The organism is Diaphorobacter oryzae DSM 22780 (genome assembly GCF_059568935.1).
In genome coordinates this window covers 110,086-164,718 of the sequence record NZ_JCANUL010000005.1, presented here as the reverse complement: position 1 = coordinate 164,718, position 54,633 = coordinate 110,086, and the positions used below count along the sequence as shown (strand labels likewise).

Annotated in this window: 49 protein-coding genes, 2 pseudogenes and 1 riboswitch (2 of these 52 cut by a window edge); of the genes and pseudogenes, 30 read left to right on the top strand and 21 right to left on the bottom strand. The window is 70.3% G+C overall.

Annotated elements, in window-relative coordinates:
- Window positions 1–107, bottom strand: partial view of a DUF1010 domain-containing protein gene (locus BP68_RS10455; protein ID WP_496371393.1) — the beginning only. The gene continues 205 nt to the left of window position 1, outside the view; the window shows 107 of its 312 coding nt (coding positions 1–107); it begins with the start codon at window positions 105–107; the stop codon falls past the left edge of the window.
- Between the two features lie 1,098 nt (window positions 108–1,205).
- On the opposite strand from BP68_RS10455, the gene BP68_RS10450 reads away from it, so the two are divergent.
- The 3 genes from BP68_RS10450 to BP68_RS10440 all read left to right on the top strand — a co-directional run bounded on the left by BP68_RS10450 (window position 1,206) and on the right by BP68_RS10440 (window position 4,883).
- On the top strand, window positions 1,206–2,159 hold the full coding sequence (locus BP68_RS10450) for an integron integrase (protein WP_496371391.1): 954 nt from the start codon (window positions 1,206–1,208) through the stop codon (window positions 2,157–2,159).
- Between the two features lie 28 nt (window positions 2,160–2,187).
- Entirely contained in the window at window positions 2,188–3,576 is a 1,389-nt protein-coding gene (locus BP68_RS10445) for an L-serine ammonia-lyase (RefSeq protein ID WP_496371389.1), read from the top strand.
- A gap of 320 nt (window positions 3,577–3,896) precedes the next feature.
- Window positions 3,897–4,883 carry a porin gene (locus BP68_RS10440; protein WP_496371388.1) on the top strand — a complete coding sequence of 329 codons (987 nt, stop codon included), beginning with the start codon at window positions 3,897–3,899 and terminating at the stop codon, window positions 4,881–4,883.
- A 55-nt stretch (window positions 4,884–4,938) separates the two neighbouring features.
- Here BP68_RS10440 and BP68_RS10435 read toward each other — a convergent pair whose 3' ends face one another.
- Complete coding sequence (locus tag BP68_RS10435) at window positions 4,939–5,835, bottom strand: LysR family transcriptional regulator (protein ID WP_496371386.1); 897 nt, start codon at window positions 5,833–5,835, stop codon at window positions 4,939–4,941.
- 139 nt (window positions 5,836–5,974) lie between these two features.
- Here BP68_RS10435 and BP68_RS10430 point away from each other — a divergent pair, with 139 nt between their 5' ends.
- From BP68_RS10430 to BP68_RS10415, 4 genes are all read left to right on the top strand, one after another.
- A complete protein-coding gene (locus BP68_RS10430) occupies window positions 5,975–6,991 on the top strand; it encodes a tripartite tricarboxylate transporter substrate binding protein (protein ID WP_496371384.1) in 1,017 nt (338 codons plus the stop codon).
- A gap of 14 nt (window positions 6,992–7,005) precedes the next feature.
- The gene (locus BP68_RS10425; protein ID WP_496371382.1) at window positions 7,006–7,887 is read left to right on the top strand and encodes an HTD2 family dehydratase; all 882 of its coding nucleotides are present in this window, start codon (window positions 7,006–7,008) and stop codon (window positions 7,885–7,887) included.
- 67 nt (window positions 7,888–7,954) lie between these two features.
- Window positions 7,955–9,175, top strand: coding sequence for a CaiB/BaiF CoA transferase family protein (locus tag BP68_RS10420; protein ID WP_496371380.1), 1,221 nt, complete (start codon window positions 7,955–7,957; stop codon window positions 9,173–9,175).
- Window positions 9,176–9,189: 14 nt separating this feature from the next.
- A complete protein-coding gene (locus BP68_RS10415; RefSeq protein ID WP_496371644.1) occupies window positions 9,190–10,056 on the top strand; it encodes an HpcH/HpaI aldolase/citrate lyase family protein in 867 nt (288 codons plus the stop codon).
- A 25-nt stretch (window positions 10,057–10,081) separates the two neighbouring features.
- Here BP68_RS10415 and BP68_RS10410 read toward each other — a convergent pair whose 3' ends face one another.
- The 3 genes from BP68_RS10410 to BP68_RS10400 form a co-directional block, all read right to left on the bottom strand.
- A complete protein-coding gene (locus tag BP68_RS10410; RefSeq protein WP_496371378.1) occupies window positions 10,082–11,398 on the bottom strand; it encodes a Glu/Leu/Phe/Val family dehydrogenase in 1,317 nt (438 codons plus the stop codon).
- Window positions 11,399–11,611: 213 nt separating this feature from the next.
- Window positions 11,612–12,514: a PPK2 family polyphosphate kinase gene (locus BP68_RS10405; protein ID WP_496371376.1), complete on the bottom strand. Its 903-nt coding sequence runs from the start codon at window positions 12,512–12,514 to the stop codon at window positions 11,612–11,614.
- 64 nt (window positions 12,515–12,578) lie between these two features.
- On the bottom strand, window positions 12,579–13,472 hold the full coding sequence (locus BP68_RS10400) for a LysR family transcriptional regulator (protein ID WP_496371374.1): 894 nt from the start codon (window positions 13,470–13,472) through the stop codon (window positions 12,579–12,581).
- Window positions 13,473–13,543: 71 nt separating this feature from the next.
- On the opposite strand from BP68_RS10400, the gene BP68_RS10395 reads away from it, so the two are divergent.
- Window positions 13,544–14,005, top strand: a complete 462-nt coding sequence (locus BP68_RS10395; RefSeq protein ID WP_496371372.1) for a PACE efflux transporter — start codon at window positions 13,544–13,546, stop codon at window positions 14,003–14,005.
- 90 nt (window positions 14,006–14,095) lie between these two features.
- Here the strand turns inward: BP68_RS10395 and cynR are convergent, their stop codons facing one another.
- A complete protein-coding gene (cynR, locus tag BP68_RS10390; protein WP_496371370.1) occupies window positions 14,096–14,989 on the bottom strand; it encodes a transcriptional regulator CynR in 894 nt (297 codons plus the stop codon).
- A gap of 147 nt (window positions 14,990–15,136) precedes the next feature.
- On the opposite strand from cynR, the gene BP68_RS10385 reads away from it, so the two are divergent.
- From BP68_RS10385 to BP68_RS10375, 3 genes are read left to right on the top strand one after another with little or no spacing between them, the layout of a single operon-like run.
- Complete coding sequence (locus BP68_RS10385; RefSeq protein WP_496371367.1) at window positions 15,137–16,339, top strand: muconate cycloisomerase family protein; 1,203 nt, start codon at window positions 15,137–15,139, stop codon at window positions 16,337–16,339.
- 26 nt (window positions 16,340–16,365) lie between these two features.
- Window positions 16,366–16,659, top strand: a complete 294-nt coding sequence (gene catC / locus BP68_RS10380) for a muconolactone Delta-isomerase (RefSeq protein ID WP_496371365.1) — start codon at window positions 16,366–16,368, stop codon at window positions 16,657–16,659.
- 29 nt (window positions 16,660–16,688) lie between these two features.
- The gene (locus tag BP68_RS10375; RefSeq protein ID WP_496371363.1) at window positions 16,689–17,678 is read left to right on the top strand and encodes a tripartite tricarboxylate transporter substrate binding protein; all 990 of its coding nucleotides are present in this window, start codon (window positions 16,689–16,691) and stop codon (window positions 17,676–17,678) included.
- 27 nt (window positions 17,679–17,705) lie between these two features.
- Here the strand turns inward: BP68_RS10375 and BP68_RS10370 are convergent, their stop codons facing one another.
- The 3 genes from BP68_RS10370 to petA all read right to left on the bottom strand — a co-directional run bounded on the left by BP68_RS10370 (window position 17,706) and on the right by petA (window position 22,687).
- Window positions 17,706–20,375 carry an IPTL-CTERM sorting domain-containing protein gene (locus BP68_RS10370; protein WP_496371361.1) on the bottom strand — a complete coding sequence of 890 codons (2,670 nt, stop codon included), beginning with the start codon at window positions 20,373–20,375 and terminating at the stop codon, window positions 17,706–17,708.
- A 238-nt stretch (window positions 20,376–20,613) separates the two neighbouring features.
- Window positions 20,614–22,023, bottom strand: a complete 1,410-nt coding sequence (ccoG, locus tag BP68_RS10365; protein ID WP_496371359.1) for a cytochrome c oxidase accessory protein CcoG — start codon at window positions 22,021–22,023, stop codon at window positions 20,614–20,616.
- A gap of 52 nt (window positions 22,024–22,075) precedes the next feature.
- Window positions 22,076–22,687 carry a ubiquinol-cytochrome c reductase iron-sulfur subunit gene (petA, locus tag BP68_RS10360; RefSeq protein WP_496371357.1) on the bottom strand — a complete coding sequence of 204 codons (612 nt, stop codon included), beginning with the start codon at window positions 22,685–22,687 and terminating at the stop codon, window positions 22,076–22,078.
- Window positions 22,688–22,922: 235 nt separating this feature from the next.
- Here petA and BP68_RS10355 point away from each other — a divergent pair, with 235 nt between their 5' ends.
- Together BP68_RS10355 and BP68_RS10350 are read left to right on the top strand one after the other, a co-directional pair.
- A complete protein-coding gene (locus BP68_RS10355; protein ID WP_496371355.1) occupies window positions 22,923–24,290 on the top strand; it encodes a sigma-54 interaction domain-containing protein in 1,368 nt (455 codons plus the stop codon).
- Window positions 24,291–24,330: 40 nt separating this feature from the next.
- Window positions 24,331–24,741 (top strand): hypothetical protein, encoded by a 411-nt coding sequence (locus BP68_RS10350; protein ID WP_496371353.1) that lies wholly within the window; start codon window positions 24,331–24,333, stop codon window positions 24,739–24,741.
- Window positions 24,742–24,771: 30 nt separating this feature from the next.
- On the opposite strand, the gene BP68_RS10345 is transcribed toward BP68_RS10350, so the two are convergent.
- Window positions 24,772–25,530, bottom strand: coding sequence for a hypothetical protein (locus BP68_RS10345; RefSeq protein ID WP_496371351.1), 759 nt, complete (start codon window positions 25,528–25,530; stop codon window positions 24,772–24,774).
- 92 nt (window positions 25,531–25,622) lie between these two features.
- Window positions 25,623–25,704: riboswitch (S-adenosyl-L-homocysteine riboswitch) on the top strand.
- 27 nt (window positions 25,705–25,731) lie between these two features.
- Here BP68_RS10345 and metH point away from each other — a divergent pair.
- Window positions 25,732–28,470 carry a methionine synthase gene (gene metH / locus BP68_RS10340; protein ID WP_496371349.1) on the top strand — a complete coding sequence of 913 codons (2,739 nt, stop codon included), beginning with the start codon at window positions 25,732–25,734 and terminating at the stop codon, window positions 28,468–28,470.
- Between the two features lie 54 nt (window positions 28,471–28,524).
- Here metH and BP68_RS10335 read toward each other — a convergent pair whose 3' ends face one another.
- Window positions 28,525–28,932: a RidA family protein gene (locus BP68_RS10335; RefSeq protein WP_496371347.1), complete on the bottom strand. Its 408-nt coding sequence runs from the start codon at window positions 28,930–28,932 to the stop codon at window positions 28,525–28,527.
- A gap of 126 nt (window positions 28,933–29,058) precedes the next feature.
- Between BP68_RS10335 and BP68_RS10330 the strand changes: the two genes are divergently transcribed.
- Window positions 29,059–30,003 (top strand): LysR family transcriptional regulator, encoded by a 945-nt coding sequence (locus BP68_RS10330; RefSeq protein ID WP_496371345.1) that lies wholly within the window; start codon window positions 29,059–29,061, stop codon window positions 30,001–30,003.
- 46 nt (window positions 30,004–30,049) lie between these two features.
- Here the strand turns inward: BP68_RS10330 and BP68_RS10325 are convergent.
- Window positions 30,050–30,214 (bottom strand): annotated as a pseudogene (locus BP68_RS10325) (shikimate kinase); the annotation flags it as partial.
- A gap of 8 nt (window positions 30,215–30,222) precedes the next feature.
- Between BP68_RS10325 and BP68_RS10320 the strand changes: the two are divergent.
- Window positions 30,223–30,548, top strand: a pseudogene (locus BP68_RS10320) (ATP-binding protein); the annotation flags it as partial.
- A 205-nt stretch (window positions 30,549–30,753) separates the two neighbouring features.
- On the opposite strand, the gene BP68_RS10315 reads toward BP68_RS10320, so the two are convergent.
- The 3 genes from BP68_RS10315 to BP68_RS10305 all read right to left on the bottom strand — a co-directional run bounded on the left by BP68_RS10315 (window position 30,754) and on the right by BP68_RS10305 (window position 34,224).
- A complete protein-coding gene (locus BP68_RS10315; RefSeq protein ID WP_496371343.1) occupies window positions 30,754–31,737 on the bottom strand; it encodes a Bug family tripartite tricarboxylate transporter substrate binding protein in 984 nt (327 codons plus the stop codon).
- 73 nt (window positions 31,738–31,810) lie between these two features.
- A complete protein-coding gene (locus BP68_RS10310; protein ID WP_496371341.1) occupies window positions 31,811–32,719 on the bottom strand; it encodes an NAD(P)-dependent oxidoreductase in 909 nt (302 codons plus the stop codon).
- Between the two features lie 68 nt (window positions 32,720–32,787).
- Complete coding sequence (locus BP68_RS10305; protein ID WP_496371339.1) at window positions 32,788–34,224, bottom strand: aldehyde dehydrogenase; 1,437 nt, start codon at window positions 34,222–34,224, stop codon at window positions 32,788–32,790.
- Between the two features lie 184 nt (window positions 34,225–34,408).
- Between BP68_RS10305 and BP68_RS10300 the strand changes: the two genes are divergently transcribed.
- On the top strand, window positions 34,409–35,077 hold the full coding sequence (locus tag BP68_RS10300; RefSeq protein WP_496371337.1) for a GntR family transcriptional regulator: 669 nt from the start codon (window positions 34,409–34,411) through the stop codon (window positions 35,075–35,077).
- A 2-nt stretch (window positions 35,078–35,079) separates the two neighbouring features.
- Here BP68_RS10300 and BP68_RS10295 read toward each other — a convergent pair whose 3' ends face one another.
- The gene (locus tag BP68_RS10295; RefSeq protein ID WP_496371335.1) at window positions 35,080–35,607 is read right to left on the bottom strand and encodes a shikimate kinase; all 528 of its coding nucleotides are present in this window, start codon (window positions 35,605–35,607) and stop codon (window positions 35,080–35,082) included.
- Window positions 35,608–35,706: 99 nt separating this feature from the next.
- On the opposite strand from BP68_RS10295, the gene BP68_RS10290 reads away from it, so the two are divergent.
- Together BP68_RS10290 and BP68_RS10285 are read left to right on the top strand one after the other, a co-directional pair.
- Window positions 35,707–36,600 (top strand): YihY/virulence factor BrkB family protein, encoded by an 894-nt coding sequence (locus BP68_RS10290; protein ID WP_496371333.1) that lies wholly within the window; start codon window positions 35,707–35,709, stop codon window positions 36,598–36,600.
- A 110-nt stretch (window positions 36,601–36,710) separates the two neighbouring features.
- Window positions 36,711–37,514 carry a glycine zipper 2TM domain-containing protein gene (locus BP68_RS10285; protein ID WP_496371331.1) on the top strand — a complete coding sequence of 268 codons (804 nt, stop codon included), beginning with the start codon at window positions 36,711–36,713 and terminating at the stop codon, window positions 37,512–37,514.
- Between the two features lie 189 nt (window positions 37,515–37,703).
- On the opposite strand, the gene BP68_RS10280 is transcribed toward BP68_RS10285, so the two are convergent.
- The gene (locus BP68_RS10280) at window positions 37,704–38,477 is read right to left on the bottom strand and encodes a ferredoxin--NADP reductase (RefSeq protein WP_496371329.1); all 774 of its coding nucleotides are present in this window, start codon (window positions 38,475–38,477) and stop codon (window positions 37,704–37,706) included.
- A gap of 204 nt (window positions 38,478–38,681) precedes the next feature.
- Between BP68_RS10280 and BP68_RS10275 the strand changes: the two genes are divergently transcribed.
- From BP68_RS10275 to BP68_RS10260, 4 genes are read left to right on the top strand one after another with little or no spacing between them, the layout of a single operon-like run.
- Window positions 38,682–39,878 carry an ABC transporter substrate-binding protein gene (locus BP68_RS10275; protein ID WP_496371327.1) on the top strand — a complete coding sequence of 399 codons (1,197 nt, stop codon included), beginning with the start codon at window positions 38,682–38,684 and terminating at the stop codon, window positions 39,876–39,878.
- Window positions 39,879–39,888: 10 nt separating this feature from the next.
- Window positions 39,889–41,796, top strand: coding sequence for an ABC transporter permease (locus BP68_RS10270; RefSeq protein ID WP_496371325.1), 1,908 nt, complete (start codon window positions 39,889–39,891; stop codon window positions 41,794–41,796).
- Window positions 41,793–42,554, top strand: a complete 762-nt coding sequence (locus BP68_RS10265; protein ID WP_496371323.1) for an ABC transporter ATP-binding protein — start codon at window positions 41,793–41,795, stop codon at window positions 42,552–42,554. Before BP68_RS10270 ends, BP68_RS10265 begins: the two co-directional genes overlap by 4 nt.
- Complete coding sequence (locus BP68_RS10260) at window positions 42,551–43,327, top strand: ABC transporter ATP-binding protein (protein WP_496371321.1); 777 nt, start codon at window positions 42,551–42,553, stop codon at window positions 43,325–43,327. Before BP68_RS10265 ends, BP68_RS10260 begins: the two co-directional genes overlap by 4 nt.
- A gap of 20 nt (window positions 43,328–43,347) precedes the next feature.
- On the opposite strand, the gene BP68_RS10255 is transcribed toward BP68_RS10260, so the two are convergent.
- Window positions 43,348–45,354 (bottom strand): fibronectin type III domain-containing protein, encoded by a 2,007-nt coding sequence (locus BP68_RS10255; RefSeq protein WP_496371319.1) that lies wholly within the window; start codon window positions 45,352–45,354, stop codon window positions 43,348–43,350.
- A gap of 199 nt (window positions 45,355–45,553) precedes the next feature.
- Window positions 45,554–47,095, bottom strand: a complete 1,542-nt coding sequence (locus BP68_RS10250) for a YifB family Mg chelatase-like AAA ATPase (RefSeq protein ID WP_496371317.1) — start codon at window positions 47,093–47,095, stop codon at window positions 45,554–45,556.
- A 221-nt stretch (window positions 47,096–47,316) separates the two neighbouring features.
- Here BP68_RS10250 and BP68_RS10245 point away from each other — a divergent pair, with 221 nt between their 5' ends.
- Genes BP68_RS10245 through amt form a run of 3 tightly spaced genes read left to right on the top strand, consistent with a single transcriptional unit; the run spans window position 47,317 to window position 49,871 of the window.
- Window positions 47,317–48,048: a TorF family putative porin gene (locus BP68_RS10245; protein WP_496371315.1), complete on the top strand. Its 732-nt coding sequence runs from the start codon at window positions 47,317–47,319 to the stop codon at window positions 48,046–48,048.
- A gap of 25 nt (window positions 48,049–48,073) precedes the next feature.
- Entirely contained in the window at window positions 48,074–48,412 is a 339-nt protein-coding gene (glnK, locus tag BP68_RS10240) for a P-II family nitrogen regulator (RefSeq protein ID WP_496371313.1), read from the top strand.
- A 43-nt stretch (window positions 48,413–48,455) separates the two neighbouring features.
- On the top strand, window positions 48,456–49,871 hold the full coding sequence (amt, locus tag BP68_RS10235) for an ammonium transporter (RefSeq protein ID WP_496371311.1): 1,416 nt from the start codon (window positions 48,456–48,458) through the stop codon (window positions 49,869–49,871).
- A 69-nt stretch (window positions 49,872–49,940) separates the two neighbouring features.
- Here amt and map read toward each other — a convergent pair whose 3' ends face one another.
- Both map and BP68_RS10225 read right to left on the bottom strand, forming a co-directional pair.
- Window positions 49,941–50,708 (bottom strand): type I methionyl aminopeptidase, encoded by a 768-nt coding sequence (map, locus tag BP68_RS10230; protein WP_496371309.1) that lies wholly within the window; start codon window positions 50,706–50,708, stop codon window positions 49,941–49,943.
- The gene (locus BP68_RS10225) at window positions 50,705–50,917 is read right to left on the bottom strand and encodes a ParD-like family protein (RefSeq protein ID WP_496371307.1); all 213 of its coding nucleotides are present in this window, start codon (window positions 50,915–50,917) and stop codon (window positions 50,705–50,707) included. The genes map and BP68_RS10225 overlap by 4 nt, the downstream gene beginning before the upstream one ends.
- Window positions 50,918–51,011: 94 nt before the next feature.
- Here BP68_RS10225 and BP68_RS10220 point away from each other — a divergent pair, with 94 nt between their 5' ends.
- The 4 genes from BP68_RS10220 to glcF all read left to right on the top strand — a co-directional run.
- Complete coding sequence (locus BP68_RS10220) at window positions 51,012–51,971, top strand: SMP-30/gluconolactonase/LRE family protein (protein WP_496371305.1); 960 nt, start codon at window positions 51,012–51,014, stop codon at window positions 51,969–51,971.
- Between the two features lie 115 nt (window positions 51,972–52,086).
- Entirely contained in the window at window positions 52,087–53,211 is a 1,125-nt protein-coding gene (gene glcE / locus BP68_RS10215; RefSeq protein WP_496371303.1) for a glycolate oxidase subunit GlcE, read from the top strand.
- A gap of 2 nt (window positions 53,212–53,213) precedes the next feature.
- Window positions 53,214–54,017, top strand: coding sequence for a YoaK family protein (locus tag BP68_RS10210; protein WP_496371301.1), 804 nt, complete (start codon window positions 53,214–53,216; stop codon window positions 54,015–54,017).
- A gap of 29 nt (window positions 54,018–54,046) precedes the next feature.
- A protein-coding gene (glcF, locus tag BP68_RS10205) for a glycolate oxidase subunit GlcF (protein WP_496371299.1) crosses the window boundary here: on the top strand, window positions 54,047–54,633 show its 5' end (the start). 661 nt of this gene lie beyond the right edge of the window; the window shows 587 of its 1,248 coding nt (coding positions 1–587); the start codon lies at window positions 54,047–54,049; its stop codon lies beyond the right edge, outside the window.

Here is a 54,633-nt window from a genome sequence, read left to right as displayed (position 1 = left end):
GCTTGAAACTGGCGCTGAATGAACAGGCGAAGCCAGGCGCCACGACCAAACCCCAGCGGATAAACGCTGGTGAAGGGCGAAGCGCTGGGATAAAGGGCGGCCTGCATAAAGCGGAATATGAAGGGACTAACGCTGAAGGTAAGGGGCCGGCTGGAGGCGGCACGGCGGAAGACGGTCCTGCTTGACCGAAGGGTTAGCCATGAGGAAGAAGGTACAACTCACTTTGCTCAGCCCACTTGTGAAGAGGCCCCATGGCAGATTGATCAGTAAAGAAAAAATGGTGTGTATGGTCCCAACCTTCGTAGAACACACAATTCAATTCGGGTAGCGCTACATGGAAATGCCTATGCCCAAATGTTCGCCCACCATTGGGCCTGCAGTACTTTGAAAGAGTAGTTTGAGATGTGAACTCACGAAATACCAATCGATTTGCCGCTCTCCCACGAAAAGCAAATGAAAGTACGGCAGTACCCTCTGTAAGAAATTTGCAGAACTTGGCATTTAGTGTCTCACGCCGAGCCTGCTCCGCGGGGGGGGGGGATTTTCTAGAAGCCTGCACGCGTCTTCGCGCGATAACCAGTGGTCGAACACTGAGATTGATAAGGTTTTCACCTCTGGTCGGGGTTCATCCATGTGAACTGCCCTGAGCCAAGGGTATTGGTGAAGTAATTCGATTTGTCGGTTTGGCGACAAGTTGAGAAGGCGGCGATTGCTCATGGCTAACGGGATAGGTAAGCGGGCCGCCGAAGGCGGATCCGCTTGACCGACGGGTTAGCTCGATTGCTTTTTATGTTGTTTGAGCAGACCAATCGCTTGTTCGTCAGTGGGAAGAGGGCGCTCTGGAATGATTGTGTGCCACGCTCCACAGTTTGGATCGGGGCATTGGCAAACCGTTGCGTGGACGTGAAAACGAGTTCCTTTGCGCTTTTGTATTGAGTTTGTTCTTTCCTCGCTCTTTATCGTATCCACGATGGCATTTCTTCTCAAGAATTTCCCAGCCATGAGCGCGTACTCCTCAATAAGCTAACTAGAATTAGACGACGCTCATCGTAGGGAGAGAGGTCGGATAGCGCAATACCGTTTGCCGCATCTACTGGAAAACGCCATCCCATCGCCATTTAGCCAAACCTAAAATTTCGCGGATGGAAAGCTGTCCAGACGCATCCGCAGGAATGCTAACCCAGCCGCCCAGGCTGCTCGACCGCATGCGTGCCCATTTGCGTACGCGGCACTACAGCATTCGCACCGAAGAAGCGTATCTGGACTGGGCGCGGCGTTTCATCCTGTTCCACGGCAAGCGCCATCCGCATGATATGGGCGCGGCCGAGGTGGAGGCGTTCTTGAGCCATCTGGCGGTGGCGCGGCAGGTGTCGGCCTCCACGCAGAACCAGGCCAAGGCGGCAATTCTCTATCTTTACAAGCAGGTGCTGGGCATGGAGCTGCCCTGGCTTGATGAGGTGGTGCAGGCCCGGCGGCCTCGGCGGCTGCCGGTGGTGCTGACGCCGTCGGAGGTGCGCCAACTGCTCATGCACATGGATGGCACGACGGGCCTGATTGCACAACTGCTGTACGGCACGGGCATGCGGCTGATGGAAGCGCTGCGCCTGCGCGTCAAGGATGTGGAATTTGCGCGGCGCGAGATCGTGATCCGCGAGGGCAAGGGCAACAAGGACCGCGTGACGGTGCTGCCCGAAAACCTGATGGCCCCGCTGCAGGCGCAGTTGAACAAGGCCCGCGCCCTGCACGCCAAGGATCTGGAGGCCGGCCTGGGGCGCGTGTACCTGCCGCATGCGCTGGCCGCCAAGTATCCGCAGGCGGATCAAAGCTGGGTCTGGCAGTGGGTGTTCCCGTCACCGGTGCGCTCCATGGACCCGCGCCCGGATGCGCGCACGGGCGAGTTGCTGGAGCGGCGCCACCATGTCTACCCCGAGTCGGTGCAGCGCGCCGTGCGCGAGGCGGCGCGGATGGCAGCCATCGACAAGCCGGTGTCGCCCCATGTGCTACGCCATTCGTTTGCCACGCATTTGTTGCAAGCAGGGTACGACATTCGCACGGTGCAAGAGCTTTTGGGTCATGCCGATGTGGCTACGACCATGATCTACACCCATGTTCTTAACAAGGGTGGGCGGGGCATTCTGAGCCCGCTGGACGCGCTGTAACCGACGGGATGGCGAAAGGGGTTGCACCATGGCTGTCAGTGTTTTCGACCTGTTCAAGATTGGCATCGGGCCGTCCAGCTCGCATACCGTGGGGCCCATGCGTGCCGCGCGCCTGTTCGTGCAGCGGCTGGCGCGCGACGGCCATCTGCCGCGCGTGGTGCGCGTGCGCAGCACGCTTTATGGCTCGCTGGGTGCCACGGGGCGCGGCCATGCCAGCGACCGGGCGGTGCTGCTGGGCCTGGCCGGCCATGCGCCCGACACGGTGGATGTGGAACTGATCGGGCCGCTGGTGGTGCGCATCTGCGCTCAGGGCCGGCTGCCGTTGGCCGATGGCCCCGAGATCGCCTTTGACGAGGCCGCCGACCTGCTGCTGGTGCCCGGCGTGACGCTGCCGCTGCACGCCAATGGCATGCGCTTCGAGGCCTTCGACGCCACCGGCGCCGCGCTGGACGCCCAGGTGTACTACTCGGTCGGCGGTGGCTTCATCGTCAGCGAAGAGGCGGCCGCCGACGCACAGCGCCAGGCCGCCATCGCGCCCGGCACCGAGGTGCTGCCGCTGCCGTTCCACAGCGGCGCGCAGCTGCTGGCGCAGGCCGCGGGGCAGGGCGGCTGCATTGCCCAGGTGATGCGGGTGAACGAGCGCCACTGGCGCCCGGACGCCGAGATCGACACCGGCCTGCTGGCCATCTGGCGCGCCATGCAGGACTGCGTGGCGCGCGGCTGCGCCACGGGGGGCGAGCTGCCCGGGGGCTTTCGCGTGCGCCGGCGCGCGCCCGCGCTGCACCAGGCCCTGCAGAGCGCGCCCGATCTGCAGCAGGACCCGCTGCAGGTGATCGACTGGGTGAACCTGTTCGCCCTGGCGGTGAACGAGGAGAACGCCGCCGGCGGCCGCGTGGTCACCGCGCCCACCAACGGCGCAGCGGGCATCGTGCCGGCGGTGCTGCATTACTACTGGCGCTTCATCGCCGGCGCCACCGAGGCCGGGGTGATCGACTTTCTGCTCACGGCCGGGGCCATCGGCATCCTGTACAAGGAAAACGCCTCCATCTCCGGCGCCGAGGTCGGCTGCCAGGGCGAGGTGGGCGTGGCCTGCTCCATGGCCGCGGCCGGCCTGTGCGCCGTGCTGGGGGGCACGCCCGCGCAGGTGGAGAACGCGGCCGAGATCGGCATGGAGCACCACCTGGGCCTGACCTGCGACCCCGTGGGCGGCCTGGTGCAGATCCCCTGCATCGAGCGCAACGCGCTCGCCGCCGTCAAGGCCATCAACGCCGCGCGCATGGCGCTGCGCGGCGACGGCACGCACCACGTGAGCCTGGACCAGGTCATCAAGACCATGCGCGAAACCGGCGCGGACATGATGACCAAGTACAAGGAAACCTCGCGCGGCGGCCTGGCCGTGAACATCGTGGAGTGCTGAGGCCGGCGCCGGCAGGGCCCCTTTCCGCGCGCCCTTGCGCGGCCGCATTGGCGGGTCATCCCTGATGGCGCCCGCACCAGGTCGGTTTTTATAATGACCCGCGTGGGCCGCCTGGCGTGGCCCGCAGGCGCCTCTTGCCCGGGATGGCTGCAGTCCTTGCAGCCCTTGTGATGCCCGGGCCACCTGTCTTGGCGCCGTCCTCGTCCCGCCCCCTGTTTGCATGGCGGGTCTCATCGTCCCCAGCTGCCTACGGCAGCGCCTGCCGGCGCGGTTTCCTGCGGAAACGGCGTCTGCGCCTTCATGAAATGGAGCTTTCCCGGATGCAATCCTCCTCCCTTCGCTGGCCACTCGGCCTGGCCTCCCTCCTCGCCGTCGCGGCACTGCCCGTTGCCGCCCAGCCCAGCGTCACCGTCAGCGGCTATCTGGACACCGGCGTCTTCCGCGACTACGACAAGACCAGCAAGCTGGGCACCATACAGCGCAGCAACCTGGCGTTTTCCGGCACGGAAGACCTGGGCGGCGGCCTGAAGGCCACCTTCCGCCTGAGCACGCGTTTCGAGCTGGACACCGGCGAGTCCGAAGGCGCGGGCAGCAAGCCCTTCTGGCATGACGAGTCCACGGTGGGCCTGAAGGGCGGCTGGGGCCATCTGCGCCTGGGCCGCGCGCTGAGCGCCATGTGGAGCAAGGAGTGGAAGTTCGACGCCTTCTCCAACTTCAACCGCATCGCCTCCACCGCCTGGCACATGGCCCACTACTACACGCCCACGGACCGTGCCAGCAACAACGGCGCGGCCGAGTACGGCCGTATGAACAACGGCATCTACTACGACTCGCCGGCCTGGGGCGGCTTCTCGTTCAACGCCAGCGCCTCGACCGAGCGCACCCAGGCGCCGGGGCGCGACGGGCGCGGCAGCTCGCTGGCGCTGAACTACGACCAGGGCCCGCTGGCGGCCATGCTGGGCTACGAGCGCAACGGCAGCGGCGACAACGACCTGTACCTGGGCGGCCGGTACAGCTTCGGCGCCGCGGCGCTGATGCTGGCCTACAACCGCAGCCGCCTGGGCGACAGCCCGGACAAGTCGCGCATGGTGTCGGTGGGCGGCAGCTACGCCCTGGGCGCCACCACGCTGCGCGCCAGCTATGGCCAGCAGCGGCTGAACGGCGGGGTGACGAACCACATGGCCTCGCTGGGCGCCGAGTACAACCTCTCCAAGCGCACCATGCTCTACACCAGCCTGGGGCACCAGCGCTACGAGAACAACCCCTCGCGCACGGCGTTCGGCGCGGGCGTGGCGCACGCGTTCTGACGCGGCCCGGCCTGCGGCGCGGGCACCGTGCCCCGGCCGGCGCTCAGGCCCGCGCTCAGGCCGTCGCGTGGTGGCGCTGCACGGCGTCCATCAGCGACTGCACATGGGGCGGCAGCTGCCCGCCCTCGCGCACCAGCATGTAGCGCGGGCGCTCGGCCCAGGTGTCGGTCAGCGCCAGCTGGCGCAGCCGGGGCCGCACCGGGCTGCGCAGCGCCGCGCTTTCCGGCACCACGGCCACGCCCACGCTGGCGGCCACCATGCGGCACATGGCGTCGAAGCTGGCCACCTGGATGCGCAGCTTCAGGGTCTGGCCCAGCTGCTGGCTCACCTGGCCCAGAAAGGCCTGCAGCGTGCTGCTGCGGTGCATGCCGACGAAGCGCTCGTGCAGCACCTCGGCGAACGCCAGCGCGCCCTGGCCCCGCCAGCGCGGCTCGTCGGGCGTGATCAGCACCAGCCGGTCGGTGCTGAAGTGCAGGCTGTGCAGGCCGTGGGTGTCGACCGCGCCGGCGACGATGCCCAGGTCGGCCCGCCCCTCGCGGATGTCGGTGGCGATCCCGGCATTGGGCCGCTCCTGCAGGTCCACGCTGATGTGCGGGTGCGCCGTCAGGTAGGCGGCCAGGATGTCGGGCAGGAATTCCGTCACCGCCGTGGTGTTGGCGAACACCCGCACATGGCCGCGCAGGCCGGCGCCGTACTCCTGCAGCTCGGACTGCAGCTGCTGCGCCTGCTGCAGCATGGCCCGTGCATGGAACAGAAAGGCCTCGCCCGGCGGCGTCAGCCGCACGCCGCGAGCCTCTCGCACCAGCAAAGGCATGCCGGCCTGCTCCTCCAGCGCCTTGATGCGTGCGCTGGTGGCCGCCAGGGACAGGTGCGAGGGCTCGGACGCCCGGGTCAGGCTGCCGGTCTGGGCCACCAGCAGGAAGAGGCGCAGGTCCTTGAGGTCGAATTGCATGGCGGGCGGGCTGCGCGGGGGAGGGCGCAGGTTCTTGAAAAACCGAAGCCTCGATTCTGATATGAAAGATTGCGCGGATGCCGCTGCGCGGCGAGCATCGGCGGCACTATCCCATTGCATTCATTCAGGAGACAAAGACATGCACCGCGCCGACTTCCCCACCGTTTCCCGCCGCGCCCTGTGCGCCGCCGCCGTGCTGGGTATGGGCCTGGCCGCCGCCGCGCCCGGCGCCTTCGCGCAGGGCGCCTACCCCAGCCGCCCCATCGTGATGGTGGTGCCGCAGGCCGCCGGCGGCACGAACGACATCGTGGGCCGGGTGGTGAGCCAGAAGCTGGCCGAAAAGCTGGGCGGCAGCGCCGTGGTGGAAAACCGCCCCGGCGCGGGCGGCAACATCGGCACGCAGGTGGTGGCCAAGGCGCCCAAGGACGGCTACACGCTGCTCATGACCATCAGCAGCAGCCAGGCCATCAACCCCGCGCTGTACAAGGCGCCGGGCTTCGACCCCGTGGCCGACTTCAAGCCCGTCGCCCTGATCGGCTCGGTGCCCAACGTGCTGCTGGCCCACCCCTCGTTCCCCGCCAAGTCGGTGCCCGAACTGCTGGCCATGGCCAAGGCCAAGCCGGACTCGCTGCAGTACGCATCGGCCGGCAACGGCACGCTGAACCACCTGCTGGGCGAGATGCTGAACCAGATGGCCGGCATCGAGCTGCAGCACGTGCCCTACAAGGGCGTGGCGCCCGCGCTGAACGACGTGCTGGGCGGGCAGCTGCCGCTGCTGTTCGGCAGCCTGCCGTCCACGCTGTCGCACATCAAGTCGGGCAAGCTGCGCGCGCTGGCTGTGAGCAGCGCCGAGCGCTCGCCCGTGCTGCCCGACGTGCCCAGCCTGGCCGAGTTCGTGCCGGGCTACAACGGCACGCTGTGGATCGGCCTGTTCGCGCCCACCGGCGTGCCCAAGGAGGTGCAGGACCGCCTGCAGGACGGCATGCGCCAGGCCATGGCCGACCCGGACATGCGCGCCAAGCTGGAGGCGCAGGGCGTGGAGCTGGCCGGCACGCCGGCCAAGCCCGTCACGCCCGACGAGTTCGCGGCCCTGCTCAAGCAGGACATCGCCAAGTGGGCCCGCATCGTGAAGACCTCGGGCGCCACCATCAACTGACCCCTGGAGCGCGCATGACAGCCACCCTGGACGCCGCAGCCCTGGCCCATCTGCAGTCGTGGCAGGGGCGCAGCGAAACCGCCCTCGACGCCCTCACGGCCGCGCCCATCGCGGCCCTGTCGGCCACGCTGGACCGCGACGACCCCGCGCCCGCGCCCGGCACGCCCGTGCCGCCGCTGTGGCACTGGCTGTACTTCCTGCCGCATGCGCGTCAAAGCGAGCTGGGCCCCGACGGCCATGCCCGGCGCGTCGGCTTCCTGCCGCCCGTGCCGCTGCCGCGCCGCATGTGGGCCGGCGGGCGGCTGCGCTGGGAGGCGGCCAACCCGCTGCGGCTGGGCCAGCAGGTGCAGCGCGTCTCCACCATCCAGAGCGTCACGCACAAGGCCGGGCGATCGGGTGAGCTGCTGTTCGTGCTGGTCAAGCACCGCTTCTCCAACGAGCACGGCCTGGCGCTGACCGAAGAGCACGACATCGTCTACCGCGCCGCCGCCCAGCCGGGCGACCCGGCGCCCGCGCCGCAGCGGCCCCCGCTGGAGGGCCAGGCGGCCTGGTCGCGCACCCTCGTGCCCGACGACGTGCTGCTGTTTCGCTACTCCGCGCTCACCTTCAACGGCCATCGCATCCACTACGACCGCCAGTACGTGACCCAGGTCGAGGGCTACCCCGGCCTGATCGTGCACGGCCCGCTGATCGCCACGCTGCTGCTGGACCTGCTGCGCCGCAGCCTGCCCGGCGCCACGGTGGCCAGCTTCGCGTTCAAGGCCGTGCGGCCGACCTTCGACCTGCACCCGTTCAGCGTGCACGGCCGGCCGTCCGCCGACGGCAGGAGCGTGGAGCTGTGGGCTCAGGACCACGAGGGCTGGCTGACCATGCAGGGCACGGCCACGCTGGTCTGATTACTATTAAATATATAGCTGCTTGCGCTTTGTACACGGGCGCTGGCGGCCAAAAACACCTCAAGCCATGACAGGAACCACCCCCTCGACCGCCCCCCACGGGGAGCGCCCGCGCCCGCTGGACGGCATCACCGTGGTGTCGCTGGAGCACGCCATCGCCGCGCCGTTCTGCACGCGCCAGCTCGCCGACCTGGGCGCGCGCGTCATCAAGGTGGAGCGCCCCGGCGGCGGCGACTTCGCGCGCGGCTACGACCAGCGCGTCAACGGGCAGTCGTCCCACTTCACCTGGGTCAACCGCAGCAAGGAAAGCCTGGCGCTGGACCTGAAGAACCCCGAGGCGCAGCAGGCCCTGCTGCAGCTCCTGGAGGGCGCCGACGTGCTGGTGCAGAACCTGGCGCCCGGCGCGGCCGCGCGCATGGGGCTGTCGTACGCGGCGCTGCGCGAGCGCTTTCCGCGCCTCATCGTCTGCGACATCAGCGGCTACGGCGCCGACGGCCCGTACCGCGACAAGAAGGCCTACGACCTGCTGATCCAGAGCGAGGCGGGCTTTCTGTCGGTGACGGGCACGCCCGAGAGCCCGGCCAAGTCCGGTATCTCGGTGGCCGACATCGCCGCCGGCATGTACGCCTACACCAGCGTGCTGTCGGCCCTGCTGCTGCGCGGCAAGACCGGCGCGGGCAGCCACATCGACGTGTCCATGCTGGAAGCCATGGGCGAGTGGATGGGCTTTCCCATGTACTACGCGTTCGACGGCGCGCCGCCGCCGCCGCGCAACGGCGCATCGCACGCCAGCATCTACCCCTATGGCCCGTTCACCGCCGGCGACGGCGGCACGGTGATGCTGGGCCTGCAAAACGAGCGCGAGTGGAAGCTGTTTTGCGACGTCGTGCTGCAGCGCACCGAGGTGGCGCAGGACCCGCGTTTCGACAGCAACGCGCAGCGCAACGCCCACCGCGCCGAACTGCAGGCGCTGATCGTGCAGGTGTTCTCCGGCCTGAGCGCCGCCCAGGTGGTCGAGCGGCTGGATGAGGCCGGCATCGCCAACGCCCGCGTCAACGACATGGCCGGCCTGTGGGCCCACCCGCAGCTGGCCGCGCGCCAGCGCTGGGCCGCGGTGGACACGCCCGTGGGCCCGGTGCCGGCGCTGCTGCCGCCGGGCGTGAACAGCGCCTTCGACTACCGCATGGGGCCGATCCCGGCCGCGGGCGCGCACACCGGGGCCATCCTCTCCGAGCTGGGCTGGCCGCAGGAGCGCATCGCCGCGCTGCAGGGCGGAGCGGGCGCATGATGAGCGCGGCACCCATGAACGACCTGGTGCGGCAGGCCTGCTCCTTCCTGTTCGTGCCGGCGCACCGCGGCGAACGCATCGCCAAGGCGCTGGACAGCGGCGCCGACATGGTCATCGCCGACTGGGAGGACGCCGTCGCCCCGGCCGACAAGGACGGCGCGCGCACGGCCCTGGCGCAGGCCGTGGCGCAGTTGCCGCCGCAGCAGCGCGCGCGGCTGCTGGTGCGCATCAACGCCGCGGGCACGCAGTGGCACGCGCAGGACGCGGTCCTGCTGGCGCGGCTGGTGGAGCAGGGCGTGGCGGGGGCCGTGGTGCCCAAGGCCGAAGACGCCGGGTCGCTGGCCGTGCTGCGCCAGACCCTGGGGCCGCGCTGCGCGCTGCTGCCGCTGATCGAAAGCGTGGCCGGGCTGGACGCCATCGACGCCATCGCCCGCGCACCGCAGGTGGCGCGGCTGGCCTTTGGCCATCTCGACTTTCAGGTGGATGCGGGCATGCAATGCGCCGCCGACGAGGGCGAGCTGCTGCCCGTGCGCATGGCCTTCGTCATGGCCTCGCGGCGCGCGGGCCTGGCCCAGCCCGTGGACGGCGTGACGGTGGACACGCGCGACGCGCAGCGCATCGCGGCCGACACCGGGCGCGCCCTGCGCATGGGCTTCGGCGCCAAGCTGTGCATTCACCCGGCGCAGGTGCCGGTGGTCAACGGCGTGTTCGCGCCGCCGCCCGAGGCCGTGGAGCGCGCCCAGCGCGTGCAGGAAGCCATGGCGCAGGCGCAGGGCGGCGTGTGCGTGGTGGACGGGCGCATGGTCGATGCGCCGGTGCTGCACCTGGCGCAGCGCACGCTGGCGCGCCACGCCTGGGCGCAGCGGCGGCCGGCGGGCTGATGCCCGCCGCCCCGCTCACACCTTCTCAGGGGTAGAGCCCGCGCATCTCGCGCGCCGCCAGGATGCGCGTGCAGGCCACGATGAAGGTGGCCGTGCGCAGCGAGACCTTGTGCTCCTGCGCCACCTGCCACACGCCGGCGAAGGCCTCCTTCATGATGCGCACCAGGCGGGCGTTGATCTCGTCCTCGGTCCAGAAGAAGCTGGAAAAGTCCTGCACCCACTCGAAGTAGCTCACCGTCACGCCGCCGGCGTTGGCGATCACGTCGGGCACCACCAGCGTGCCCTTGTCGGTGAGGATGTCGTCGGCCTCGGGCGTCGTGGGGCCGTTGGCGCCCTCGATCACCATCTTGGCCCGGATGCGGTCCGCGTTGCCCGCGTGGAGCTGGCCCTCCAGCGCCGCGGGGATCAGGATGTCGCAGTCCACGCCCCAGAACGCGTCGTTGTCCATGGACTCGGCGCCCGCGAAGCCCGCCACGCCGCCGGTCTGCTCCACATGGGCCAGCAGCGCGGGCACGTTGAGGCCGGCATCCTGGTAGATGGAGCCCGTGTGGTCCTGCACCGCCACGACGCGCGCGCCGGCCTCGGCGAACAGCTTGCCGGCGATGCCGCCCACGTTGCCGAAGCCTTGCACGGCCACGCGCGCGCCCTCGATCTTCAGGCCCGTGTGGTGCGCGGCCTCCACGCCCACGGTGTACACGCCGCGGCCCGTGGCCTCACGGCGGCCCAGCGAGCCGCCCAGGTGGATGGGCTTGCCCGTCACCACGCCCGTGGCCGTGGAGCCGACATTCATGGAGTAGGTGTCCATCATCCAGGCCATGACCTGCTCGTTGGTGTTCACGTCGGGCGCGGGGATGTCCTTGGAGGGGCCGATGATGATGCCGATCTCGCTGGTGTAGCGCCGCGTCAGGCGCTCGAGTTCGCCGCGCGACAGGGTCTTGGGGTTCACGCGGATGCCGCCCTTGGCGCCGCCGTAGGGCACGTTGACGGCGGCGTTCTTGATCGACATCCAGGCCGACAGCGCCATCACCTCGGACAAGGTCACGTCCTGGTGGAAGCGCACGCCGCCCTTGCCCGGGCCGCGGCTCAGGTTGTGCTGCACGCGGTAGCCCTCGAAGTGGGCGATGGTGCCGTTGTCCATCTCGATGGGCACGTCCACGATCAGCGCGCGCTTGGGGCGCTTGAGCGTTTCCACCCAGCGCGCCAGGTTGCCCAGGTAGGGCGTGACGCGTTCCACCTGCTTGAGGTAGATGCCCCAGGGGCCGAGGTTGTCGGCCTGCAGGTAGGAGGGCAGGGAATGGACGGGAACGGCGGATGCAGCGGGGGTGTGCGGGGTGTTTGACATGGGGTGGCCTTGCGGGGGAGTGCGGTCAGGCGATCCACTGTATGCCTGCCGCCCCGCGCTGTCCAACGCCGCCGCGTTTCGATGGTATGCAAGGAATGCATAGTTCACCAAGCGGCCCGTGCACCCCCGTTTTGCTCCTGAAAGGTGAGCTATTCGCCCTTGATGGATAAGCGCTGAAGGCCTTTTTGGCTTCAAACGCCCCGGCGGCGCGCGCTAGGCCACCGTGAACCGCTCCAGCGCCGGATCGCCCGGCGGGTAGCGCAGTTCCAGCTGGCGCAGCACGGCGCGCAGCACGGTGGCGATCATCAGGTTGCGGTGCGTCTTGGAGTCGGCGGGCACGATGGTCCACGGCGCCCAGGGCGTGTGCGTGGCGGGCAAAAGCTGCTCGTAGGCACGCTGGTAGTCGTCCCACTGCGCGCGCACGGCGACATCGCCCATGTCGAACTTCCAGTGCTTGGTGGGGTCGTCCAGACGCTCCTGCAGGCGCTGGCGCTGCTCGTCCTTGCTGATGTGCAGCATGAACTTCAGGACCACCGTGCCGGTTTCGGCCAGCATGCGCTCGAAGTCGTTGATGTGGGCGAAGCGCTGGCGCTGCTGCTCGGGCGTGATCCAGCCGTTGACCACGGGCACCAGCACGTCCTCGTAGTGGCTGCGGTTGAACACCGTGAGTTCGCCCGCGCCCGGCACTTGCTGGTGGATGCGCCACAGGTAGTCGTGCGCGCGCTCCAGCTCGGTCGGCGCCTTCCAGCCCACGGCGTGCACGCCCAGGGCGCTCATGCGGCCGAACACGCCGCGCACCGTGCCGTCCTTGCCGGCCGTGTCCATGCCCTGCAGCACCACCAGCAGCTTGAAGCGGCGGTCGGCGTACAGCAGGTCCTGCAGCGCGTCCAGCTCTAGCGCCAGCTCCTCCACGCGGGCCTTGTCCTGGGCCTTGTCGCCGTCGGAAAAGGGCTTGGCGCCGGGGTCGAAGTCCTGCAGGCGCAGGGCAGCGCCCTCGTCCGCGCCGTTGCGCTTGCCGTTCTTGCCGTTGCCGGCGAAGGCGGCGGGCTGCCAGGGGCGCCACTGTTTGGCCACGGCGTTGTCGGCAATGTCGAAGGGCGGCAGGGGAGCGGTCATGGGGGGTCCTGGGTGGGTGTGAGGCCAGGGGCTATTGTGGCGGGCGCCGGCGCGGTGCCCGGCCTCAGGCGGGGTCCGGCCGCTGCCGCGCCATCAGCGCCACGAAGCGGCGCGCGCCCAGGCCCAGGGGCCGTTCCCGGGACCAGACCACGTCCACCCACAACTGGGCGCCGTTGCTCAGGTTCTCCAGCGGCATCTGCACCAGCGTGCCCGCGGCGATGCGCGGCTCCACCAGGGCGCGCGGCTGCCAGCCCCAGCCCAGGCCGGCCTCGATCAGGCCCAGCGCCGCCAGGTGGTTGTCGGTGCGCCAGTGGTGGCGCGCGTAGACGAAGCGCGCGTCGGTCTGCGCCAGGTCGCGCCCGGCCACGACGATCTGGCGCGTGGTGGTCAGGTGCTCCTCGCGCAGCGGCGTGCCCGCGGCCAGCAGCGGGTGCTGCGGCGCCAGCACGGCCACCAGGGTCTCGCTGCCCACCTCCTGGAAGCCCTCGCGCCCGTCCATGCTGGGGCGCTCGAACACCAGGGCCAGCTGCGCGCGCCCGGCGTGCAGCAGGGCCAGCGCGTCGGCCTGGGGCGCGGCCAGCACCTCCACCTGCAAGAGCGGGTGCTCCTGCGCCAGCGTGGCCAGCGGGCCGTGCCAGCGGGCGGCCAGCAGCTCGGGGGCGATGGCCAGCGTCAGCCGCTCCTCCAGCCCCTGGGTGAGCGACAGGGCCTGGGTGTTGAGCTGCTGCAGCTGCGCCGCCAGCAGCCGCGCCTGGGGCTCCAGCGCGCGCGCGGCGGCGGTGGGGCGGGGCTCGCGGCCGCCGCGGTCGAACAGCGGCATGTCCAGCCCGGCCTCCAGGTGGGCCATGGCCATGCTCACGGCCGAGGGCACGCGCGACAGCGCCCGCGCGGCGGCGGAAAACGAGCCGTGGTCGAGCACGGCCAGGAACACCAGTACGTTGTCGGAGGTGAAGGCCATGGCGCAATCTATCAAAATATCTGAAAGAAGATGACTTTAACCTTCAATTTACGGGCCATATACTGCGCCGCATGAGTGCAACAACAACTGCTGCCGGCCTGCAGGGGCCGAAGCGCCGGGTGGTCTTCGTCACCCTCTATGAAATCATCGCCATCCTCGTCTCCAGCCTGCTGTTCATGGCCATCGGCCAGGAGGCGGGGGCCTCGGGCGTCATGGCCGTGGTCGCTTCCGCGCTGGCCATCGCCTGGAACGTCACGTTCAACGCGCTGTTCGAGAAATGGGAGGCGCGCCAGCGCGTCAAGGGCCGCTCGGTGCTGCGCCGCGTGGTGCATGCCCTGGGCTTCGAGGGCGGGCTGGCGCTGATGCTCATCCCGCTGATGGCCTGGTGGTTCCAGGTGGGCCTGTGGGAGGCCACCGTCATGGAGGCCGGCCTGCTGGTGTTCTTCCTCGTCTACACCTATGCCTTCAACTGGGCGTTCGACCGCATCTTCGGCCTGCCGGCATCGGCCCAGGCCGTGCACCAGATGGCGTGAGGCGCGCGGGCCGCGCCCGCGAAAGGCTTCAAGCCAAATACGGCTCTGGCGCTTGTTGGGTAAGCGCAAGTAGCTATTAAATGAATAGCATCATGCGGTCGCGGCGCGCGCGATCGCCGGCCCCAGCATGGCCACGAACTCGCGCGCGGCCGTGCTGCGCGAGGCGCCGCGGCGCCACAGCACGCCCGCGCGGCGCACCGAGAGCGGCTCGGTGAGCAGCACGGCGTGCATGCCGGGGCCCGCGTGCAGGGCGGCATGCTCGGCGGCGATGGTGGCCAGCGGGCCGCCCTGGCAGGCCCGCAGCAGCGCGTCGACCGACTCCATCTCCACGCGCACCAGGGGCTTGATGCCGGCCTCGGCGAAGGCGGCGTCGATCAGCCGGCGCGTGGCGAAGCTGGCGGGCAGCAGCGCCAGCGGCACCTGCGCCAGCTCGCGCAGGCGCATGCTGCGCCGCCCGGCCAGCGGGTGGCCGCCGTGCACGACCAGGTGCATGCGTTCCTCGAACAGCGGCTCGGCCTCGATCTCGTCGCGGCTTGCGGGGTGGAAGGCCAGGCCCAGGTCCAGCCGGCCGGCGATCAGCAGCTCCTCGATCTGGCCGCTGCGCAGGTCGCGCACGGTCAGCTGCACGCCGGGGTAGCGCGCGCTGAAGGCGGCCACGGCGTCGGGCACGAAGCGCGTGAGGAAGGTGGGGATGACCCCCACGCTGAGCGTGCCGGCCTGCAGCGCGCTCATGTCGGCCAGCGCCATGCGGCCGGCCTCCAGCTCCTGCAGCGCGCGCGCCGCGTGGTCGCGGAACGCGCGGCCGGCCTGCGACAGCCGCAGCCCGCGCCCCAGGCGGTCGAACAGCGGCACGCCCAGCTCGGCCTCGAGCTGGCGCAGACCGTGCGACAGCGTGGACTGGGTGACGAACAGCGCCTCGGCCGACTGGGTCAGGTGCTCGGTGTCGGCCACGCTCAAAAAGTAGCGCAACTGGCGCAGTTCCATGGCAGGAATCGTTCTAAGGGTTAACCCTGAATGTGGCGAGTGTTCGATAGCATCGAACGGAAGATGCAATATATCTCATTGGATTCGCGCCACGGGCGGGGATAAGGTCGCGGCCTGACAGGACTTTTCCGGCACGGCCCGCACCCCATGACGACTTCCCCTTCCGCCCAGGCGCTGCGCATCGAACGCATCGAGGCGCGCATCCTGGACATTCCCACGATCCGCCCGCACAAGCTGTCCTTCGGCGCCATCCAGCGCCAGAGCCCGGTGATCGTGCAGCTGTGGCTGAGCGACGGCGCCAGCGGCTTCGGCGAGGCCGCCACCATCGGCGGCCCGTCGTGGAACGAGGAGTCGCCCGAGAGCATCCTGCACGCCATCGACCACTACCTGGCCCCCGCCGTCATCGGCCAGGACGCGGGCCGCTTCGAGCTGCTGCTGCAGCGCATGGACCTGGCCTGCCGCGGCAACCGCTTTGCCAAGAGCGCCGTGGAAATGGCGGCCATCGACGCCGTGGCGCGCAGCCTGGGCCTGCCCGCGTGGCAGCTGCTGGGCGGCAAGCAGCGCGACAGCCTGCCCCTGGCCTGGACGCTGGCCAGCGGCGATTCCGCCAAGGACATCGACGAGGCCGAGAAGATGCTGGCCCTGCGCCGCCACCGCATCTTCAAGCTCAAGATCGGCGCGCGCGCGCCGCAGGACGACGTGGCGCATGTGGCGCGCATCGCCCGCGCGCTGGACGGCCGCGCCAGCATGACGGTGGACGTGAACCAGGCCTGGGACGGCGCCACCGCGCGCCGCTGGCTGCCCGCGATGATCGACGCCGGCGTGGGCCTGATCGAGCAGCCCGTGGCCCAGTGGAACGAAGAAGCCCTGCGCCAGCTCACCGTCACGCTGCCCCACACCGCGCTGGTGATGGCCGACGAGACCGTGTGCACGCCGCAGGACGCGATGCGCCTGGCGCGCCACGGCGCCTGCCATGTGTTCTCGCTCAAGGTGGCCAAGCATGGCGGCCTGCTGCGCACGCGCGCCGTGGCCGACGTGGCCCGCGCGGCCGACATCGGCTGGTACGGCGGCACGATGCTGGAGACCTCGATCGGCAGCGCCGCCTCGGCCCATGTGTTTTCCACGCTGGGCGGCACGCACCACAACTGCGAGCTGTTCGGCCCGCAGCTGCTGGTGGACGACATCGTCGAGCAGCCGATGGCCATCACCGACTTTGCGTTGCAGCTGCCCGACGGGCCGGGCTTCGGCCTGACCGTGGTGCCCGAGCGGCTCGAGCGCTTCGACCGCGCGCGCCAGGGCCTCGCGCCCGTGCACGTGGACATGGGCCGCGCCAGCGCGCCGGCCGCCTGAAACCCGATTCCAAAGGAGTGAAGAAGATGCTGTTCCTGGTTCGCATGGACGTGAAGATTCCCCATGACCTGCCCGCCGCGCAGACCGACGAGATCAAGGCCCGCGAGAAGCAGTACTCGCAGGACCTGCAGCGCGATGGCCGCTGGCGCCACATCTGGCGCGTGGTGGGCGAGTACGCCAACTACAGCGTGTTCGACGTGCCGTCGAACGACGAGCTGCACCAGCTGCTGTCGCAACTGCCCCTGTTCCCCTACATGGACATCCATGTGACGCCGCTGGCCCAGCACCCTTCCGCAATCGCACCGAACGAGAGCCGCTGATTCCACCCCCACGCACCGAGACACAGAACATGAAGAGACGCACCACCCTCACCCTGCTCACCGCCGCCGTGGCCGCCGCCGCCGCGCTGCCCACCGCCGCCCTGGCCCAGCCCGACGGCGCCTGGCCCAGCAAGCCCATCAAGTGGGTCGTGCCGTTCCCGCCGGGCGGCGCCATGGATGTGATCGCCCGCACCCTGGGCGAGAAGGCCGGGCGCACGCTGGGCCAGCCCTTCGTGATCGAGAACCGTCCCGGTGCCGGCGGCAACATCGGCGCCGATGCCGTGGCCAAGTCGCCCGCCGACGGCCACACCATCATGATCACGTCGATCGGCATGGCCACCAACAAGGCGCTGTACGCCAAGCTCAGCTACGACCCGGTGAAGGACTTCGCGCCCATCAGCCTGCTGGCCATCGTGCCCAACGTGCTGGTGGTCAACGCCGCCAAGACGGCCGACAAGTCCGTGGCCGACGTGATCGCCCATGCCAAGCGCGAGCCCGGCAAGCTCACCTACGCCTCGGCCGGCAACGGCACCTCCATCCACCTGGCGGGCGAGGTGTTCGCCTCCATGGCCGGGCTGAACCTGCTGCACGTGCCCTACAAGGGCAGCGGCCCGGCCGTGACCGACATGCTGGGCGGCCAGGTGGACCTGATGTTCGACAGCATCACCTCGGCCCGCCCCCACATCCAGGCCGGCAAGCTGCGCGCCCTGGGCGTGACCAGCGCCAAGCGCTCGGCCACGCTGCCCGATGTGCCCACCATCGCCGAGGCTGGCGTGCCGGGCTACGAGGTCTCGCCCTGGTTCGCGGTGTTCGCGCCGGCGGGCACGCCCCAGGCTGTGGTGAACAAGATCAACGCGGCCCTGATCGACGCCATGAAGCAGCCCGACACCGTGGCCAAGTTCGAGACCATCGGCGCCGAGCCCATCGGCTCCACGCCGCAGCAGCTGGCCACGCACCTGGACAAGGAGCTGGCACGCTGGGGCGCGCTGATCAAGGAGCGCAACATCCGCATGGACTGAGCGGGTTTGCTAGCAAATAAGGAGCTTCTAGCGCTTGACACATAAGCGCTGGAGGCTCTTTTTGCATTGAATCGGCGATCGCGGCTGGCGCTGCCCGCGCCGCGCCAGCAGCACCAGCAGCGCCGCCAGCAGCGCCAGCGCCCAGGCCGACAGCGCCGGAATGGCCCGAGCGCCAGGGGGTGGCGCGGGGGGCAGCAGCGCGGGCACGCCGGGGTCGGTGATGCGGCCGTTGGCGATGCCGTCGCTGTCGCCATCGCCGCCATCCTCCAGGGTGAAGGTGACGCGCGTGCGGTCAGGCGAAAACACGGCGCCCGGCAGCGCGTACCAGTGCGCCTGGGCGCAGGCGGTGGCGCCGGTGCAGCCCAGCCCGTTGCGGCTGGGGCCGTGCTTGAGATAGACGGCGCCCTCGGGCACGGGCGTGGTGTAGGTCACGGTGACCTGGGCGCTGCCGCTGCCGCCGTCGAGCACCAGCGCCAGCGGCGCGTGTGCGGCCTGGGCGCCGCTCGGCAGCGGCTCCGGCAGTGCGGCAAAGGCCGCGGTGCCGATGCGCCAGCCTGCCCCGCCACTGCCGCCCACCAGTTCCACCGTGCCCGTGCCCTGGCCCGCATCCGCCCAGGGGGCGCTGCACTGCTGCGCGGCCCCACCGTGCTCACCCGCGCAGGACCAGGCGTATTGGCCGTTGGCGGACTGCACGCCGCCGGGCGCGCCGGTGGCGCACAGGTCCGCGCCCGGCGCCGTGATGGCGGGCCGGCCCGCTGCCACGCCGCAGGCGCCATCCACGGGCTGCAGGGTGAACTGCGCGCCCACGCTGTGCGCGCGGGTTACGTGGGTGAGCCGGCATTCCCCGGCGCCGCTGCAATCGCCCGACCAGGCGCTGAACTGATAGCGGGCGTCCGGCGTGGCGGTGCAACTGGCGTCCTGGCCGTGGGGCACGGGGTTGGGCGTGCAGGCGACGCTGCCGCCGGTGGCGGCGGGCGTGGCGATGGCGTAGGTGTTCAGCGTGAAGCTGGCCGCGACGCTGCGCGGGCCGGTCACGTTGCTGAGCGAGCAGGTGCCACCGCCCGTGCAATCGCCCGTCCAGGCTGTGAACTGGTAGCCGGCAGCGGGCGTGGCGGTGCAGCTGGCGTTCTGACCGTGGGGCACGGGGTTGGGCGCGCAGGTGACGCTGCCGCCGGTGGCGGCGGGCGTGGCGATGGCGTGGGCCTGGGGCGTGAAGGTGGCCGAGACGCTGCGCGGGCCGTCCACGTACAGGAGCGTGCAGGCGCCGCTGCCCGTGCAGTCGCCCGACCAGGCGCTGAACTGGTAGCCGGCGGCCGGTGTGGCGGCGCAGGTGGCGGTTCTGCCGTCCTCGATCGGGTTGGGCGTGCAGGTGACGGAGCCGTTCGTGGCGCTGGTGGCGATGGTGTGGGTGACGAACGCGGAGTGGGCCGAAACGGTGGTGGGCCCGAGGACGGTGGGGGTGCATGGCCCCGTGCCGCTGCACGCCCCCGTCCAGCCGCTGAAGGGGCGGCCGGTGGGGTTGTAGGCGGTGGCGGTGCAGGTGGTGGCGGTGTTGTAGGTCACCGGGTTGGGGCTGCACTGCGCGGTGCGGATGCCGATGTCCTGGTTCACCGTGACCTGGTACTGGCGCGGCGCCTGGCAGGTGGCCGTGCTGCCGCCGTTGGTGCCGGCGCACTGCCAGTCGAAGGCATAGACCTGATCGCTCTGGTTGATGGCATTGCCCGCGCTGCACAGGTGGGTGGGCCGGGTGGGCGTGGGGGCCGTGTCGCCGCAGGCGCCATGGGTGGCCGTGGGGGTGAAGGTGGCGCTGATGGTGCAAGGGCCATCGATCACCCCGGTGGTGAAGACGTTGCCCGACAGCGTGCCGCCGCAGCCGCTGGCCGAGGCCGCGTAGCCCGGCTGGGGCGAGAGGGTGAAGCTGGCCCGCTGCCCGGCGACCACCTCGCGGCCCGGCTCGATGCTGCCGGCGCCCGTGGCTTGGGTGGTGACGAAATGCGAGCGCGGCGCGGTGCACGACAGGGCGTCGTCACCGCCGTTGGCGCCCTGGCAGGACCAGACGAAGCGGTCCGGCTCGCCGAACATCATGCCCGGCGTGCCCGCGCTGCACAGGTGGGTGTCGGGCGGAAAGCGGTAGGGGGTGGTGCCGCTGGCGCTGCCGCAGGCGCCATCGATGCGCACCGATGCGCCGGTGACGGCCATGCCATACGTCGAGGCGCCGGTGATCCAGGTGTTGTAGTTGTGCCCTTGCGTGTTCCAGGCCAGCCCGTTCTGGCCGCCGGTGATGATTTGGTAGCGGACCTTGCTCCAGCCCGTCGAGCGCATCACCACCCAGGCCACGTTGCCCGGGCTGATGTCGCCGCTGCCCGAGAACACGCGCCTGCCGGGGCTGGTCTGGTCCGGGGTGAACGGGGCGCAGCGGCTGGTGTCGGGCGCGGTGGCGCTGGCGCTGGTGTCGCAGACCTTGACCTCCAGGCCGTTGAACTCGTCGACGTCCATGGTGACGGTGTCGATGCGCATGGCATCGGGGCCGACGGGGATGCGGTTGGCCAGCTGGAGCTGGGTGTAGTACTGCGCCGAGTCGGTGAACCGGTAGGTTTCGACGGCAGCGGCCAGGTTGTCGAACAAGGTGGCGGCGCCGGCTGGGCACGAGGCGGCCGCCAGCAGCAGGGCGGCCAGGCGGGAGGCAAAGGTTTTCATGGGCGGGTGGGCCAGGCGATGGAAGGGCGGTCCACCGTGCAGCCTTGTGCATGAAAAACACTTCCAGCCCTTGTGTATCAGGCGCTAGTAGCTATATTTGTGGGAGCGTGCGGCGCGGGTGGTGCGTACTGCTGGCGATCTTGCCGCCGCCCGGCAGCGGCGGCTTGACTGTGCGTTCGCGCGGCGCTTGACCCAGCGTCCAGCGGGCCCCGCCGCGCAGGCGGGGCCGCTCGCACGGTCAGCGCGGCACGAGGAAGGCAGACTTCTCAGTCACCTGCGCCCGGTCGCCCAGCGCCTGCACGTCGAAGTGCACCGGGTGCGAGCCCGCGGGCGCGGTGCCGTAGGGCAGCTGCAGGCGCACGGGCACCCAGCGCGACTCGGCGGGGCCGATGTCCACCTCGCTGTCCGAGGCGATGTGCAGGCCCTGCAGGCCGCGCGCCGTGATGCGGTAGCGCTGGGGCTGCTCGGTGGCGTTCATGATCTGCAGGCGGTAGATGTTCTCCAACTGGCCGCCGGCCACCACGCGCGACAGGGCCGCGCGGTCGCGCACCACGTCCACCTTCAGGGGCGTGCGCGTGACCAGGCTGGCCAGCATGGCTGCGCACAGCGCCAGCAGCACTGCGCCGTAGAGCAGCACCCGCGGGCGCAGCACGCGGCGCACCATCTGCGCGCCGCTCCAGCGGTTGTGCATGCCGTTTTGCGTGGCGTAGCGGATCAGCCCGCGCGGGTACTGCACCTTGTCCATCACCGCGTTGCAGGCGTCCACGCACAGGCCGCAGCCGATGCACTCGTACTGCAGGCCCTTGCGGATGTCGATGCCCGTGGGGCAGACCTGCACGCACAGCGAGCAGTCGATGCAGTCGCCCAGCGCCTGGGCCTTGGGGTCCACCTTCTTGCTGCGGGCGCCGCGCGGCTCGCCGCGCTGGGTGTCGTAGGTGACGATGAGCGTGTCCTTGTCGAACATGGCGCTCTGAAAGCGCGCGTAGGGGCACATGTACTTGCACACCTGCTCGCGCATGTAGCCCGCGAAGCCGTAGGTGGCGAAGCTGTAGAAGCCCACCCAGAAGAGCTGCCAGGTGCCGGCCAGGGCCAGCAGCTCGCCCCCCAGCTGGCGGATCGGCACGAAGTAGCCCACGAAGGTGAAGCCCGTCCACAGCGCCACCGACACCCAGGCCAGCTGCTTGAGCGCCTTGCGCCACAGCTTCTCGAAGGTCCACGGGCCCTTGTCCAGGCGCATGCGGGCGCTGCGGTCGCCCTCGGTCAGGCGCTCGATCCACAGGAAGATCTCGGTGTACACGGTCTGCGGGCAGGCAAAGCCGCACCACAGCCGCCCGGCGACGGCGGTGAACAGGAACAGCGACAGCGCCGAGATGATGAGCAGACCCGTGAGGTAGATGAAGTCCTGCGGGTACAGCACCAGGCCGAAGAGGTAGAAGCGCCGCGCGCCCAGGTCGAACAGCACCATCTGTCGCTGGCCCCATTCGAACCACGGCAGGCCGTAGAACACGGCCTGCGTGAGCAGCACCAGCGCCCAGCGCCAGCGCGCGAACGCGCCGTCGATGGCGCGGGGGTAGATCTTCTTCTTGGCCTCGTACAGGTCGATGTAGCCGTCGTGGTCGGCCGGGGGAGTGGTCTGGGGGGCGGGCATGGGGTGTCGTTGTCGTTGTGGGGATCGCGGGGCAGGGCGGGGCGCAGGGGCGTCAGGCGGCGCCGTCCTCCCCGATGAGCAGCCGCGTGGCGCTCAGGAAGCGGTGCGGCGGCACCTCCAGGTTGGTGGGCGCGGGCTTGTTGCGGTACACGCGTCCGGCGTGGTCGAACGTGGAGCCGTGGCAGGGGCAGAAGAACCCGCCGGGCCAGTCGGCGCCCAGGCCGCCCTGCGGCGCGCCCCGGCCCACCGCCGTGGGCGAGCAGCCCAGGTGGGTGCAGATACCCACGGCCACGAAGATCTCGGGCTGCACGGAGCGGTGCGCGTTGCGCGCGTAGGGGGGCTGCTGCTCCTTGGCGGAGCCCGGGTCTGCGAGCTGGGCGTCCAGCCCCTGCAGCGACTGCAGCATCTCGGCCGTGCGCCGCACGATCCAGATCGGCTTGCCACGCCATTCCACCGTGAGCATGCCGCCCGGCGCCAGGCCGGCGATGTCCACCTCCACGGCCGCGCCCAGCGAGCGCGCCCGCTCACTGGGCGCCAGGCTGCTCACCAGCGGCACGGCGGCGGCCACGGCGGCCACGCCACCCGCGGCGGCCGTGGCCTGGATCAGGGTGCGCCGCTCGGCGTCGGGTGCGTCGGGGGCGGTGGACAGGGCGGGTGCGGTCATGGCGGGCTCCTTGCAAGGGCGGGGTGGGTGCTGTGGCATGCGGGTATTCCCTTGTCCTTACTCAAGACCCGTGCCAGCGCCCCCTGGTCGCCCCTGGCGGAAAAAGCGCTGTAGCGGCAGGGACTTAGGGCCGCCTGCCGCGTCCTGGGCGTGCCGCTGATGCTGCCAGTGCCATGGCATGTGGTGCCATATATGGCACCATGTGGCGCACAGGCCGCCATCACCCCGTACCCGCATGACCACCGACCCCGCTCCCCAGGATCTCCCTTCCGCCGTGCAGCCCGTGCTGCTGGCCTCCTGGCTGGAGGCGCTGCCGGAGCCCCATATCCTGTTCGACCGCGCCTACCGCATCGTGGCGGCCAATGCCGCGTACCGGCGCCAGTACGGCCAGGGGGCGCCCGTGCTGGGCCGCACCTGCCACGCGGTGTCGCACCACTCGGCCGTGCCCTGTGACCAGGCCGGGGAGTCGTGCCCGCTGGCGCGCTCCCTGCACAGCGGGCAGCGCGAACGCGTGCTGCACCTGCACCACACCCCCGGCGGAGAGGAGTACGTGCAGATCGAGCTGGTGCCGCTGCGCGACGGGGCCGGCAGGCCGCAGTTCTTCCTGGAGAAGATGGAGCCGCTGCGCATTGCCCAGGGGCATTCCGGCGCCCTGGGCATGATCGGGCGCGCACCCGCCTTCCAGGCCGTGCTGGAACTCATCGCCCGGGTGGGCCCGTCGCAGGCCAGCGTGCTGCTGCTGGGCGAATCGGGCACCGGCAAGGAGCTGGCCGCCCGCGCCGTGCACGAGGCCAGCAGCCGTGCCGGCCGTGCCCTGGTGGCGGTGGACTGCGCCAGCCTGCCCGAGACGCTGTTCGAAAGCGAGCTGTTCGGCCACGAGAAGGGCGCGTTCACCGGCGCGCATGCCGCCCGCGCCGGGCTGGTCGAGGCCGCGCATGGCGGCACCCTGTTCCTGGACGAGGTGGGCGACATTCCGCTCACCATGCAGGTCAAGCTGCTGCGCCTGCTGGAAAGCGGCACCTACCGCCGCGTGGGCCAGACCGAGCTGCGCCGTGCGGACCTGCGCGTCGTGGCCGCCACCCACCGCGACCTGAAGGCCATGGTGGCCGAGGGGCGCTTCCGCGAAGACCTGTACTACCGCCTCAGCACCTTCCCCATCACCCTGCCGGCGCTGCGCGAGCGCGCGCAGGACATCCCGCTGCTGGCCGAATCCCTGCTGGAGCGCGTGGCGCCGGGCCGCCGCCTGGCGCTGGCACCCGCCGCGTTGCGCCGACTGGCGCAGCACCCCTTCCCGGGCAACGTGCGAGAGCTGCGCAACGTGCTGGAGCGCGCCGCGCTGCTGACCGACGGCCCCGTGGTGGTCGCGCAGACCATCGAGCGGGCGCTCGCGTTCGATCGGCCCTCTCGCGCCCCCCGGGCGGTCGAGGATGCCGCCGCAGACGCCGGCCTGCGCGGCCTGGAGGCCGCGGCCCTGCGCGCCGCCTTGCAGGAGCCCGGCCGCACGCGCCGCCAACTGGCCCAGGCCCTGGGCATCAGCCCGCGCACCCTGTACCGCAAGCTGCGGGCGCTGCAGCCGGACCAGGGGGTGGAGCACGGCGCCTGAGCGCAGCGATACTGCGCGGGTCGTGGCTTCTAGCGTGGATATGAAACCCTGGGGACGCTTTCTTCTTCTGGCGGCCTGCTACCTGCTGTCCGTCTATGGCCTGGTGTCGTCCCTGGCGCTGGCGGGCATGGCCCTGATCCAGCCCGCCCCGGGCGCGTGGGTGGGGGGCATGATCCTGTCGGCATGGGCCTGCCATCTGGCCATGGGCATTGGCTGGGCGATAGGCCGGCGCGGGCAGCGCTGGGTGCCGCTGCTGGGCACGCTGTCGGGCCTGGGCGCCTTGCTGCTGTGGCCGCTCGCGCAGTCGCCGCGGCAGGCGCTCACGCTGCAGGACATGGGCGGCGCCGCCGCCATCGGCGCGCTGTGGACGGCGCCCTGCATCGGCCTGGCGCTGTACCTGGTCTGGTTCCACGGGCGCGGCCTGCCGCGCGGTGCGGTGGATGCCGCGTGACGGCCCGCAGGCCCCGAGGGCTTCAGGCCCTCATTTCTGGCCCATGAAGATGAAGCCCTGGGTTTGCGACGGCAGTAGGCCCATCGTCAGCAGTGCCCCGTTCTCGTAGTACGCGACCCCGGTGGCGATGGCGCCATGGCCCAGGGCGCAGGTGTCGCCCGCGAAGGCGATGCGCAGGTCGAAGATGTTCCTGCCTCCGGGGCGTGGCGCGGCCGAACCCCGGGCCGTGCAGCCCTGCATGGGCTCGGTGGCCACGGCGCCGTCGGTGTTGATGGCCAGCGTCACGGCCATGTGGGCCGACCCCGTGCTGACGCCCACGCCCTTGTAGATGCCCGCCAGCTGCGCCAGGGAGGCCGGTTGCTCGTAGGCCTTGCTGTAGCTGCCCGAGAAGGCGTCGAAGCCGAACCAGACGCGGATGTCCTTCTGCACCGTGTAGGTGCCCTCGTAGGCGCGGGACGCCACGGTGTGGGCGGTCAGGTCGAACTGCGCGCTTGAGCCGCGCAGGCGGCCGTCGGCCGAGAGGGTGGTGCCATGCACCGCGCCGCGCGCCAGCCCGTCCCGCGCGTACACGCCCCAGGTGTCGCCGTTGTCGAGGATGGCCAGGAACACGTCGTCGCCGGTGGAGGACTTGCCCGTCCAGAAACCCTCGGCGCCGGTCACCTTGGCCACGGGGGGCGGTGGCGTATAGCCATCGTCGTCGCTGCCGCCGCCGCAGCCGGCTGCCAGCGCCGCTGCCATGGCGGCGGCCACATAGGTCGTATAGGCCGTATGCCGTGCCTGTCGAAACATTGTTGCCCTCTTTCTGTTCTTGCGGGTGGTGGGGAAAGGCCCTGCGCCCGATCCTGTCGCGCAATGTAACAAGGTAAATCAGTAAAATCCGCGTTCCCAAGGAGCGTTGCAGCGGGCCTGAGCCGGCCCGTCAGGCTTGGGACCCTCATTCGTTCGCAACGACGCTCACCTGTCCCCCCTCCGATTGCACAGGTGAGCCTGATGTCCGCTGCACATATCCCCCCCATGAAGCTCTCCGGCCTGGAGCCGGTCACCATCGGCGAAGGCACGCTGTTCGTCAACGTGGGCGAGCGCACCAACGTCACCGGTTCCAAGGCCTTCGCGCGCCTGATCCTCAACGAGCAGTACGAAGAGGCCCTGGCCGTGGCGCGCCAGCAGGTGGAGAACGGCGCCCAGGTGATCGACGTGAACATGGATGAGGCCATGCTGGACAGCAAGGCCGCCATGGTGCGCTTCCTGAACCTGATCGCATCCGAGCCCGACATCGCCAAGGTGCCGGTGATGGTGGACAGCTCCAAGTGGGAGGTGATCGAGGCCGGCCTGCGCTGCCTGCAGGGCAAGGGCATCGTCAACTCGATCTCGATGAAGGAGGGCGTGGAGGAGTTCAAGGCCCACGCTAAGCTCATCAAGCGCTACGGCGCGGCCGCCGTGGTGATGGCCTTCGACGAGAAGGGCCAGGCCGACACCTACGCGCGCAAGACCGAGATCTGCGAGCGCGCCTACCGCATCCTGGTGGATGAGGTGGGCTTTGCACCCGAGGACATCATCTTCGACCCCAACATCTTCGCCGTGGCCACCGGCATCGAGGAGCACAACAACTACGGCGTCGACTTCATCGAGGCCGTGCGCTGGATCAAGCAGCACCTGCCGGGCGCCAAGGTGAGCGGCGGCGTATCCAACGTGTCGTTCTCCTTCCGCGGCAACGACCCGGTGCGTGAGGCCATCCACACCGTGTTCCTGTACCACGCGATCGCGGCGGGCATGGACATGGGCATCGTCAACGCCGGCATGGTCGGCGTGTACGACGACCTGGAGCCCCAGCTGCGCGAGCGCGTCGAAGACGTGGTGCTGAACCGCCGCCCCGACGCCGCCGAGCGCCTGCTGGAGATTGCCGACAGCGCCAAGGGCGCCGCCAAGGACGACAGCAAGAAGCTGGAATGGCGCGGCACGCCCGAGCACCCCAAGACCGTGAACGAGCGCCTGTCGCATGCGCTGGTGCATGGCATCACCGACTTCATCACCGAGGACACGGAAGAGGCCTACCAGCAGATCGTGGTCAAGGGCGGCGGCCGCCCGCTGCACGTGATCGAAGGCCCGCTGATGGACGGCATGAACATCGTGGGCGACCTGTTCGGCGCCGGCAAGATGTTCCTGCCCCAGGTGGTCAAGTCGGCCCGCGTGATGAAGCAGGCCGTGGCCCACCTGGTGCCCTACATCGAGGAAGAAAAGCGCCAGCAGGAAGCCGCCGGCCTGGACGTGAGCAGCAAGGGCAAGATCGTCATCGCCACCGTCAAGGGCGACGTGCACGACATCGGCAAGAACATCGTCACCGTGGTCCTGCAGTGCAACAACTTCGAGGTCATCAACATGGGCGTGATGGTGCCCTGCCACGAAATTTTGGCGCGCGCCAAGGCCGAGGGGGCGGACATCATCGGCCTGTCCGGCCTGATCACTCCCAGCCTGGAAGAGATGCAGTACGTGGCCGGCGAAATGCACAAGGACGACTACTTCCGCATCAAGAAGATTCCGCTCTTGATCGGCGGCGCCACCTGCTCGCGCGTGCACACGGCCGTGAAGATCGCGCCCAAGTACGAAGGCCCCGTGGTCTACGTGCCCGACGCCTCGCGCAGCGTGAGCGTGGCGCAGAGCCTGCTGGGCGAGCAAAAGGACAGCTACCTGGCCGAGGTGCAGGCCGACTACGACAAGGTGCGCCAGCTCCACGCCAACAAGAAGCAGGTGCCGCTGTGGCCGCTGGAGCGCGCGCGCGCCAACGCGACGCCGGTGGACTTCGCGCAATTCACGCCCACCGTGCCGCGCGCGCTGGGCCGGCGCGTGTTCAAGAACTTCGACCTGGCCGAGATCGCCCAGTACATCGACTGGGGCCCGTTCTTCCAGACCTGGGACCTGGCCGGCCCGTATCCCGCCATCCTCCAGGACGAGATCGTGGGCGAGCAGGCCCGCAAGGTACTGGCCGACGGCCAGGCTATGCTCCGCAAGATCATCGAGGGCCGCTGGCTGCAGGCCAACGGCGTGATGGGCCTGTTCCCCGCCAACCGCGTGGGCGACGACATCGAGTTCTACACCGACGAATCGCGCACCCAGGTGCTGAGCACCTGGTACGGCCTGCGCCAGCAGACCGAAAAGCAGGTGATCGACGGCGTGACGCGCCCCAGCCGCTGCCTGGCCGACTTCGTGGCGCCGAAGGAGTCCGGCATCCGGGACTACGCGGGGCTGTTCGCCGTGACCGCGGGCATTGGTGCCGAAAAGAAGGACCAGGAGTTCCTGGACGCGCTGGACGACTACAGCAGCATCATGTTCAAGTCGCTGGCCGACCGCCTGGCCGAGGCCTTCGCCGAATGCCTGCACCAGCGCGTGCGCAAGGACCTGTGGGGCTATGCGCCTCAGGAGCAACTGACGAACGAGGAGCTCATCAAGGAGCGCTACCGGGGCATCCGCCCCGCGCCCGGCTATCCGGCCTGCCCGGACCACAGCGCCAAGACCGACCTGTTCTGCGTGCTCCAGGCGGACGACATCGGCATGTACCTCACCGACAGCCTGGCCATGTTCCCCGCGTCCAGCGTCAGCGGCTTCTACATCGGCCACCCCGACGCCACCTATTTCAACGTGGGCCAGATCGGCGAAGACCAGTTGGCCGACATGGCGGCGCGCCGGGGCATGGACCCGGAGGCCCTGCGCCGTTTGCTGGCGCCGAATCTGTGATGCTATAAAACATATAGCTATTAGCGCTTGATGGATGGGCGTCAGAGGCTGTTTTTATTGTTGTCGCGCCTCCTCCGGCAGTTTGGCGATCACCTTGATCTCGAATTGGAAGCCGGACAGCCAGGTCACGCCGATGCCCGTCAGCGTGGGGTGGGGCGCCTCGCCCCAGAACTCGGGCACGACGCTCCAGACGGCGCCCAGGTTTGCTTCGGGGTCGACGACGAACATCGTCACATCCACCACGTCGCCGAACGTGCAGCCTGCGGCGTCCAGCACCGCGTTCAGGTTCTGGAACGCCAGCCGCGCCTGCGCCGTCACGTCCGGCTCGGGCGAGCCGTCCTCGCGGCTGCCCACCTGGCCGGAAACGAACAGAAAACCGCCCGAGCGCACGGCGGGCGAGTAGCGGTTGCGCTCGTACAGCGCCTGGCGCCCCGCAGGGAAAACGGCATCACGTGGGGTCATGGGGAACTCTTTCAGTGGACGATGCCGGCACTGTAGAGGCCCGCGCCCGGCGGATAAACAGGCAGGTCTGTTCACCACTGTTCCTAGAATCCAAACAATCAGTGCCTCTTCCCGGAGCCCCCGTCCATGGACCGTTTCGACGCAATGCAGGCTTTCGCACGTGTGGTGGAGGCGGGCAGCTTCACCAAGGCAGCCCATACGCTGCACATGAGTCGCACCACCGTCACGCAGTTGGTGCAGCAACTGGAAGCGCGGCTGCAGGTGAAGCTGCTGCATCGCACCACGCGCAGGGTGCAGGTCACGGCCGATGGCGCCGCCTACTACGCGCGCGTGGTGCGCTTGCTGGCGGACCTGGAAGACGCCGAGACCAGCCTTTCCGGCGCCCGCGCCGCGCCCCGGGGTCGCCTGCGGGTGGACGTGCCCAGCCCGCTGGCCCGCCTGCTGCTCATTCCCGCGCTGCCCGCGTTCCATGCGCGGTATCCCGACATCCAGCTCGACATGGGCGTGAGCGACCGCCGGGTGGACATGGTGGGCGACAACGTGGACTGCGTGGTGCGCGGCGGCGCCATGACCGACCCGTCTCTCGTCGCGCGCCATGTGGGCGACCTGCGGCTGCGCGTGTTCGCCGCCCCCGGCTACCTGCAGCGCGCGGGCATGCCCGCGCATCCGCAGGCGCTGGAGGACAGCCACCACCGCGTCGTTGGCTTCCTGTGGGAACACGCCGGCCGGCCGGTGCCCTACGCCATGCGCAGGGGCGGTGAGCGCCTTCACGTGCGGGGCCGCTACGTGTGTGCCGTGGACGACGGCAACGCCTACCTGGCGGCGGGCCTGGCGGGCCTGGGCGTGGTCTGGCTGCCGGATTTCATGGCCCGGCCCCATGAGGCATGCGGCGAGCTGGTGCCGGTATTCGAGGACTGGGCGCTGGACCCCATGCCGCTGTACGTGGCATATCCGCCCAACCGGCATGTGAGCGCCAAGGTGCGGGTGTTCATCGACTGGGCCGCGGGGCTGCTGGCGCGGCACACGCCCCCGGCAGGGCGCGCAGAGAGTGGGCGGCCGCCAGACCGATAGCGCGGCACGGCATGCGCGGCATCTGCGCCGGGGGCGGCGCTGCGGCTCAGGCGCCGGGCGTCTCCTGCGCTCCCGCCGCCATCTCCAGCTGCATCACGATCATGTTCACCAGCGTGTGCACCGTGGGGCGGCCGGTCTCGATGACGTAGTGCGCGGTCTCGCGGTACAGGGGATCGCGGGCGCGGTAGAGCTCGCGCAGGCGGGCCAAGGGGGTGGATCATGCGTGACGTGACGATCAAGCTCAAGGCATTGCGTCTGCACGGCATGGCCAGAGCATGGTGCGATTTGCAGGAGCAGGGCCCGGCCTCGGGCCTGGACAGTTCGCGCTGGCTGGTCGAGCACCTGTTGGCCGCCGAGACCACGGACCGCGTGATGCGCTCGGTGCAGTACCAGATGATGTCGGCGCCCCCGTGCACCGGGATCTTGCGGGCTTCGACGTCGACGCCTCGGTGGTGGATCGCAAGCTGATTGAGCAACTGGCGACGCTGGAGTTCACCGAGGCGGCGCACAACGCCGTTTATGAGTTCAATCCCAAGAACCCAAAGAAGCTCAACGAACAAGGCAGCACATACATTTATCCACAGCCGACCACAACTGCGTCGGCTTCCGCCCCTGGCTCACGATTCAAGCGGCACGGTGGCTCAGTTTTACTTCGGCGCAAACACGGCATGGCCGGGTGCCTTGCCGTGCTGCCCCGCGCCCGTGATGCGCATCACGGGTGCCGCACCTGACTGTGCGAGGGAGTGAGGCTTACTTGTCGGACCAGGGCGACTCGGCCCAGATGGTCTTGAAGCCTTCGGCCTGCTTGTCCAGGCGGGCCTTCCAGGCGTTGCCTTCGAGGTAGTCCATTTCAGTGAACTGGTTGCTCATCTGCTTCTGGAACTCGGGGTCCTGGGCGATCTCGCGCAGGGCCGTGGTCAGCCTGGCCTTCACGTCGTCGGGCAGGCCCTTGGGCGCCACGATGCCGCGCTCGGAGTTGAACACCAGGTTCACGCCCTGTTCCCTGAAGTTGGGCACATCGGGGGCCAGCTTGGCGCGCTCGGGGCTGGCCTGGGCCAGGATGCGCACCTTCTCGCGGAAGGGCATCACCTCGCCCAGGTTCATGCCGCCGATCACCACCTGGTCGCCCAGCACGGCTGTACGCAGCGGGCCCGCACCGTTGTAGGGGATGTGGTTGAACTGGGCACCCGTCAGGCGTTGGAACAGCACCATGGCCAGGTGGTCGTCCGTGCCCACGCCCGTGGAGCCGTAGGTGATCTCGCCGGGACGGGCCTTGGCGTCGGCGATCAGGTCGTTGAGGTTCTTGTACTTGCTGCTGGCCAGCACGCTGAAGGCGCTGGGGTCGCGCACCATGTTGGCGATGTAGGTGAAGTCGCCGGCGTTGAACTGGCCCTTGCCCAGGCGTTCGATGGGCAGGGTCACCAGGCCGGGCATATTGGTCATGCCCAGGGTGTAGCCGTCGGGCTTGGCCTTGGCCACATAGCCCAGGCCGATTTCGCCCGAGGCGCCGGCCTTGTTGATGACCACCACGCGGGCCCCCGTCTTGGTGGTGAGGTATTGCGCCACGGTGCGGGCCGTGATGTCGGTGCCGCCGCCGGCGGCAAAACCCACCACGAGTTCGATGGGCTTGTCATCGGGCCAGGCGGCCAGCGCGCTGGAGGCAGCGCCGAAAGCGAGGGCGCCCACGGCCAGGGTGACGGCGCGGCGCGTGAAAGACAGGATGGATTTGGACATAGTGAGTCTCCGGTTTTCTAGGTACAGCCTCGTGTAGGGGCTGCGGTGGTGAATGGGTTGAGGGAGCGGGCGCTCAGGCCGCGTCGGCGGGCTTGGCGGGCACGGTGGGGCAGCCCCAGTCGGCCCAGAGCTTGGCCACCGCGGCATAGTCGTCGCGGCCATAGCCGGCGGCGGTGGCCATGTCGTAGACGCTGTGCGAACCCTGGATGGCGAACAGCGGCACGCCCAGGGTCTGCGCCAGCTGCAGGGCCAGGACGGAGTCCTTGCGCGCCGCGTCCAGCGGCATGCCGCCTGCGTAGTGGCCCTGCACGATGCGTTCGGCATAGCGGTGGGTCAGGGGGCGGTGCAGGCCCATCTGCGCGTCCGACAGTAGGGTGATGAGCTTTTGCGTGTCCACGCCCGCTGCCGTGGCCATGGCGCCGGCCTCGGCCACCACGATCATCACGGCGTGTGCCACGGCGTTGTTGATGACCTTGGCGGCGGCGCCGGCGCCCAGGGCGCCGAAGTAGACCTGCTTGCTGGCGATGGCATCGAGCACGCCCTGGGCGCGCTCGATGGCCGCGGGGTCGCCGCCCAGGGCCAGCGAGGCCGTGCCGGCCACCATCTGGCCCACGCCGGCCATGATGGAGGCGTCGACCACGTCGATGCCGAACGGCGCCAGCACCTTTTGCTCGGCGTGGATGTGCTCGGGGTTCACGGTGCTGGTCTCCAGCACCACGGCGCCGCGCGGCAGCTGGGGCGCGATCTGCGCCAGTACGGCCAGCGAGATCGTGGGGTTGGGCAGGCACAGCACCACGATCTGGGTGGCCTTCAGGTCTTCGGGGGCGGTGATGGCCTGGCCGCCGAACTTGTCCTTGGCGCGTGCCAGGGCGGCTGGGTCGAGGTCAAACACCTGGGTGGCGAACTGTGCACCCACGCGCTCGGCCAGCGGGAAACCCATGTTGCCCAGGCCGTAAATGGCGACGGTTGGAGAGGAAGACATAGCGAAAGAATCCAAAAAACAGGGGCGGCTCGGCCCGGGCGGGGCCGCCGGAAACAAGGGAAGGCGGTTTACTTGGCCACGGACAGCGGCTGCGCGTGCAGGCCGAAGTACATGCTCTTGACCTGGGCGTAGAGCTTCAGGCCGTCAATGCCCTTCTCGCGCCCGACGCCGCTGTTCTTGAAGCCGCCGAAGGGCGTGCTGGTCACCGACTGCTTGTAGGTGTTGATCCACACCGAGCCGGCTTCCAGCGCGCGGCCGATGCGCCAGGCCTTCTTGAAGTTCTCGGTCCAGATGCCGCAGGCCAGGCCGAAGGCCGTGCCGTTGGCCTGCTGGATGAGGTCGGCTTCGTCCTGGAAGGGCAGGGCCACCAGCACGGGGCCGAAGGCTTCTTCCTGGCAGGCCACGGCGTCGTAGCCCAGGCCGTCGATCACCGTGGGCAGGTAGTAGGCGCCCTGGTCGAACTCGCCACCCGTGGGGGCTTCGCCGCCGCAGAGGATGCGGCCGCCCTCGGCGCGGGCGTTGTCCACGAAGCGGGCCACGCGCTCGCGGTGGTGGAAGGAGGACAGCGGGCCCATTTCCACGCCGTCGGCGTCGGGGGCGGCCACCTTGATGGTCTTGGCGCGCGCCACGACCTGGCCCAGCACCTCGTCGTAGACGCTGGCTTCAATGAACAGGCGCGAGCCGGCCACGCAGGACTGGCCGGCCGAGCCGAAGATGCCCGCCACCACGGCCGCCACGGCGTGCTCGCGGTCGGCGTCGGCAAACACCACATGGGGCGACTTGCCGCCCAGTTCCAGCGCCGTGGGGATCAGCTTGTCGCCGGCCACGCGGGCAATCGCGCGGCCCGAGGTCGTGCCGCCCGTGAAGGACACCATGCGCACGCCGGGGTGGGCCACCAGGGCAGCGCCCACGTCGGCGCCACGCCCCTGCACGACCTGCAGCAGATCCCGGGGCAGGCCGGCGGCCAGCGCAATGCGCGCCAGCTCCGGGGCCAGCAGCGGCGAGTCTTCCGAGGGCTTGAGGATCACGGCGTTGCCGGCGGCCAGTGCCGGTGCGACCTTGGTCGCATCGTTCATGATCGGCGAGTTCCAGGGCGTGATCGCGGCCACCACGCCGAAGGGCTCAAGCACCGTGAACGACACATAGTCGCCGCGTGCGGGCGTCACGTCGGTCTCCAGCGTTTCGCAGACGCCGGCGTAGTATCGGAACGTGCCGATGGCGGAGTCCACCATGCCGCGGCATTCGCCCAGCGGCTTGCCGTTGTCCTGCATCTGCAGGCGCGCCAGGGATTCCTTCTCGGCCTGCAGGCCGTCGGCGATGGCGTGCAGCACCAGCGCGCGCTTGTGCGGCAGCAGCGACTTCCAGCCGGAATGGTGGAAGGCCTGCCAGGCGCGCTCGACGGTAGCATCGAGCGCGGCCGAGGACGTGGTGGCCATGCGCGCGATTTCCTGGCCGTTGGCGGGGTTGGTGCTGATGAGTTCTTGGGAGTCGAAAGACGGTGCCATGACGGGGTCCAGAGTTGAGGCTGGGTGGCAGTCTAAGTAGCACTTCCGCCAAGTTCAACGAGCACGTTGTCGCCGATTCTGGTGATAGAAATATTGATAAAAATGGAGGACATGCAGGCACTGCGGTGCTGCGTCTGCACCCAGTCATCGGGCATTCCAAATGAACACACACCGGCAATCAGCCATGGACGTGGGCGCATTCCCACAGGCCGAACTTTCCCCTCAGGTCGCGGCGGTCATCGAGGCCATAGAGACCGACATCATCCGCGGCATCATCCTGCCGCGCACGCGCCTCATCGAGGACCACCTCATGGAGGACTACAACGCCAAGCGCCATGTGGTGCGCGCCGCGTTGACCGAGCTGCAACGTCTGGGCGTGGTGGTCAAACCGCCGCATCTGGGTGCGCGCATTCGCCGCTTCGATGCACAGAGCCTGGAGGACCTGTACCACTTTCGCGCGGTGTTGCACCGCGCCGCGGTCGAGGCCATGGCGCTGCCCGTGGAGGAGAGCCGCTTGGCGCCCGTGCGCGAGGCCGCGCAGGCCCATGCGCAGGCCGCCGCATCGGGGGATCTGATCGCCATCCACCGCACGAACATGGCGTTCCACCGCCTGTTCTATGGCCTGTGCGGCAATGCCTACATTGCGGAGTCCATCCGCCTGCACGACTGGCTGAGCTTTCCGGCGCGCGCCTACGCGATTGCCGACCGCCAGGCGCTGGGACGCGCCTGCGAGGAGCACACGCAGATGGTGCAGGCGCTGGCCGATGCGGACCGGCCGCGCCTGGTGGAGCTGGCCCTGGGCCACATGCGCCCGGCGTGGCAGATCTACGCCGACAAATACCTGTCCCGCTGACGCTAGCCCTGCGGCGCCATCTCCAGCTGCATCACGATCATGTTCACCAGCGTGTGCACCGTGGGGCGGCCGGTCTCGATGACGTAGTGCGCGGTCTCGCGGTACAGGGGATCGCGGGCGCGGTAGAGCTCGCGCAGGCGGGCCAAGGGGTCGGCCACCTGCAGCAGCGGGCGGGCGCGGTCGTGCTTCACGCGCTTGAAGATGTCCTCGGGCGAGGCGCGCAGGTACATCACATGGGCAAAGCCGCGGCGCAGGGCCGCGCGGTTGTCCTCGCGCAGCACGGCGCCGCCGCCGGTGGACAGCACCATGCCGCCGGGCTCGGCCGCCAGCTCGGCCAGCAGGGCCGCCTCGTGGTCGCGAAAGGCCTGCTCGCCATGTTGGTCGAAGTAGGCACGGATGCTGGTGCCCAGCCTCTGCTCCAGCCGCTGGTCCAGGTCCACGAAGGGAAGTTCCAGGCGGCGGGCCAGCTGCCGGCCCACCGTGGATTTGCCGGAGCCCGGCATGCCGACCAGGGCGCAACGCGTTTGCATGCTTGAGTGTTCTGTGAAGGGAGGATGGAGTGTAAGGCGCGGCCACCCGCCCGGCCGCCCGCACCGCGGGGCATGGATGGGGCTGTGCACAATCGGGCCATGCCCTTGTCCCTCTCGACCTTGCGCGCCCCCGTGCGGCGCTTGTTGCATCCCGTGGCGCCCGTGCTGCACGCCACGCGGCTGTGGCTGGACGCGGACGGCCTGCGCATGAGCGCCGCGATGTCCTTCTACGGCATGCTGAGCCTGGCGCCGCTGCTGTTGCTGCTGGTGGGCGTGCTGGGCTGGTGGATCGACCGGTCGTACCTGGAGACCAACCTGATCGCGCAGGTGCAGGGCGTGATGGGCGAGCGCGGGGCCGAGGTGGTGCGCCTGGCGCTGGCCAGCGCCACGGCGCCGGCCGAGGGGCGGCTGGCGTCCATCGCCGGCTTCGTGCTGCTGCTGTCGGGCGCCACGGGCGTGTTCGTGGAGCTGCAGTCGGCGCTGGAGCGGCTGTGGTCCGGCGGCCAGCCGGCGCCCGAGCGCGCGGCCTGGTGGCGCATGGCGTCGCTGCGGCTGCGCGGGCTGGCCTATGTGCTGGCGATCGGCTTTCTGCTGCTGGTGTCGCTGGTGCTGTCTACGGCCATCAACGTGGTGGCGACCTGGGCCAGCGACAGCCTGCCGTTCGGCTCAAGCGCGCTGCTGCGCGTGATCAACGAGTCGGTGGCCTTCGCCGTGGCGGTGCTGCTGTTCGTGGGGCTGATGCGCATCGGCAGCGGCCCCAAGCCGCCGCTGCCCTGCCTGGCGTTCGGGGCCGTGGTGGGCGCGGTGCTGTTCACGGCGGGCAAGCAGGGGCTGGCGCTGTACCTGTCCACGGCGGCCGTGGTGTCGGCCTATGGTGCGGCGGGCTCGCTGGTGGTGCTGCTGATGTGGATCTACTTCTCGTCGGCGGTGCTGCTGTTTGCGGCCAGCTGCGCGCGGGCGCTGCACGAGGCGCGCACGGCCGGCGCCGGGTGACCTCTCTTTACGACCGTTACAGCGCGCGCGGGATTGTGAAGCCGGGGGGGCGGTAGGCTGCACGGGCCGTGGCGCACGGACGCCCGACCACCCTACGAGAGGACTCTTGCATGACCCCCAACACCCCCCTGGCACCGGCGGCCACCCTGAAATGGCTCTGGGCCGCTGTGGGCGCGCTCGGCGTGAGCGTGCTGGCCCTGGGCGGCACGCTGCTGGCGCAGAACCTGCGCGGCGATGCGGCGCCCGCGGCGCAGGGCGTGGCCGCAGCGGCGCGCACGCCGGAATCCGAGATCATCGAGGAAAAGGCGCAAAAAATGCCTCCAGCGCACATGCAGCAAGCGCTGAATGCTACTGATTTGGGAGCAAATGGCGCCGCGCCGCAGGCCTATGCGCAGGCGCGGCCCCAGCCCCAGGTGCAGCCCTATCCACAGCCTTCTGCACAGGGTTATGCACAGCCCCGGCCGGCCCCGGCCCCTGTGCAGCGCGGCGATCCGTACCTGCAGCCGGCCACGCAGCGCCAGGCCGCGGCGCCGGTCTGCGCCAGCTGCGGGCGGGTGGAGTCGGTGCGGGCCATCGAGCAGGCGGCGCCCGCTACGGGCGTGGGCGCGGTGGCCGGTGGCGTGCTGGGCGGCGTGCTGGGCAACCAGATCGGCAAGGGTTCGGGCCGCACGGCCGCCACGGTGCTGGGCGCCGTGGGCGGCGGCTATGTGGGCCACCAGGTGGAGCAGCGCACCCGCACGACCACCGTGTACCAGATGCGCGTGCGCATGGACGATGGCTCGGTGCGCAGCTTCACGCGTTCGCAGCCCGTGGCCGAGGGCACGCCCGTGCGCGCGGAGGGCAAGGGCTTTCGCGTGGACGATCGCGCCGCGACCGGCGCGCAGCCGGTTTACGTTTCGGACCGGAGTTATTGAGGTTTTTGGGCTCTAGCCCAATACCAGAAAGCGCGAAAAGCTATAAAAATAGCAGCGCTTCCTTGAAACTGGCGCACCCCATGCCAGCAGACGCCGCGGAGCGGGCTGCGCCCGGCCGCTGGCGTCGTCCTCCTTCCCGGCGCAGCCGAGAGAAGGGGGAAGCGGCGCAGCCGCTCAGGGGGATGATCTCTATTTCTCGACGAAGGCCCGTTCGACCACGAAGTCGCCCGGCGTGCTGGTGTTGCCTTCCTCGAAGTCGCGCTTTTCCAGCATGGCCTTGAGGTCGGCCAGCATGTCGGGGCTGCCGCAGAGCATCACGCGGTCCGTGAGCGGGTTCAGCGGCGGCAGGCCGATGTTGGCGGGGAAGGTGCCGTCGTTGATCAAGTCGGTGATGCGGCCCTGGTTGCGGAAGGGCTCGCGCGTGACCGTCGGGTAGTAGATCAGCTTGTCCTTGACGATCTCGCCCAGGAACTCGTGGTTGGGCAGTTCCTTCTCGAATAGGTCCTGGTAGGCCAGCTCGTTCACCTGGCGCACGCCGTGCACCACGATCACCTTCTCGAAGCGCTCGTAGGTGTCGGGGTCGCGCACGATGGACAGCCAGGGCGCCAGGCCCGTGCCGGTGCCGATCAGGTACAGGTTCTTGCCGGGCAGCAGGTAGTCGATCAGCAGTGTGCCCGTGGGCTTCTTGCCGACGACGATGGTGTCGCCCACCTGGATGTTCTGCAGGCGCGAGGTCAGCGGGCCGTCGGGCACCTTGATGGACAGGAATTCCAGGTGCTCTTCCCAGTTCGGGCTGGCGATGGAGTAGGCACGCAGCAGCGGCTTGCCGTCCACCTTCAGGCCGATCATGGTGAAGTGGCCGTTGGAGAAACGCAGGGCGGGGTCGCGCGTGGTGGTGAAGGAGAACAGGCGGTCGGTCCAGTGGTGTACGGAGAGAACTCGCTCTTCGAGGAATGCGCTCATGGATGGACAGGGAAAAAGAGTGAAAGGGAGAGGGCTGGTGCCAATGAGGCTAGTTTCACCGTTTTGTTATTCGCAAGGGGCATAAGCCGAAATGCGCCGGCCTGCCCGCCCGTCATGCGGGCAAACCCGGTCATTGTCGGGCAAACTCGCGCCGGGGGTACAGTTGCAGTGCCCTGGCACTGACCTGCGGCAAAGGATTTGATCATGCACAAGCCCCTCTCCCTTCTTCTGTCCACCCTGCTCTGGGGCGTGGGCGCGGCCCATGCGCAGGGCGTCTACAAGATCGGGGAGATCAACAGCTACAAGGCCCAGCCCGCGTTCCTGGAGCCCTACAAGAAGGGCATGGAACTGGCGGTGGAGCAGGTCAACGCGGCCGGCGGCGTCCACGGCAAGAAGCTGGCGCTGGTGGTGCGTGACGACAACGGCACGCCCGGCGACGCCGTGCGCGCGGCCGAGGAGCTGATCGCGCGCGAGAAGGTGGACGTGCTCATGGGCAGCTTCCTGTCGCACGTGGGCCTGGCGCTCACGGACTTCGCGCAGCAGAAAAAGCGCTTTTTCCTGGCCGCCGAGCCGCTCACCGACAAGATCGTGTGGAGCCAGGGCAACCGCTACACCTTCCGCCTGCGCCCCTCCACCTACATGCAGGTGGCCATGCTGGTGCCCGAGGCCGCGGCCATGAAGAAGAAGCGCTGGGCCATCGTCTACCCCAACTACGAGTACGGCCAGTCGGCCGTGGCCACCTTCAAGCAGCTGCTCAAGGCCGCGCAGCCGGACGTGGAGTTCGTCGCCGAGCAGGCCACGCCGCTGGGCAAGGTGGACGCGGGCAGCGTGGTGCAGGCGCTGCAGGACGCCCGGCCCGATGCCATCTTCAACGTGCTGTTCGCCGCCGACCTGGCCAAGTTCGTGCGCGAGGGCAACACGCGCGGCCTGTTCCAGGGGCGCGGCGTGGTCAGCCTGCTGTCGGGCGAGCCCGAGTACCTGGACACGCTGAAGAAAGAAACGCCCGAGGGCTGGATCGTCACCGGCTACCCCTGGTACGCCATCCAGACGCCCGAGCACCAGGCCTTCCTGGACGCCTACCAGAAGCGCTTCCAGGACTACCCGCGCGCCGGCTCCGTGGTGGGCTACAACGCCATCCAGTCCCTCGCCGCGGGCCTGGCCAAGGCCGGCTCGGCCGACACCGAAAAGCTCATCGCCGCCTTCCGCGGCCTGGAGGTGAAGACGCCGTTCGGCCCCATCACCTACCGCGTGCAGGACCACCAGTCCACCATGGGCGCCTACGTGGGCAAGACCGCGCAGCAGGGCGGCAAGGGCGTGATGGTGGACTTCCGCTACCAGGACGGCGCCAAGTTCCAGCCCAGCGACGCCGAGGTGAAGACGCTGCGCCCGGCCGCGCCCTGAAGCGGGTCGCATGGACCTTTCCGGCCTTCTGGCCCAGCTGCTCAACGGGCTGGCGGGCGCGTCCACGCTGTTCCTGGTGGCGGCGGGGCTGTCGCTGATCTTCGGCGTCACGCGCATCGTCAACTTCGCGCACGGCTCGTTCTACATGCTGGGCCTGTACCTGGCCTACGCCCTGGTGGAGCACCTGGGCGAGGCCCTGGGCTTCTGGCCCGCGCTGCTGCTGGCGCCGCTGGCCGTGGGCCTGCTGGGCGCGGCGGTGGAGCTGCTGCTGCTGCGCCGCATCTACCGCGCGCCCGAGCTGCTGCAGCTGTTGGCCACGTTCGCGCTGGTGCTGGTCATCAAGGATGCGGCGCTGTGGCTCTGGGGGCCCGAGGAGCTGCTGGGGCCGCGCGCGCCGGGCCTGGAGGGCGCGGTGGAACTGCTGGGCCGGCGCTTTCCCGCGTACGACCTGTTCCTGATCGCCGTGGGCCCGCTGGTGCTGCTGCTGCTGACCCTGCTGCTCACCCGCACGCGCTGGGGCACGCTGGTGCGCGCCGCCACGCAGGACCGCGAAATGGTCGGCGCCTTGGGCGTGAACCAGGCCTGGCTGTTCACCGGCGTGTTCGCGCTGGGTGCCTTCCTGGCCGGGCTGGGCGGCGCGCTGCAGCTGCCGCGCGAGCCCGCCAGCTTGGAGCTGGACATGCTCACCATCGGCGCGGCCTTCGTGGTGGTGGTGGTGGGCGGCATGGGCTCGCTGCCCGGCGCGTTCGTGGCGGCGCTGCTGATCGCCGAACTCAAGGCCCTGTGCATCTGGCTGGGCGTGGTGCAGTTGGGCGGGGTGGAGATCGCCTTTCCCAAGCTCACGCTGGTGGTCGAATTCCTCGTCATGGCGCTGGTCCTGGTCTGGCGGCCCTGGGGGCTGATGGGCCGGCCGCAGGCGCCGGTGCGCACCGTGGGTGCGCCCGAGGCGCCGCTGCAACCCGCCGGCCCGCGCGCCACGGCCGCCTGGGCGGCCCTGCTGCTGGGGCTGGCGCTGCTGCCGCTGGCCGTGGGGCAGGACAGCTACGCCACCGTGCTGCTGACCGACATGGCGGTGGCCGCGCTGTTCGCCGCCAGCCTGCACTTCATCCTGGGGCCGGGCGGCCTGCATTCCTTCGGCCACGCGGCCTACTTCGGCCTGGGGGCCTACGGCGCGGCGCTGCTGGTGCGCGGGCTGGGCCTGCCCATGGGCGCGGTGCTGCTGCTGGCGCCCCTGGCGGCGGCCGCGGGCGCGCTGCTCTACGGCTGGTTCAGCGTGCGCCTGTCGGGCGTGTACCTCACCATGCTCACGCTGGCGTTCGCGCAGATCACCTGGGCCATCGCCTTCCAGTGGGACGGCTTCACCGGCGGCAGCAACGGCATCACCGGCGTCTGGCCGCCCGACTGGGCCGCCACGGGCGCGGCGTTCTACTGGCTGGCGCTGGTCCTCGGCGCGGCGGGCATCTATGCGCTGCGGCGCATGCTGTTCTCGCCCTTCGGCTGGGCGCTGCGGGCCGCGCGCGACTCGGCCCTGCGCGCCGATGCCATCGGCATCCATGTGCGCCACATCCAGTGGGCGGCCTTCGTGGTGGCCGGGCTGCTGGCGGGGCTGGCGGGGGCGCTGTTCGCGTTCTCCAAGGGCAGCATCGCACCCGATGCGCTGTCGGTGTCCCGGTCGGTGGACGCGCTGGTCATGGTGCTGCTGGGCGGCATGCAGGCCCTGGCCGGGCCGCTGGTGGGCGCCGGCGTCTTCACCTGGCTGCACGACACCGTGGCGCGCAGCACCGAATACTGGCGCGCCCTGCTGGGCGCCACCATGTTGCTGCTGGTGCTGCTGTTTCCGCAGGGAATTTCGGGTTTTGCGCAGGCGTGGAAAGAGCGAGCAGCTATCAAAAACAAAGCAACCGAGGGGGCGGCATGAGCCTGCTGCGCGTGGAAGGCCTGCGCAAATCCTTCGGCGGCGTGCAGGCCGTGCAGGGCGTTTCGTTCCAGCTCGCGGCGGGCGAGCTGCTGGCCCTCATCGGCCCCAACGGCGCGGGCAAGACCACCACCTTCAACATGGTGGGCGGCCAGCTGGCGCCCGACGGCGGCCGCGTGCTGCTGGACGGCCAGGACATCACCGGCCTGCCGCCGCGCGCCATCTGGCGGCGCGGCGTGGGGCGCACCTTCCAGATCGCGCAGACCTTCGCCAGCTTCACCGTGCTGCAGAACGTGCAGATGGCGCTGCTGTCCCACGACCGGCGCCTGCGCCGCTGGTGGCAGCGCGCCGCCGCCCATCGCCCGGGCGAGGCGCTGGAGTTGCTGGCCCAGGTGGACATGGCGCCCCAGGCGCAGCGCCCCTGCAGCGAGCTGGCCTACGGCGACGTCAAGCGCGTGGAGCTGGCCATGGCCCTGGCCCACCGGCCGCGCCTGCTGCTCATGGACGAGCCCACGGCCGGCATGGCGCCGGCCGAGCGCGTGGCGCTGATGCAGCTCACGCGCGCCATCGCGCGGCAGCAGCAGATGGGCGTGCTGTTCACCGAGCACAGCATGGACGTGGTCTTCGGCCAGGCCGACCGCGTGGCCGTGCTGGTGCGCGGCCAGCTGCTGGCGCAAGGCGCCCCCGCGCAGATCCGCGATGACGCGCGCGTGCAGGCCGCCTACCTGGGCACGGGCCTGGTGCCGGGGACTCAGGAATGATCAAAAACGATAGCTACTCGCGCTTGTCAGACGGGCGCTGGAGCCCTGAAACGCCCTTGCTCAGCGTGGAGGGCCTGCACGCCTGGTACGGCGCGGCCCATATCCTGCACGGCGTGTCGCTGGCCGTGGGGCGCGGCGAGGTCGTGGCCCTGATGGGGCGCAACGGCGCGGGCAAGAGCACCACGCTCAAGAGCATCGCCGGCCTGCTGGAGCGCACCGAGGGCCGCATCCACTTCCAGAGCCGGCGCATCGACCGCCAGCCGCCGTACCGCATCGCCCGCGCCGGCCTGGGCTACGTGCCCGAGGACCGGCGCATCTTCACCGACCTCACGGTGCTCGAAAACCTGGAGGTGGGCCGCCAGCCGCCCCGCCACTGGCCCGGCGGCGCGCCCGTGCCGCACTGGACGCCCGAGCGCCTGTTCCTGCTCTTCCCCAACCTGGGCGAGATGCCTGACCGCCCGGGCGGGCGCATGAGCGGCGGCGAGCAGCAGATGCTCACCGTCGCCCGCACCCTCATGGGCCAGCCCTGCCTGGTGCTGCTGGACGAGCCGTCCGAGGGCGTGGCCCCGCTGATCGTCGAGCAGATGGCCCGCACCATCCTGGAGCTCAAGGCCCAGGGCATCGGCATCCTGCTGAGCGAGCAGAACCTGCCCTTCGCCCAGGCCGTGGCCGACCGCGCCTGCGTGCTGGAAAAGGGCCAGATCGTCTACAGCGCCGCCATGGCAGACCTGGCGGGCGACGCGGCGGCGCGGCGGCTGTACCTGGGGGTGTAGGCCCCGCGCCTACCCCGGCTTCAGCGGCGCCCGGGGCGCCGCGCCGCCAGCGCGGCCAGGCCCAGCGCCCCCGACAGCAGCAGCAGGCCCCACTGCGACAGCGTGGGAATGGCCGCCGCGCCGGCCGGCGCCGCCCGCAGCCCCGCGCCCGAGGGGTCGACGATGCGGCCATTGCTGCCGTCGCCGTCGTCATCGCCCGGCCCGCCGTCGCGCAGGGTGAAGGTGGCGCGGCCCTCGGTGGCGGTGTTGGCGAGGGTGGCGGGGTATTGCTGCCAGGCGCCGCCGCGCAGCTTCCAGTAGCGCGTGCCCGCGTCCAGGGGCTGGGGGTAGACGATGGTCATGGTCACGTCGCCGGCGTGGCAGCCCGCCAGCACGAAGTCCAGCACGCCGTGGGCGAACACGGGCGCGCCGGGGGCGGGCGCCGGGGTCTGCAGCTGCGCGCTCTCGAAGGTACAGGTCGCGCCACCGCCGGTGAAGCTGGCGCTCACCGCGCCCGTGGCCGCCATGCCCGAGAAGCTGCGCCGCACCGGCGTGGCCGTGGCCGGCGCCGACGGCGGCGATGTGCCGGCGGCATTGCCGGCCGTGACGGTGAAGGTGTAGGTGGTGCCATTGCTCAGCCCCGTGGCCGTGCAGCCCGTGGCTGTGGCCGGGCTGGGCACGCAGCTGCCGTGGGGCGGGGTGATGGCGACGCTGTAGCCGGTGATGGCGCCGCCGCCGTCATCGGCCGGGGCCGTCCAGGCCAGCTGCACGCTGGCGTCGCCGGGCGACGCCGTCAGCCCCGTGGGCGCGCCGGGCGCCACGGCGGGGGTGATGAACGCCTGCGTGCTGCTCTGCCCCGTGACGCCCTGGTTGGTGGCGTGCAGGCGGTACCAGTAGCGGGTGCCCGGCGCCAGGCCGCTGAGGCCCGCGCTCACGCTGGTGGCGCCGGCGGCCACGGTGGCCGTGGCGGGCGTGGCCTGCACCGGGGTGCCGCCGCCGCCGTCCACGGTGGCCTGGTCCGTGGCGTAGCGAAAGGAGGTGGTGCTGATATCCGCGCCCACCGCCCGCACCGTGCCGTTCAGCGTGACGGAGCTGGGGGTGAGCTGGGTGTGGGCCGAGATCCATGCCTCGGGTGGTGCGATGGCGAGCGTGATGCGCGGCAGGCCGTCGCCCAGCTGCCATGTCCCGTCGTTGGGCGTCAGGCTGGCGCCCCCACCGCCGCCGCCCACATGTCCGCCGCCGCCGCCGCCGGTATAGCCCCCACCGCCGCCGCCGCCGCCCGGGGCGGTCGGCTCCGAGCTGCCGCCGCCCATGCCTCCGCCATTCGCGCCGCCGTTCCCGCCGTTGGCGTTGCCTCCGCCCGTGCCGCCCGCGCCACCCGTACTGCCCAGCGGGGCCGCAGCGCCGAAGCCGCCGCCGCCGCCACCGCCGCCGCCGTAAGTGGCGTCGCCCCCGGCGGCCCCCGCCTGGGCCAGGTGGCCGCCCGCACCGCCAGGGCCGTACGCGCTGGGACCCACCGATGCACCGCCCGCGCCGCCGCTGGCGGCTGTACCGGCCTGGCCGCCGGCGTCCGGGTTGACGTTGGGGGCAGGGGTGTCGGCATTGCCGCCGGCTCGACTTGTTCCACCGCCGCCTCCGCCGCCCCCCGCGGCAAGAACGATCGGGGCCAGGGTGGCGCCGCCGGGCCGGGCGATGGCCGAGTACCCGCCGCCGCCGCCACCGATGGCCCAGGGCGTGGAGGGGCTGCTGCCGTTGCCGCCCACGGTCAGGTGCAGCGTCTCGCCGGGCGTGACCGGCAGCAGGCCGGTGATGCGCGCGCCCTTGCCGCCCCGGCCGATGGTGTGCGGCAGATGGGAGTAGCTGGTTGCGCTGTCGCCGCCGTTGCCGCCCACCACCTCATAGACCAGCGCATGCACGCCCGCGGGCACGGTGCAGGCGCTGTCGCCCGCCGTGCTCAGGCTCACTCCCACGCAGGCCAGCGCCGGGCCGGCCGCCGCGCAGTACAGCGCCGCCGCAAGGCGTGGGAAGAAGAGGGGATGGCGGTGCATGAATGCTCCTGTTTTGATAGCTTTTGGCGCTTGTCGGTAAAGGGTGAAGTGCCAAAAAAGGCAAAAAAACCGCCGACTGCCGGGCATCGTAGACAGGCGCGACCGCCTTGCCCATCGCACAAATGGACTAGGCAAAGGCGGTGCCTGGTGCGGTAGGCGCGCGGCGGCATGGGCCGGCTGTGCCGCCGCGGACGGGCGCTCAGTGGTCCGGCTTGAGCAGGGCGCGCCGGTACTGCACCGCCTCGGCCACATGGGCCGGGCCCACGGTGTCGCTGCCGGCCAGGTCGGCGATGGTGCGGGCCACCTTCAGCGCGCGGTGCGTGCTGCGGGCCGACCAGGCCAGGCGCGCGGCGGCGGCCTGCAGGAAGCGGGTGGCGGCCTCGTCCAGCGCGGCCAGGCGGTCCAGGTCCCGGCCCTGCAGCGCCTGGTTGGGCCCGCCCTGGCGCCGCAGCGCGCGTTCATGCGCGCGGGCCACGCGCTCGCGCACGGCGGCACTGGGTTCGCCGGCGGGGGCGTTCAAGAGTTCCTCGGCGGGCAGGGCGGGCACCTCCACATGCAGGTCGATGCGGTCCAGCAGCGGGCCGCTCAGCTTGCCCTGGTAGCGTGCGATCTGGTCGGGCGTGCAGCGGCAGGCGCGCTGGTGCGATCCGAAGAAACCGCAGGGGCAGGGGTTCATGGCGGCGACGAGCTGAAAGCGCGCCGGAAACTCCGCGCGCTGCGCCGCCCGGGCGATGGTGATGCGCCCGCTCTCCAGCGGCTCGCGCAGGGCCTCCAGGGCGTTGCGGGCGAACTCCGGAAATTCATCCAGAAACAAAATGCCTTCGTGCGCCAATGAAATCTCGCCCGGCTTCGGGGGCGAGCCTCCGCCCACCAGCGCCACGGCGCTGCAGCTGTGGTGCGGACTGGCGGTGATGCGCTGCATCCACTGTGCGGGCGTGAAGCGCCCGGCCAGGCTGGCCACGGCCGCGCTCTCCAGCGCCTGCTCCACACCCATGGGCGGCAGCAGCCCGGCGAAGCGCTGGGCCAGCATGGACTTGCCCGAGCCCGGCGGGCCGACGAGCAGCACGCCGTGGCCGCCGGCGGCGGCGATCTCCAGCGCGCGCTTGGGGGCCGCCTGGCCCTTCACGTCGGCCAGGTCGGGGCCGCCGCCGTGCACCGCGGGCGCCGCGGCCTGCAGGCGCTGCCAGCCGGTGTCGCCGTCCGGGGGCGGCGGCTGCGTGGCGGCGGGCAGGAATTGGCGCACCACGTCGAGCAGGTGGCGCGCGCGGTAGACCTCGGCGCCGGGCACCAGGGCGGCCTCTTCGGCGCTGCCCGGCGGCAGCACCATGCGCACGGGCGGCTGCAGCGCGCGCAGCGCCAGGCTGGTGGCCAGCGCGCCGCGCACGGGCCGCAGCAGGCCCGACAGCGACAGCTCGCCGGCGAACTCCCAGCCCTCCAGCCGGTCGGCGGCGATCTGCCCGCTGGCGGCCAGGATGCCCAGGGCGATGGGCAGGTCGAAGCGGCCCGAGTCCTTGGGCAGATCGGCCGGCGCCAGGTTGACCGTGATTTTCTTGTTGGAAGGAAACTCCAGCCCGGCGTTCTGCAGCGCCGAGCGCACGCGCTCGCGCGCCTCCTTCACCTCCACATCGGCCAGTCCGACCAGGGCGAAGCTGGGCAGGCCATTGGCCAGATGCACTTCGACGGTGACGGCGGGCGCCTGCAGGCCCAGCAGGGCGCGGCTTTGCACCAAAGCAAGACTCATCGTGCGGACTCTCCCCAGGCAGGTGCGTGCGATCGGCGCAGTGGGTGGCTCGCAGGGGGCGCTGTCGCACTGAATTGGTGCGATATGCGGCCAGATGCAATCCCCGTCACTGCATGTGCGCCGCCAAATGTACCCGGGCGGTGCGCGCAGGGGCCTGGCGTGGGGTGGCACGGTCCATGCATTGGGGGGGTATCAGCCACTTCAACACCCCCGGAGGAAACATGCCCCGCCTTTCCCTGAAGACCCTGAGCCTTGCCTGTGTCGCCGTGGCCGTGCCTGGCCTGGCCAGCGCCGAACTCACGGGCAATGTGTCCCTGACCACCAACTACAAGTTCCGTGGCCAGGACCAGGACGTGAACCGCATCAAGGCGGTGAGCCCGGCCCTCCAGGGCGGCTTCGACTACAGCTTCGGCGAGAGCGGCTTCTATGTGGGCAACTGGAACTCCAGCGTGGATTGGCTGCCCGGCAATTCGGTCGAGGTCGACCTCTACGGCGGCTACAAGTTCAAGGCCGGCGCGGTGGACCTGGACGTGGGTGCGCTCACCTACCTCTATCCCGGCAATACCACGGGCAACACCACCGAGCTGTATGGCGCGGCCACCTATGGGCCGGTCACGGCCAAGTACTCGCACACGGTGTCCAAGGACTACTTCGGCTGGGCCGGCGCCAAGACCTCGAGCAACCGCGGCCGCAACACGGGCTACCTGAACCTGGCCTTCGTGCAGGAAGTGGCGCCCAGCATCACGCTGAAGGCTTCGGTGGGCTACACCCGCTTTGCTGGCGACATCCGGGACCTGGGCGTGCCCAGCTACGTGGACTACAGCCTGGGCGGCGCCTACGACTTCGGGGGCGGCCTGTCGCTGTCCGCGGCCGTGGCGGGTGCCAACAAGAAGGACTTCTTCGGCGATGCCAACAAGGCCCGCCTGATCGTCACGCTCACCAAGACCCTGTAAACCGGACCGTCGAAAGGAAACGATCATGAAAATGGTCACCGCCATCATCAAACCCTTCAAGCTCGACGAGGTGCGCGAGGCCCTGTCGGACATCGGCGTGCAGGGCATCACCGTGACCGAGGTGAAGGGCTTCGGCCGCCAGAAGGGCCATACCGAGCTGTACCGCGGCGCCGAATATGTCGTGGACTTCCTGCCCAAGGTGAAGGTCGAGGCCGCCGTGTCCGACGAGCTGGTGGAGCGCGTCATCGAGGCCATCGAGGGCGCGGCCCGCACCGGCAAGATCGGCGACGGCAAGATCTTCGTGGCCCACCTCGAGCAGGTGGTGCGCATCCGCACCGGCGAGACCGGCAAGGATGCCCTGTAAGCACGCGCAGGCCTTCGTCCCTCCAGACACACAGAGATTCGCCATGAAAAAACTGCTTGCTTCCTTCCTGCTTGGAATAGGCCTGCTGGCCGGCGCCGCCGCCGCGCTGGCCCAGTCACCCGCCGCGCCCGAGGCGGCCACCGCCACCGCCGCCCCGGTGGCGGCCGAGGCGCCCGCGCCCGCCGCTGCGGCCCCCGCCGCCGAGGCCACAGCGCCCGCCCCGGCGCCCGCGCCCAAGGTCGATTCCGGCGACACCGCCTGGATGCTGACCTCCACGCTGCTGGTGATCCTCATGATCATCCCCGGCCTGGCCCTGTTCTACGGCGGCCTGGGCCGCAGCAAGAACATGCTGTCGGTGCTGATGCAGGTGTTCGTGGTCTTCGCGCTGGTCTCGCTGCTGTGGTCCATCTACGGCTACAGCCTGGCGTTCTCGGGCGAGGGGCGGTACTACGGCGACTTCGCCAAGCTCTTCCTCAAGGGCGTGGGCATGGACACCTTCGGCGCGCTGGCCACGATCCCTGAATACGTGTTCGTCTCCTTCCAGGGCACGTTCGCGGCCATCACCGTGGCGCTGATCGTGGGCTCGTTCGCCGAACGCATCAAGTTCGCCGCCGTGCTCATCTTCGCGCTGCTGTGGTTCACCTTCAGCTACGTGCCCATGGCCCACATCGTGTGGGGCGGCGGCCTGCTGGCGGCCGACGGCGCGCTGGACTTCGCGGGCGGCACGGTGGTGCACATCAACGCCGGTATCGCCGGCCTGGTGGGCGCCTACATGGTGGGCCGGCGCATCGGCTTCGGCCGCGAGGCGTTCACGCCGCACTCGCTCACGCTGACCATGGTGGGCGCATCGCTGCTGTGGGTGGGCTGGTTCGGCTTCAACGCCGGCTCTGCCGGTGCCGCCAACGCCGCCGCCGGCCTGGCCTTCATCAACACGGTGCTGGCCACCTCGGCCGCCACGCTGTCGTGGATCGCCGGCGAGGCGCTGCACAAGGGCAAGGCCTCCATGCTGGGCGCCGCATCGGGTGCTGTGGCGGGCCTGGTGGCCGTGACGCCGGCCGCCGGCTTCGTGGGGCCCATGGGCTCCATCGTGATCGGGCTGATCGCCGGCCTGGTGTGCCTGTGGGGCGTGGGCGGGCTCAAGAAGATGCTCAAGGCCGACGACGCCTTCGACGTGTTCGGCGTGCATGGCGTGGGCGGCATCGTGGGCGCCATCCTGACCGGCGTGTTCGCGGCCCAGGGCCTGGGCGGCACGGGCGGCCTGACGCCCGACACCTTCCGCATGGGCGCGCAGGTGTGGATCCAGGTCAAGAGCGTGCTGTTCACCATCGTGTGGTCCGGCGTGGTGTCCGTCATTGCCTACAAGATCGCCGACCTGCTGGTGGGCCTGCGGGTCAGCGAGGAGGCCGAGCGCGAGGGCCTGGACATCACCTCCCACGGCGAGACGGCCTACCACCGTTGAACCGGTACCTGTTGCTTCCAAGGAAATTTGGCCCGCCTCGCGCGGGCCTTTTTTTGTTCCGGTGCAGGGTCAGTGCAGCGTCTTTTCCTCGGCGCGCAGGGTCAAGACCCGCACACCGCTGCCGGTCACGGCCACGGTGTGCTCGAACTGCGCAGACAGCTTGCCGTCGCGTGTGACGACTGTCCAGCCGTCCTCTTCGGTTCGGACGGTATGTCGTCCCTGGTTGATCATCGGTTCGATGGTGAACACCATGCCTTCTCGCAGCACCAGGCCCGTGCGAGGCCGGCCCCAGTGCAGTACCTGCGGAGGTTCATGCATTTGGCGTCCAATGCCGTGCCCGCAGTATTCCCGCACGACCGAATAGCCGCTGCGGCGGGCGTGCCGCTCGATGGCATGCCCCACATCGCCGAGCGTGGCACCAGGGCGAACGGCCCAGATGCCTTTCCACATTGCCTCGTGGGCCACCTGCACGAGCCGCCTGGCTGCCAGCGGGACCTCGCCCACCAGATACGTTTTGCTGGAATCGGCGATGTAGCCGTTCTTCTCCAGCGTGATGTCGAAATTGACGATGTCGCCGTTTTGCAGGATGTCCGTCGCGCAGGGGACGCCGTGGCAAACCACATGGTTGGGAGAGGCGTTGAGCGCGTAGGCATAGCCGTACTGCCCCTTGCTGGCCGCGCGGGCTCCCAGGCCATTCACGATGAGGTCATCGACCAGCTCGTTGACCTGCAAAGTGGACATGCCGATCAGGTTCAGCCGATCCAGGCGGCCGAACACTTCCGCCAGCAGCCTGCCGGACTCCGCGAGCAAGGCGATTTCCTCCGGCCGCTTGGTCATGCCTCAGCCGCCGCAGCGGTGGGTGGTGCAACGCCGGCCGCCCGCAGTTCGCGGGCAACGATGTCGTTGAAGCTCTGCGTCGGACTCATTTCGCACAGCATGCCGATCCTGATCCAGAAGGCGGCCTGCGCGTTGATCGACCGGCACGACACGGCGCTTGCCTTGCGCAGTTGATCGTGCAAGTCATCGTCGATGTTCACAATGCCCATGATGTGATTCGTATATAGAACGTATATGAATTATATGCTATCGCCAAAAGCAAGGCCCACGACCGGCGCGATGGTGCTGCGGGACAATGCCCGTATGCAACCGTACTGGACGCCCTTGGCCGCTCCGCCCGCGCAACTGGGCGAGTCCCCCTTCTGGCACCCGCAGGAGGCGCGCCTGTACTGGGTGGACATCGCCGGGCGCGCCGTGCTGCGCAGCGAGGCCGACGGCGGCGCGGTGCAGCGCTGGCCCCTGCCGGCCGAGCCCGGCTGCATCGCTCCCGCGCACCGCGACGGCGCGCCCGCCGGCCTGGTGCTGGCGCTGCGCGACCGCATCTGCCACGCGCCGCACTGGGGCGGGCCGCTCACGACCATCGCGCGCCTGCCCATCGACCCCGCCACCGAGCGCGCCAACGACGGCAAGTGCGACGCGCTCGGCCGCTTCTGGGTGGGCACGGTGCACGAGCCCGCCAGCGGGCCGCGCCAGAGCGTGGGCGCGCTGTACTGCATCGACGCGCGCGGCCCCGGCGCGGCGCGCGTGCGCCGCATGCTGGGGGGCGTGGCCACGGCCAACGGCCTGGCCTGGTCGCCCGACGGTCGCACGCTGTACTGGAGCGACACGCCCACGCACACCATCCGCGCCTGGGACTGCGACGCCCAGCGCGAACCCGTGGGCGCGCCGCGCGTGCTGCACCGCTTCGACCCCAAGCCGCCGGGCTGGAGTGCGGAAACGGACGATCCGGGCGGGCCGGCCTATGGCGGCCGCCCCGATGGCGCCACTGTGGATGCCGAGGGCGCCTACTGGTGCGCGCTGTACGAGGGTGCGCGCGTGCTGCGCCTGTCGCCCGAGGGCCGGGTACTGGCCGAGCTGCCCACGCCGCTGGCCTGCCCCACCATGCCCTGCCTGGGCGGGCCGGACGGGCGCACGCTGTTCGTCACCTCCGCGCGCCAGGGCCGCGGCGCGGCCGAGCTGGCGCGCTGGCCGCTGTCGGGCCAGCTGCTGGCCACGCGCGTGGCGGTGCCGGGCCTGCCCGTGGCCGGGTGCGCGCTGGGCTGAGCGCGCCGGCAGGCCCTGGACGCGCGGCGCCGCGCGATTGCGCTCACGCGGGGCGTTCAAAAAATTCAAACCGGCCCGGGCGCCCCGTGCGCGGGGTGGGCAGTACCATCGCCCCATGGATACAGCCCTTCGCCAGATCATCGACCAGGTGCGCGACAGCGCCGAACGCCGCGCGGCCTTGCGCATCTGCGGCGGCGGCACCAAGGACTCCATCGGCCCGGGCGCGGCGCAGCCGGCGGGCGAGCGGCTGGACATGCGGCCGCTGTCGGGCATCGTGAGCTACGAGCCCAGCGAGCTGGTGGTCACCGTGCGGGCGGGCACGCCGCTGGCCGAGCTGGAGGCGCTGCTGGCGCGCCATGGCCAGAGCCTGCCGTTCGAGCCGCCGCGCCTTGCCGCGGGCGGCACCGTGGGCGGCACCGTGGGCGGCATGGTGGCGGCCGGCCTGTCGGGCCCGGCGCGCGCCAGCGTGGGCGCGGTGCGCGACTATGTGCTGGGCGTGGAGATCGTCAACGGCCGGGGCGAGCTGCTGCGCTTCGGCGGCCAGGTGATGAAGAACGTGGCGGGCTACGACGTCTCGCGCCTCATGGCCGGTGCCTGGGGCCAGCTGGGCGTGATCACCGAGGTCAGCCTCAAGGTGCTGCCTGTGCCGCCGGCCGAGGCCACGCTGCGCTTTGACTGCGGCCAGGCCGAGGCACTGCGCCGCCTCAACGACTGGGGCGGCCAGCCCCTGCCGCTCAACGCCAGCTGCTGGGTGGAGGACGCGGGCGTGGGCCAGCTCTACGTGCGCCTGCGCGGCGCCCAGGCCGCCGTGCAGGCCGCCTGCCGCAGCATGGGCGGCGCGCTGCAGGACGGGCCCGGCGTGCCGCAGGACTGGCAGGACTGCCGCGACCAGCGCCTGCCCTGGTTCACCGCGCGCGCCGCGGACCACGCGCTGTGGCGCCTGTCCCTGCCCCAGACCGCGCCCGTGCTGGCCCTGCCCGAGGGCGTGGCGCCGCCGCTGGTGGAATGGCATGGTGGCCTGCGCTGGGTGCAGGCGCCGCACGCACAGGGCGCGGCGCTGCACGCGCTGGCCGCCGGGGTGGGCGGGAGTGCTTCTTTATTCATAGCTGCTGACGATTGTGGGGCGGGCGTAAACCCCATTTTTGATGCCAATTCTGCAGCCCTGGCCGCGATCCACCAGCGGCTCAGGCAGGCGTTCGACCCGGCCGGCATCCTGAACCCCGGCCGCCTGATGGCGTAGCCATGCGTCTGCTGCGCCACCTGACCGGGCGGCACCGCACCTCGGTCACCAACCGCACGCTGGGCCTGTTGCTGGCCTTTAACGCGGGGGCGATCAATGCCGGGGGCTTTCTGGTCGTGCACATGTACACCTCGCACATGACGGGCTTCCTCTCGCTGGTGGCCGACAACCTGGTGCTGGGCAACATGACCCTGGTGCTGAGCGCCGTCGGCACGCTGTGGGCCTTCATGTCGGGCGCGGGCACCACGGCCATCATGGTCAACTGGGCGCGCCACCAGCGCCTGCGCAGCGGCTTCGCGCTGCCGCTGCTGCTGGAGGCGGTGCTGATGCTGCTGTTCGGCCTGATGGGCGCGATCACGCTGGGCTGGCGCACGCCCTTCGCGGTGCCGCTCACGGTGCTGCTGCTGGCCTTCATCATGGGGCTGCAGAACGCCGTGGTGACCAAGATGTCGTCCGCCCAGATCCGCACCACGCACATGACCGGCGTGGTGACCGACCTGGGCATAGAAATGGGCAAGGCGCTGTACTGGAACCGCCGCGGCACGCCGCCCGGTGCCCAGGTGCACGCCAACCAGTCGCGCCTGCGCCTGTTCGCCAGCCTGCTGGCCATGTTCACGGCCGGCGGCGTGGTGGGCGCGGCGGGCTTCAAGTACGTGGGCTTCATCTGGGTGGTGCCGCTGGCGTCCATCCTGCTGGCGCTGTCGCTGCCGCCGCTGGCGGCCGACTTCGACCGCCTGGCCCAGCTCTGGCGCGCGCGCGGCCGCGACGCCGGCGACGACCCTGCCGTGCGCCCCGGCGGCCGATAAAACCACCCACGACTTCCCACGAGCACACCATGCAGACCCAACTCGCACCCCAGTACCAGGGCACGCCCGAAGGGCAGGAGGCCGAGGCCATCCTGCGCAAATGCGTGCACTGCGGCTTTTGCACCGCCACCTGCCCCACTTACCAGCTGCTGGGCGACGAGCTGGACGGCCCGCGCGGGCGCATCTATCTCATCAAGCAGGTGCTCGAAGGCGCAGAGCCCACGCGCAAGACCCAGCAGCACCTGGACCGCTGCCTGACCTGCCGCAACTGCGAAAGCACCTGCCCGAGCGGCGTGCAGTACGGCCACCTGGTGGACATCGGCCGGCGCATCGTCGAGGAAAAGGTGCCGCGCCCGCGCGGCGAGGCGGCCGTGCGCTGGGCGCTCAAGGAGGGGCTGCCCTCGCCGCTGTTCGGCCCGGCGATGCAGGTGGGCCGTGCCGTGCGCGGCCTGCTGCCGCAGCAGCTGCGCGCCAAGGTGCCGCCGCGCCAGGACAGCGGCGCCTGGCCCACGCGCGGCCATGCACGCAAGGTGCTGCTGCTCGAAGGCTGCGTGCAGCCCGCCATGGCGCCGAACATCAACGCCGCCACGGCGCGCGTGCTCGACGCCGCGGGCAT

Coding starts and splice junctions, on each gene's coding strand:
- BP68_RS10375 (WP_496371363.1), top strand. CDS start 16,689: ATGAAGAGACGCACCACCCTCACCCTGCTCACCGCCGCCGTGGCCGCC.
- BP68_RS10250 (WP_496371317.1), bottom strand. CDS start 47,095: ATGAGTCTTGCTTTGGTGCAAAGCCGCGCCCTGCTGGGCCTGCAGGCG.
- BP68_RS10290 (WP_496371333.1), top strand. CDS start 35,707: ATGCCCTTGTCCCTCTCGACCTTGCGCGCCCCCGTGCGGCGCTTGTTG.
- BP68_RS10415 (WP_496371644.1), top strand. CDS start 9,190: ATGAACGACCTGGTGCGGCAGGCCTGCTCCTTCCTGTTCGTGCCGGCG.
- BP68_RS10450 (WP_496371391.1), top strand. CDS start 1,206: ATGCGTGCCCATTTGCGTACGCGGCACTACAGCATTCGCACCGAAGAA.
- metH (WP_496371349.1), top strand. CDS start 25,732: ATGTCCGCTGCACATATCCCCCCCATGAAGCTCTCCGGCCTGGAGCCG.
- amt (WP_496371311.1), top strand. CDS start 48,456: ATGAAAAAACTGCTTGCTTCCTTCCTGCTTGGAATAGGCCTGCTGGCC.
- BP68_RS10330 (WP_496371345.1), top strand. CDS start 29,059: ATGGACCGTTTCGACGCAATGCAGGCTTTCGCACGTGTGGTGGAGGCG.
- BP68_RS10350 (WP_496371353.1), top strand. CDS start 24,331: ATGAAACCCTGGGGACGCTTTCTTCTTCTGGCGGCCTGCTACCTGCTG.
- BP68_RS10445 (WP_496371389.1), top strand. CDS start 2,188: ATGGCTGTCAGTGTTTTCGACCTGTTCAAGATTGGCATCGGGCCGTCC.
- BP68_RS10420 (WP_496371380.1), top strand. CDS start 7,955: ATGACAGGAACCACCCCCTCGACCGCCCCCCACGGGGAGCGCCCGCGC.
- BP68_RS10225 (WP_496371307.1), bottom strand. CDS start 50,917: ATGGGCATTGTGAACATCGACGATGACTTGCACGATCAACTGCGCAAG.
- BP68_RS10385 (WP_496371367.1), top strand. CDS start 15,137: ATGACGACTTCCCCTTCCGCCCAGGCGCTGCGCATCGAACGCATCGAG.
- cynR (WP_496371370.1), bottom strand. CDS start 14,989: ATGGAACTGCGCCAGTTGCGCTACTTTTTGAGCGTGGCCGACACCGAG.
- glnK (WP_496371313.1), top strand. CDS start 48,074: ATGAAAATGGTCACCGCCATCATCAAACCCTTCAAGCTCGACGAGGTG.
- BP68_RS10280 (WP_496371329.1), bottom strand. CDS start 38,477: ATGAGCGCATTCCTCGAAGAGCGAGTTCTCTCCGTACACCACTGGACC.
- BP68_RS10210 (WP_496371301.1), top strand. CDS start 53,214: ATGCGTCTGCTGCGCCACCTGACCGGGCGGCACCGCACCTCGGTCACC.
- glcE (WP_496371303.1), top strand. CDS start 52,087: ATGGATACAGCCCTTCGCCAGATCATCGACCAGGTGCGCGACAGCGCC.
- BP68_RS10300 (WP_496371337.1), top strand. CDS start 34,409: ATGGACGTGGGCGCATTCCCACAGGCCGAACTTTCCCCTCAGGTCGCG.
- BP68_RS10270 (WP_496371325.1), top strand. CDS start 39,889: ATGGACCTTTCCGGCCTTCTGGCCCAGCTGCTCAACGGGCTGGCGGGC.
- BP68_RS10305 (WP_496371339.1), bottom strand. CDS start 34,224: ATGGCACCGTCTTTCGACTCCCAAGAACTCATCAGCACCAACCCCGCC.
- BP68_RS10310 (WP_496371341.1), bottom strand. CDS start 32,719: ATGTCTTCCTCTCCAACCGTCGCCATTTACGGCCTGGGCAACATGGGT.
- ccoG (WP_496371359.1), bottom strand. CDS start 22,023: ATGCCCGCCCCCCAGACCACTCCCCCGGCCGACCACGACGGCTACATC.
- BP68_RS10430 (WP_496371384.1), top strand. CDS start 5,975: ATGCACCGCGCCGACTTCCCCACCGTTTCCCGCCGCGCCCTGTGCGCC.
- BP68_RS10265 (WP_496371323.1), top strand. CDS start 41,793: ATGAGCCTGCTGCGCGTGGAAGGCCTGCGCAAATCCTTCGGCGGCGTG.
- BP68_RS10220 (WP_496371305.1), top strand. CDS start 51,012: ATGCAACCGTACTGGACGCCCTTGGCCGCTCCGCCCGCGCAACTGGGC.
- BP68_RS10260 (WP_496371321.1), top strand. CDS start 42,551: ATGATCAAAAACGATAGCTACTCGCGCTTGTCAGACGGGCGCTGGAGC.
- BP68_RS10345 (WP_496371351.1), bottom strand. CDS start 25,530: ATGTTTCGACAGGCACGGCATACGGCCTATACGACCTATGTGGCCGCC.
- BP68_RS10285 (WP_496371331.1), top strand. CDS start 36,711: ATGACCCCCAACACCCCCCTGGCACCGGCGGCCACCCTGAAATGGCTC.
- BP68_RS10400 (WP_496371374.1), bottom strand. CDS start 13,472: ATGGCCTTCACCTCCGACAACGTACTGGTGTTCCTGGCCGTGCTCGAC.
- BP68_RS10425 (WP_496371382.1), top strand. CDS start 7,006: ATGACAGCCACCCTGGACGCCGCAGCCCTGGCCCATCTGCAGTCGTGG.
- BP68_RS10335 (WP_496371347.1), bottom strand. CDS start 28,932: ATGACCCCACGTGATGCCGTTTTCCCTGCGGGGCGCCAGGCGCTGTAC.
- BP68_RS10440 (WP_496371388.1), top strand. CDS start 3,897: ATGCAATCCTCCTCCCTTCGCTGGCCACTCGGCCTGGCCTCCCTCCTC.
- BP68_RS10275 (WP_496371327.1), top strand. CDS start 38,682: ATGCACAAGCCCCTCTCCCTTCTTCTGTCCACCCTGCTCTGGGGCGTG.
- BP68_RS10245 (WP_496371315.1), top strand. CDS start 47,317: ATGCCCCGCCTTTCCCTGAAGACCCTGAGCCTTGCCTGTGTCGCCGTG.
- BP68_RS10410 (WP_496371378.1), bottom strand. CDS start 11,398: ATGTCAAACACCCCGCACACCCCCGCTGCATCCGCCGTTCCCGTCCAT.
- BP68_RS10295 (WP_496371335.1), bottom strand. CDS start 35,607: ATGCAAACGCGTTGCGCCCTGGTCGGCATGCCGGGCTCCGGCAAATCC.
- BP68_RS10255 (WP_496371319.1), bottom strand. CDS start 45,354: ATGCACCGCCATCCCCTCTTCTTCCCACGCCTTGCGGCGGCGCTGTAC.
- catC (WP_496371365.1), top strand. CDS start 16,366: ATGCTGTTCCTGGTTCGCATGGACGTGAAGATTCCCCATGACCTGCCC.
- BP68_RS10395 (WP_496371372.1), top strand. CDS start 13,544: ATGAGTGCAACAACAACTGCTGCCGGCCTGCAGGGGCCGAAGCGCCGG.
- petA (WP_496371357.1), bottom strand. CDS start 22,687: ATGACCGCACCCGCCCTGTCCACCGCCCCCGACGCACCCGACGCCGAG.
- BP68_RS10355 (WP_496371355.1), top strand. CDS start 22,923: ATGACCACCGACCCCGCTCCCCAGGATCTCCCTTCCGCCGTGCAGCCC.
- BP68_RS10435 (WP_496371386.1), bottom strand. CDS start 5,835: ATGCAATTCGACCTCAAGGACCTGCGCCTCTTCCTGCTGGTGGCCCAG.
- map (WP_496371309.1), bottom strand. CDS start 50,708: ATGACCAAGCGGCCGGAGGAAATCGCCTTGCTCGCGGAGTCCGGCAGG.
- BP68_RS10315 (WP_496371343.1), bottom strand. CDS start 31,737: ATGTCCAAATCCATCCTGTCTTTCACGCGCCGCGCCGTCACCCTGGCC.
- BP68_RS10405 (WP_496371376.1), bottom strand. CDS start 12,514: ATGACCGCTCCCCTGCCGCCCTTCGACATTGCCGACAACGCCGTGGCC.
- BP68_RS10370 (WP_496371361.1), bottom strand. CDS start 20,375: ATGAAAACCTTTGCCTCCCGCCTGGCCGCCCTGCTGCTGGCGGCCGCC.